Below are 44,282 nucleotides of genomic sequence, written 5' to 3'. Positions count from 1 at the left end.
CCGGGGACATCACTTATATCTGGACCCGCGAGGGTTGGTCCTATTTGTCTGTTATTATTGATCTATATTCGCGGCGTGTGATCGGTTGGGCGATCAGTAACCGCATGAATCAGGACTTGGCGCTACGTGCCTTGGACATGGCAATCGCGCTACGCCGGCCACCGCCTGGCTGCATTCATCACACCGATCGTGGTGCGCAATATTGTGCCCACGAGTACCAGAAACGCCTTCGTCGTCACAAACTCTTGCCTTCGATGAGCGGCAAAGGAAATTGCTTTGATAATTCGGCTGTCGAAAGCTTCTTCAAATCCCTCAAGGCCGAGCTGATCTGGCGAAACGCGTGGCAAACACGCCGGGATGTCGAGGTCGCGGTGTTCGAATACATCAACGCTCTCTCATAACCCGCGCAGGCGCCATTCAGCCTTGGACGGAAAATCACCCGTGGCCTTCGAAAAACTCGCCGCCTAAGATGAGCAACACACCGGAACGGAAACGGTGCAGGTCCATTCTTCACGGAAATCGACATGATTGCCTGCCAGCGAGAGCCATGCTGCCCCTCATTGTCGATGACCAAACGCACGGCGCGTTCGCGCACTTCGGGGGAAAACTTGTTCGTTGCCTTGCTCATGATGCTCCACCTTACTCAGGAGTTGGAGCCTCCGGCAACCCCGGCGCGGTTCAACTCGCCGCGCTGCCGCGTCCATACAATCGTTCAGCGCAGATCGAAGGTTGTAATAGCCAGCGCGATGTCCGCGGATAACGCGGTGTCGAGACCTTTAAATACATCCGCGGCATATTGGCCGTTGCGACGGGCGAAAATATCAGTTGGCGCTGATGATGCTATCGCCATCAAGATCTGTGACGTATCTCGGGCGGGGGCATTGCGTGTGACAGGCACGCTGAAACGCGCAAAATTTCCCGTGGTTGTCATAAATCGCTCTAATGTTTGCACAACACCATTATTATCGACCAGTGCTAAGGTTACGAACCGACCCGCAACCCCGCGTAGCACACCGGTCAACCGCGTGCCCGAAGGGACCTCGGCGCGGTCAATGGCCAGCCCAAGGCGGGTGGCAGGGTAGTCGCGGCTTTGGCGAATGAATTGCACCGCTGCGCATTGTCTTGGGTCAATCAATGTCCGGGTCTGACGCAGATCGGCATCTTGATCGGTGAGGACATGCGCCACGAATTCGGTCATAGCGCGATCCGAAGCGGCGACCATTTCCAACCCTATCCCGTTTTCGCCGTCGCGGCGCGGCAGGGCCAGCAGGCAGGGGTCTGCAATGGCCGCGCGTATCCGACGGATCAGATCGCCAATGGCAAGGTCACGCTTTGACAAGGGGGGTGCGGGGTGCGGTGGCGTTTGCACCGTGTCGGGGGGCGATGGGGCCACTGCAGAAAGTGTCTGTAGCCCCTGCGGCGCAACAGCTGTAAGGCGGGTCGTCCCCCCAGCCTGTGCAGCCGTTGTGCTGGGGGCTAGGGGGGCGGTGACTGTTTGCGCGATCACCGGGTTCAGGCGGTCGGGCGGCGCGGTTACGGCCGGTGGGGCAACAAGCGGCGGCACTGTTTGTGTGACAGGCGTCTGTGACGCCGGCTCGGGCAAGGCGGGTTCCACCAATTGTGAGGCAAGCCCCGCCGTGTCCACGGCAGTTTCGGGCGCAGGTGAAGGCTCGGGATCCGGGGTGGCGCTTTGGGTGTCTGGCGCACCTGCAAGGCCATTTTGTTCGGTCAAACCTGCCAATGTGTCAGTTTGCAGCCGTTCCAATGTCACTGTAAACTGCGGCGTCTCTGGGGGCGTGTGGGATAAATCAAATCGGCTGAGCAGCCCGCCAGCAGCCAGACCCAGAACAAGCACATGTAACACCAACGATGATCCGGATGCGGCAAGCCAGGATTTTGCATCCCGCCTGGCATAGGGTAAGAAGCTCATGGTTGCGCCCGTTCATGAACGGTCACAAGCTGAATATTCAGCTGTTCCATTTCAGGGCGAGCGACGATATCCAACAGATCCAAGGCCCGTGCGTTGGCATCAATCACCACATAAAGATCCGTGAACCCGTCTAACGCCTGTGGCAGCTGCTGGGTTGTGATGGGGCTGTCATCTAAGGTCATCGCGCTTGCAGAAATGACCAGAACGGGGGAGGGCAGCTGTTCAATTCGCAGATCCTGCGTCTTGGCCATTTCTACGCCACCGGTCGAGGCATTCATCATTGCTCCCGTGGCAAGAAAGAACAAAATCAGCAGTAAGACGATATTCACAATCGCCAAAGAGACATCAGGCCGGGTGGTGCGGCTTGTCCCAGGCAAAGGCTGTTGGATCATGTTACGACCCTCCCGTGGCCAATTGGACCGCGCTTACATCGGCCGCGCGTAGCCGCGCCAATACGGTGGACACATCTTGCACCCGCGCCGATGGGCGCACAATGACAACCACCTTTGGCACAGCGCCGTCTTGTCCCAATGCCTGTGTCAGATCATCCAGCGCATCAAATCCAAACCGTTGGCCGCCGACGATCACGGCCTCTGCTTCCAGCGTCCAAAGCGCGGTATCACCGGGCTGCACGCTATGGCTTGGGGGCTGTGGGTGCAAACCGGGTTGCCCTGGTGCGCCATCTGCAACCTGACCGCCTGATTGCAGCGGCAACAGTGAATAGGGCGTCAGGCTGGACGACAGCATGAAAAAGATCAGCAGCTGAAACATTGCGTCCGCCAAAGGGGTCAGGGCAAAGCGATAATTTGCTGTGCGTCTGGGCAGTTCAATTCGGTTGGCGTGATGCACGGGGCGGGCCTTAGCTGACAGAGGCTGCGGGGGCGACTCGACCATGGATCGCGGCAGAGATAACGGTTTCGATCAGCACGCGTTCGCGGTCAATCCGCCCCTCCAGCCATGTCGCGATGAAATAGGCCACCAGCGCGACCGACAGCCCCACGGCGGTCGTCGTCAGGGCAGTCCAGATCCCACCGGCAAGCCCTGCTGGATCCACCGTTCCCTGCGTTAAAGACAGAACGGAAAACGCATCAATCATGCCCACGACCGTGCCCAGAAGCCCCAGCATCGGGGCCGCTTGCACAACCATTTCCAACAGGCGCATACGTTCTGCCATAGTTGCCAGTTCGATCAACGCAGTCTGTCGGCCAAGTTCCTCTGCATAGGCGGTGTCGCCCGGCTTGGCCTGAACGCCCGAGAATACGGCCTGCAAGACACGGGCCAAAACGGATTTTCGCTCGGCTGCTGCTTGGGTCGCGGCCTCGGCGCGGCCTGACAGCCAATTGTCCAAAATCACTTCGGCTTGATTGCGCCGCCCCACACCCAGTTTGGAAAATTGGCGCGCCTTGAATATCGCGACCGACACGGTGATCAGGGACAGGACCGATAGCGCCAGAAAGACGATCAGCGTGGCGGGTGTCATGAAATTCGACAAGAAACTGGTCATAAGGCGGACTTTCACCCGTTAGCACGGGGTTGGTTAGGGCCGTTTGCGGGCCGTGGGTTGTTCGGCGGTGTCACAGCCCGAATTGAATGGCCGTGCGCGAGCGCGCATCAAGATCCTCTAGGCACACGGTGGTTTGTTCCTGCGTGCCAGCGGGCAGGCACGCTGCGGCGGTATTGACGACGATACGCGAAATATCATCGCAGGGGCTATCGCTTAGATCAAATTGTACGACCTTGGTTTTGCCTGCGGGCAGCGCGCCGAATTCCAACACCAACAGGCGGTCGACGATGCCTGCACCATCAAAGACCGCGATTTCATAGGCGGTGCGGTCATAGCCGATATCGCCTGTATTGGTCGCGACATAGGTCAGGCGGCATGCGCCATCTTGGGTGTCGGTGGCTGCGTTAAGCTCTAGCGCGAATGTCGGCAACCCAGCGGGAACGGTCTCTTGCGCGGTGGCGCTGGTGGGGGCGCACAGGATGGCCAACAGGCCTAAGGGCGCGAACAGGGAAGCGGCGGGAAAGGGCGTTGAATACATGATGTCCCCGAATAATTTTTTAAATTCAGCGGTATTTCCGAGAAACAACCGCAATATGTCAACCGTGAAGGCTATGCCGGGCGCGAAGGTGTCTGGGTTAGCGGAAAACGCCGATCAGGTAGTCGGGCTCTGGCGTGGCGGCGCGTGGAAGATTGGGCGTCAGGGAATGCAACCCTGTGCCGGGGCCTGTGCCGGGGGCGCTTTTGCTGGCGATGGTCGCGTTTGGCAGTCCTTGAACCGGTGCGGTTGGGGTCGATGGTGCGGAACCGGAAAAAACCGGGGCGGAGGCATCGGGTGTGAAACGCACATGGGGGGATGCAATGGCCTGCGGTGTTGATCTGGGCGTGCCCACCGTCCCGTGCACCGGGGACGCGGCGTCGCGCAGCGGCGCTGCCATGGTGGGTAAACCTGTCGGTTGTCGTGCGGCTGGAGGTGCTGTTGGGCGCGCCACATCGGCGGGTTGCAAGACGATCCGGGGCACGGCGGGGGCATGCTTTGTGATGGTCTTGTGCTGGGGCGTAAAGGCATCAACCGGCAGCACATGGCGCGTGGAAAAATCCGGCCTCGCGGAAAATGACTGATGCGTCAATGCCAACACTATCCCACCAATCACACAAAGCGCGGCAAGACAGGTCGACAGCACGATAAAGCTTTTCATATAAATCGCCTTAGCCAAAATTGCCGCGGTGTATATTGGTCTCAATGGAAATGAGTTTAGGACAAGTGACGGTGGGAAATCCAGCCATATCGTGCCGTATTGTCGCGTTGCGGATCGCCGTGTGTCTGACAAGCCTTATAATGGGATCGGCGGCACAGGCCAAATTTGCTGTCTGCAATCAGACATTTGATGTTGTCAATGTGGCCCTAGGGCAGTTTGAACGGGGCGCGTTTGAAACCAATGGCTGGTGGACCATCGGCCCAAACCAATGCGCCAATGTCATCGATACGCCGCTGACGGCGCGGTATATCTATGTTTTTGCCCAAGATGTGTTCGGGCGGGAAATCCTGACGGGTTCGGTGTCGATGTGCGTTGCACCTGACAGGTTCACGATCCGGGAAGAGACGCAATGCCTGACGCGCGGCTATCTTGAAGCGCGATTTCATGAGGTCGACACATTGCGCACCGAACGCTGGACCCTGTTCCTGTATCCGCCGCCCTAATCGCCAGACCCATAAGTCTGTCAGGGCTTTCCACGTTTGTGAAAAATGGCCGCGCGGCCGATCTTATCAAGCATCTCGCGCCCCGCTTCTGTGCCAAAATGCGGCTTATGCACAAGGTCAGGCATTCGGTCGCGAATTTCGGCGGTCAGCTCCTCGGGCATCATGTTCAGCGTGGTTTCGGACACAAGTAGGCTTTCGACCGGCACCCCTTCGGCATAGATGATTTCATGATGGTCGAACACCAGCGCGTAATAATCGACATAGCCGCCTTCGCGCCGCCAGACATGTTCGTCATCGACCAGATGTTTCGCCTGCACCAGAATTTCCGATGTGGTGCCCAGACGGGCCTCGCCCCGCCGGTATAAGAACACCCGGTGATGGGGCGAGACAATCAGATCCCCTTCATTCCCCAATGTTCCGGCAGAGATTACTACGGGGGCAAAACTGCCCAGCCCGCGCATCGTGGCCTTTGACACCACCCGCAGTGGTTGAGGGCCATTGTCGCGGGTTAAAATCCGATCGCCCGGTGACAGGCTTTCGATGGGACGCTGTGCCCCGCCTGCCAATGTAATCATCGTGCCGGTGGTAAAGGCCACACAGACCAGGTCGGCCAAACGCACATCGCCAGGGTCTTCGGTCGCTTCCAGCAGGGTATAATCCACCCGCGGCGCGATGGGCGACAGGGGCAGGGCAAACAACTGTTGCGAGGGTTCATGTTCCAACAAAAGCAGATCGACCTTATCGCCCTCTGGCGCCATCAATACATAGCGGCTGAGCAGGCCAATCCGGTCGCCGGGCAAGCCGATTTGCGAGCCAGGCGCGACGCGCTGCCCATCCTCGGTCGACAGCATCATGCGCAGCGGAATGGCTGCACGGTCCAATTGATAGGTGTCACCAGGTTCGCACAGACCCGCAAGATCCAGACCATCACCCTGATTGGCGCCGGATGTTACCCAGAACTGATCCGCGTCGAACACATGCACAGTTTGCGCGGGCACAGTAGGTGTGGGCATAGGGACGAATCCTTGGTCCTTGGCGGCTGTCAATCGAATGATAATACAACAGTAACTTTGCTTATCACCGATTAAGATCCGCAGGTTTTTCCGTCAAGTCCTGCGATGTTGACCCGAAGGCATCGGTGGCTTCTGTGCATCTGCGCCACTTGCGCGCCTGCGATCTGCTGATAGCAATAGGGCAAAGCGCGACGCTGACCAATGGGCTGTGCGCGCTGCATGACGAGATATGGGAGAGACAGATGGATCTGGGACTTCAGGGTAAGACCGCGATTGTATGCGCAGGTTCCAAGGGGCTGGGGCGCGGTTGCGCCGAGGCATTGGCACAAGCGGGCGTCAATATCATCTTGAACGCGCGAAACGAAGAGACGCTGCGCGCCACGGCCAGTGAAATCGCGAAGCTTACCGGTGTCAGCGTAACGCCAGTGGCTGCAGATATCACAACCGAGGCGGGGCGCGCCGATGTTCTAGCAGCTGCGGGGCAGGTGGATATCTTGGTCAATAACGCCGGTGGCCCGCCGCCCGGATTGTGGTCGGATTGGTCGCGTGAGGATTTCCTGGCCGCGTTGGATGCCAATATGCTGACCCCAATTGCCCTAATGCAAGCGGTGCTTCCGGCAATGATGGATCGCGGCTGGGGCCGGGTGGTCAATATCACCTCGCAATCGGTGCGCGCGCCTATTGCGCAGTTGGGACTGTCAAATGCGGCACGCACAGGGTTGACCGGCTTCGTGGCTGGCACTGCGCGTCAGGTGGCGCAAAACGGTGTAACGATCAACAATCTTTTGCCCGGTATCCATGCGACTGATCGCGCCGTGTCTTTGGACGGCGGCGTGGCGCAAAAGGCGGGTATCACAATGGATGAAGCCCGCGAGCAGCGCGAGGCGACCATTCCCGTACGACGCTATGGCACGCGGCAGGAATTTGGTGCGATGTGCGCCTTTTTATGTTCGCAACATGCCGGGTTTATCGTGGGGCAGAACATCTTGCTTGATGGTGGTGGCACCAATATCACGATGTGATCCACGCTAGGGTGTAAGATCGTGCGCCTTGCCCCGCTGGGGTGAGGCTGCTAATTCGCGGGGCAACCTGAAAGATATGATCGGATTTGACCGATGCCAGACCGCCAGATCCCGCCACCCCGGCTTGAGGTGCACGCGCTTGAACGCCAATTCGATGGCGTGCCTGTGTTGCAAGACGTGTCTTTCGCCATTCCTGCGGGGCAGGTGACCTGCCTTCTGGGCCCTTCGGGTTGCGGAAAATCCACCACGCTGCGCATCGTGGCGGGCGTGGATATGCAAGATCGCGGTAAGATCTTCGTGGATGGCAACCTGGTCTGCGATACCGTGTTTCGCATCCCGCCAGAGCGGCGCGCGATTGGCCTGATGTTTCAGGATTTCGCTTTATTTCCACATCTGTCGGTGGCGGATAATGTGGCATTTGGTCTGTCGGGAACCGGGGCGCAAAAACGCGCCCGTGTTGAGACACTGCTGAAACGTGTGCATTTAAGCCGTCATATCGACAGTTTCCCGCATGAATTGTCGGGTGGTGAACAGCAGCGCGTCGCCTTGGCGCGGGCCTTGGCGCCCAAGCCGGGGGTTTTGCTGATGGATGAGCCCTTTTCCGGTTTGGATGAACGTCTGCGTGACGATATCCGCGATGAAACCTTGGCGCTTTTGAAAGAAGAGGGCACGGCGGTTTTGTTGGTCACCCATGACCCGCATGAAGCCATGCGCATGGCCGATGAAATTTTGCTGATGCGGGATGGAAAAATCGTACAGCGCGGCGCGCCATATAACCTGTATAATGCGCCGGTGGACCGGGCGGCTGCGGCGTTCTTCTCGGATATCAACGTGTTGAAAGGCGCGGTTCAGGGCGCCCTGACCAAAACGCCTTTTGGCGATTTTTTGACTCCGGGGCACCCGGATGGCACGCAGGTGGATATCGTCATCCGACCGCAGCATTTGAAAATTGACTTTGACCGGGCCGGCCGTGGCCCTAACCCAACCGTCCAAGATGGCGCGCCCGCCCGTGCAATCGTGGAACGTGCACGGTTCATGGGGCGTGAAAGCCTGGTAGAGTTTCGGATGGAATTCGACGGGCAAATCCTGCGCACCAGCGTGCCAAATGTGTTTTTGCCCAAGCCGGGCACAGCCATGTGGTTGATGATCCGGCGCGACCGATGTTTTGTCTTTCCCAGCTAATTTACCGCTTAATTTTATTAATTTGACCAAACTGTGCAAATTTGATTTGTCATCGCCCGAAAAGCTTGCTCAGATATGTCTGATTTAAACGGGCTGTGATTGTTTTGGCCTGCTATTTATAGTGTTTATTGCGTGTAACACGCGTGTTCTCAGTGCTGGCCAGTTTGGCCGTGGTTCCACCATGTGGTGGTTGCCAAATGTGAATGAGGAAAACGCGTGAAGCAAATGATGTATCCGATCGTGCGGGACACGCCAGACTTTGGGTCTGATCTTGCGGATCTATTGGATCAATTGAGCGAGACCGCCTGTGCCCTTTGCAGCGCCCAAGCCTGTGTGATTGATCCCGCGGTCGATCTGGGGGATATGTTTGACACCGTGCGCACCAAAATGCAGCAAACTGCCGATGTCGATCCGGCGATGGCTGCAGCAATCAAAGACATGTCCGATGAATTGCGGTTGACCCAGGATGCCCAGGCGTTGCGCACTGGGGTGCTGCCTCGCAGTGGCGGTGTTTTGCGCGCTACTTTCGGGGGGGGGCTGGCGCTATATGGCCGGTGTCTTTGGTCTTCTCAAGGGGAGCCTTTGGGCCGTTTGACGATGGTATTTGCGCCGCGCGACGCCCCTAAGTCCGACCAGATCCACGCGATTGATTTGCTGACCGACACAATTGCCGGGGCATTGGAGGCTTTTGCCGAACGGCGGCAGTTGATGGAGACATTGGCCCGGTCCGAGATGCAGGCCGCTGCCCTGCGCCGCAAATCCGAAACCGATCCGTTGACACGTTTGGAAAATTCCGCGTCGTTTGAGGCCAAGTCGCGCCAAAGGCTGACAAATGACGCGCAAAAATATGCGTTGATCGTGTTGGACATCGACCATTTCAAAGCGATCAACGACCTGTATGGGCATAAGTTCGGGGATACCTATTTGCGTTCCATGGCGCAGGCCTTGCGCACGGCAGTGCCCGATAGCGCGATTATTGGCCGTCTGGGCGGGGATGAGTTTGGCATTTTACTGGAACTGCCGCAGACCAGTGGCGCCTATCTGGATGGGCTGATCGTGCGGGCGCGTGCCGCGGTGCAGCGCAGCATTGCGATTTTGGGCAAGCCCGATATTGGCCGCGTCAGCATGGGCGTCAGCCTGTTTCCCAATCATGCGCGTGATTTCAACGCGTTGTTTGAACGTGCCGATGTTGCCCTTTATGTGTCCAAACGAATGGGCCGCGCAACCAGCACGATTTTTGACCCCCACCATCATGATCGCTTTAACATGGGGGTGATCAATTCGCGGTTTCGCAAAGCCTTGCTGCAGCGCCAGATTGTTCCGTTCTTTCAGCCGATTTATGATTTGGCCAGTGGCGCGCGCGCCGGGTTTGAGGTTCTCAGCCGCTGGGATGATCCGCAGCAGGGTATTTTAACTCCAGATATGTTTCCGGCCGCTTTTAATGATCATCTGTTGTCGGAACAATTGACGCGGGTGATGATCGACAGCGCTTTGGCCACGATCACCCGCGCACAGGCGCACCAGCCCGAGCTGGCAAAATGCGACATTGCCGTAAATCTGACGTCATTTGACCTAATGAACCCGGAGTTTGTCTTTGATCTGCAATCCAGCCTAAGCGATCACGAGGTCAGCTGGGAGCGGATCACCCTGGAGGTGACAGAGCGGGTGATGCTGGGCGATCGGAATGGGCAGATCTATCGCACCTTGTCAGAGCTGCGTATGCGCGGTGCCAAAGTGGCGCTGGATGACTTCGGCACCGGCTACGGCGGGCTGCGCCATCTGGATGATTGGCCCGTAGATGTTTTGAAGATTGATCGCTATTTCGTTCAAAGCCCCACAAGCCGCCCCCATGCACGCGCGGTGATTGAGGCAATGGTGTCGATCGCGCGTGCTTGCGGATTTCAGGTGGTGGCCGAAGGAGTGGAAACCGCAGAGCAATTGCATCTGGTTCGTGATGTCGGCTGCGATATGGCGCAGGGATTTATCTTTTCGCGACCGGTGTCTATGGCACAGATGCCGCAGACGGATGGTCAGGTGGATATGGCGGGCCTTTCGGCCTGAGCGCGCTGTGGCAGACTAAGCGCAAGCGTATTCGCCAAGGTGATCAGGTCAACAGGTTTGCGCAGCACCAGCCCAGGTACGACGCGCCCGTTGCGGCTAAGTGGATCCGTATAGCCCGACAGATAGATAACGGGCAGGCCGGGATAGCGCTGCACCACCTTTGCCGCCAAAGCATGACCATCCATATCGCCGGGCAAGATGATGTCAGTCAAAAGAAGATCAAGCTCAGGCAGATGCTCTAACTGTTCCAAGGCGGGAAGGGCGGCTTGTGCGCGGATTACATGCGCCCCTAACGAGCGCAGAGCCTCATCCATGACATTGTGCAAATGGGGGTCATCTTCAACCATCATGATCCGTAACCCGGTCAGGTCTACAGGCAGGGACGGCAGGTCGTCGGCGCCGTTTTGCGGGTTGCCCAGTGGATCGTTGATCACATGGGGCAAGGTTAAAGTGGCTTCAAAACCCACCGGATCAAGATTGCGCAATGTGAATGTGCCGCCCAGCTGTGTGGCACGCATGTCGATCATCGACAGCCCCAGACCTGTGCCGCCCTTGCCGGTGCGGGTTGTAAAGAATGGCTCGGTCGCGCGGGCTAATACACTGTCGTTCATGCCCGGACCATCGTCTTGTATGCGCATATGCACTGACGCTTCATCCACCCACAGAGATAGGGTGATTACCCCACTTGCATTGGTGTCCTTGATCGCGTTGCGCGCGTTCAGCACAAGGTTCAGCACTGCGCCTTGGAAATCTGTGGCGGAAAGCGCGATGTTGGGGGCCGTGTCCGGCAACTGCGTTGTCAGCGTGATCGATGGCGGTAAAGCCGGACTCAACAGCGCCACCGCTTCTTGAATGATGGTCAGTGGGTTGCTGCGTGGGGCCGTGTCGCTGGGGGCGCGCGACAGGTCCAACAGACGGTTCGCCAGATCGCCACCCCGGTCGCACGCGCTTTGAATCGCAGTCAATTGATGCGCCACGGTGGGTTCTTGCGCCAGCAATTGCGCAGTGTCTGAGGATAGGCGGACAACGCCTAAAATATTGGCCAGTTCATGTGCAATGCCCCCAGCCATCTGTCCGATTGCATTCATCCGTTCGGTGCGCGACAGGTTTTCGCGCAGCAACCAACCTTGGGTTTCATCGGTGATCGTCAAAATCAGCCGATTGCTTAGGTCACTATGCGCCACAGAGAAATGAAAGGCATGTTCTGCGCCTTGCCGATCGCGCCAACCCGCGAAAAGGTCGGTGGCGGTCGCGCTTTGCATAAGTTGCGTCATCGGGTGGCTTGGCCCAGATAGCAGATGTCGGTCGCTCAGGTCATGGAAATGCTCTCTCAACAGCCAGTCTTTGGCCGATCCACCATCGCCCACCAATTTATCCGCGGCAAGATTGGTCAGTTGCAAGCCGCCTGTGCGGTCAAACACAAAAACAGCGGCCTGCAGCCCATTCAGCGCGTCTTTTAGCCGGCGCTCTTCATGTAGGTTTGCGGCAAATTGAATGTCATGGAACCGCCCGGCGCGTATCGAAAGCAGGCCGGACAAGATCGCCATACCCGCCGCCAAAGCCGCCAAACGAATATTGGGGTTCAAAATGCCGCTTTCGGTCACGCGCAGCGCGATGAAACACAGAAAAACTGGCCCTAGTATCGCGACAGGTAGCGCCCGGCGCACCATGCGCCCGCCTACTGTGTTTTGCCATAAAATGGCGACCCAGCGGGGGGCGGGCGGAATAATCAAGGTCGCAATGCTAAGCATCAAAAGGCATAGGCTGGTGTGTAGCGCCAAACCTTTGAACAGGCCCTGTCCGCGCAGCGCCTCTTGATCGAAGATAAAGCCGATCAGGGCGATAATGGTTAGGCAAAATGTCACACTCGCCGCCCCAACACCCAGTTGATAGCGCCATTTGTTACGGCGCATCAGTGTGGCAACTGAGAAAGGAAATGCGCTGGCTGATAGGGCCAGACACAGCAGCCCCGCCGCCGTGGCGCGCGACATTTGGTCCGTCTGTGCATGGGTTTGCTCGGTGAAAGAGGTAACGATGCTCCAAGTTGTGCTTAGGATAATAGCGGCCAAAACGGCGCGGATGATCACATCAAGGATGCGCGGCACCACGATGGCACAGGCAGCCAAACTGCGCACCAATATTGCAACCGACAGACCGATGATGCAGCCCGCCGTCATCGGAACCATCGCAGGCCATGCCGGGTGCAACCTTACCAGCGCATCAATTCCAAAGCCCCATCCAAACACCAGCACAAGACAACCGATGCCCAAAATCGATACCGTCAGCCCCACCGCCAGATATTGCGGCGAGAACGCGGAATTTGGCAACACGGGGCCGTTCAGGGTCATGGCTTTGGGGTCGCAATCACTCGTTTGAATTTAAGTTCGCGGCAGGGGCCAGTTGGCGAACAGTCCGATCAAGCTCTGACAATGACGCAGTTTTTTGTAGCTTAGCCTGAGCAAAGCGTAATCCATTGCGTAACAGGGGGGAATGCCCCAGCTCTGGCCGCCCTGTGATCACCACGATGGGCAATTCGGCATTCATATTGCGCACCGAATGTCCCAAGGTGATTGCCCCACCGCCGGGCATGATCACGTCTAAAAATACGATATCGAAGTCTTCTTTGCGCAGACGGTCAAGGGCGGCATCACCGCGTGAGACGCCAACGGCTTCGTGGCCCATTGCGGCCATACCGTCGCAAAACACGTCTAGATAGGCGTGATCGTCGTCAGCGATCAAAATTCGCGCCATGATGCTCTCCCTTAGGTTGAACCTTGGATAGTATATGATAACTATGGTAGATGATATGTGAATAAGGATAGTGGAAATTGTGACTGATATCACAAGCACCCTAGTGGAAGATGGAAGCGCAGAAAATGGCTTACCATTAATCGCGATTGGCGCGTCCGCAGGGGGGCTGGAACCGCTTGAGGCGTTTTTTGAACATATTCCTGACGATAGCGGCTGGTGCTGTGTCGTTATTCAGCATTTGTCACCCGACTATCGGTCGATGATGGCGGAGTTGCTGGCGCGAAAAACGACAATGGCAATCAAGCATATCGAAGATGGCCTACCGTTAGAACCCAATACAATTTTTATCAACCGCGCCAGTACACAGGTGCGGCTGGAGGGGGACGTGTTTCGGACGCGGCCATATGCCAGTGGAGATCCGCTGCCGAACCTGCCAATTGACACGCTTTTCCAATCCCTTACCACCCGTGACCCAGATCGGACGATTGCCGTGCTTTTGTCTGGCGCAGGCAGCGATGGCGCGCGCGGTGCCCAAAGCTTGTATGCGGCAGAGTGCTCTATATTTGTGCAATCTCCGGGTGAAGCGGCCTTTCCGTCGATGCTGCGTGCCGCTTTGGCGGCCGGGGCGGTGGATCGGGTCTTGCCCGCAGCCGATATGCCCAAAGTTATAGCGGAAACATTAAAAATGGGACGCTCGCGCCCCCCGCGCAAGGTTGGTGTGGAACAAACGATTCTGGCGATTGTGAAGCTCTTAGAGACAAGCCACCATGTCGATTTTTCGGCATACAAAACCGCGAATGTAGAACGCCGGATCATTCGGCGTCAGCAGCTGCGTAATTATGACACGCTGTCGGATTACCTGGAGGTTTTGCAAAGCAACCCCGCTGCGCTGGATGAGCTGTATCGAGATTTGTTGATCGGCGTGACGGAATTCTATCGCGATCCTGATTCTATTGCTGTTTTGCGTCGGGCAGCGTTGGAAAAGCTGGTCGATGAAAGTGGGGTTGATACGCCGTTGCGTATCTGGGTTCCCGGTTGCGCCAGTGGCGAAGAGGCCTATACGATTGCCATCGAATTGGCCGAGGTCATGCGGGAACGTGGTGTGACCCGGAAATCGCGGGTGATTGCCACGGATGTGCACCGCCATTCGATCGATATTGCCTCTGCTGGGGTCTATTCCGTCGAGGCGTTGCAAAACGTGCCGCCCGAAATTCGTGAGCGGTATTTCAGCCATCATCGGGGCCAATATATTGTCGATCCGCAGCTGCGCCAAAAGGTGGTTTTTTCGGTTCATGATGTTCTAAGCGATCCGCCCTATATGCATCTGGATCTGATTTCGTGCCGGAACCTGATGATATATTTAAAGGAGCAAAGCCAATCTCGGGTGATCTCGATGTTCCTGTTCGGGCTGCGGCGTGAGGGTTTTTTATTGCTTGGCCCGTCCGAAAGCCTGGGTAAATTCGCGCAGGAATTTGATGTGATCGACAGCCGCTGGCGGTTGTTTCAAAAGAATTCTCATCACCGGGTTGTCGACCGCTCAATGTTTCCGACCAAAATCGGTGGTATAGAACGATCCGCGACGACAAAGGCAGATGCTGAAACGCAGGGTCATGCGCGCCGCATCCGCGCCAGCACCGATATGAACGATCAGCGCAATCGCGACAGTCTGATCCGCAGCTATGATGCGCTGCTGAAACGCTACGCGCCCTCGTCTATCCTGATCACGGCTGAAGGAACGATCTTGTCGTGGTTTGGCGCTGCAGCAGCGTTCATTGATACGATGAACAACCTTGCGAATTGGACGGTTGAAGAGATTATCCACCGGGATTTGCAATTTCCGATCAATGTGGCGATGGAAAAGCTGCGTCAAAATGCGCTTGTAACCTATTCGCGCCGGCTTGAAATCGAACTGGTCAATGGGACTGTGTCCCAATGTATCGTCACGATTGAACCGTTGGAGACGCGCGCTGGGCCCAAGCTGATGTTGGTGCAATTGCAAATGACCGGCGAAAATATGGCTGCGGTACCTGAGGACACTGTCGCCGCGATTGCCGCGCAGTCGTTGTCGCATGATGATCAAAGCCTGCTGAACAGACGCGTGCATGAATTGGAACGCGATCTGCGACTGACCGAAGAAACATTGCAGCATGTGACAGAGCGGTTGGAAGCAAGCAGTGAGGAATTGCAGGCTTCCAATGAGGAGCTGCAAGCCTCCAATGAGGAACTGCAGGCCTCCAATGAAGAACTGCAAAGCTCTAATGAAGAACTGCACGCCGTGAATGAGGCGCTGATTTCTGTCACGGCGGAGCATGAACAAAAAATCGGCCAAATGATTGAGCTTAATCAGGGCACCGAACATGTTTTTGCCGCGCTGAATATCGGCGTGATCTTTGTTACTGCGCAAAATCAGATTGGGCGTTTCAGCGCGCTGACAGGGCAGATTTTTGGGCTAGAGCCGCAAGATATTGGCCGAGGATTGGATGTTGTCGGGCCAAGATTGGATTTTGTGGATTTGATCGCCGCCACGCAACAGGTGTTAACCGATCAACGTCCGCAGGTTCATACCGGCACCTATCGTGGATCCGATATGTCCGTCAGTGTTCAGATCGCGCAATTCGCGTCCGATACTGTCTTACAAGAGGGCGATACGCCAATGGCAGAGCGAGTGGTGCTGATTTTTTCTGGCGGGGCATTGACCAAAGCGTAGCGCTCTATGCGTTGCCGGGACGATTGCGGGCCCGCCCGCCACGGCGCTTTTGCAAACGCGGTGCACGGGCAGGCAGTTGTTCTATCACTGCGCGGCGTTCATCTGCGGACATTTGCGACCAACCGCCGATTTCGCGCAATGTGCGGAAACAGCCAATGCACAGCTGCTCTGTCGGGTGAATTTGACACAGCTTGACGCAGGGGCTTTGCACCTCGTCGCGTTTCCAGATGTCATCGTTCATGGAATTATCCCCGCGCCATATGGCCCAATCTGTCCAACGCACCTTGCAAAATAAACCCGGCTGCAACATGGTCAATCGCCTCGGCGCGTTTGGCGCGTGACATGTCGGCCTCCAGCATCGCGCGTTCGGCGGCAACGGTCGACAGGCGCTCATCCCAAAAGGTGATTGGCAATTCGGTCAGGCGCTCCAGATTGCGGGCAAAGGCGCGGGTGGCTTGGGCGCGTGGCCCTTCTGATCCATCCATATTGCGTGGCAGCCCCAAAACAATGCCGCAGACTTCGCGTTCGGTCACCAGCTTTAGCAGTGCGTCGGCATCCACCCCAAATTTCTTGCGCTTGATGGTCAACACTGGCGTCGCAACCGAGCGCAGCCGGTCAGAAATCGCCACGCCAATCGTCTTTGTGCCCAGATCCAACCCGGCCACAGCACGCATGGGCAACAGTTGCGGGACGAATTCCTCCATCGTGTCGCAAATCATGGCGTTATTCCTGCTGCTGTGGCGGCGGCGTTCAGCGTGGCCAATCCGGTTGCATCCTCGGCCAGCGCCGCGCGACCTTGGATCAATAGGGCAGTCGCCTGTGTGCTATCGCCCAAAGTGGCCAGCGACGCAACCGCACGGCCCCATTCTTCTGGGGATCCGCCATCGCTGCGCAGCCGGTCCACCAGCCCATCCACCATGCCGCGGATCATTGCATCGCGATCTTGCGGTGTCATGTCGGCGGCCGCATCAATCTGTGCCTGATCAGGGGCAGGGGCAGTGGAATCGGCCACGGGCCAGCGCCCCTCATAGGCAGCTTGTACCAAGGCCAGTGCATCGGCCTGTGTGCTAAAGACAACCTGTGCCTCACCATAAATCCCTGTCGCGCGATCTGTTTCGCCTAACAATTGTGTGCCTGCAATCATCACGGCCCAATCCTGTGGCGGCCCGCCTTGTGCGCCCAACCGTTGACCCAAGGTCTCCAGCCCGTCGCGCAGAATTGCTTCGCGTGCCTGCGGCATTGGCGCGCGCATGGCCCGCATGACATCGTTCACAGTGACCACTTTTGCGGTAGACGGCGGCAGGGTGTAATTGCCCTGACCGGCCAACCATGCCAGCGTGGGAATATTTTCACGGATGACAGGAACCCATTGCGCATCGGGGGCAGAGTTTCGCAGAACCTGATCCCAGATCTGAAAAGCACGGTCAGGCCGCCCATTTTGCGCCATCATCAAACCGATGTAATATCGTGCACGCTCATCATCAGGGTCGCGATCCAAGGCTTTTGCAAAGGCGGCTTCGGCATCGCGTGTGATGATGTCATTGGCGGCAACCGTCAGATATTCGCCCAGGTCGGTGTAATCCTGTGCTGTGGCTGTATCGCCTTTCGCGGCAATCAATTTTGACTGCGCGCGGTGGCCTGCAACGTAATTGCCCAACCGCATTTCATATTGCGCCAAAAGGGTCAGCCCCTGCACGTCACCGGGCTTGCGTGCGACCGCTTCGCGCAGTTGCTTCATCAGGCTTATCATCTCTGGCTGGGGCGCTGCACGCGATGGTGCGGCAGGGCGTGCGGCTTCGGCTTCTTCCTGGGTAGGGCGGTTGGCGTAAAGCTTATCTGCAAACGCATAGCGCGCAGCAATTGGCTGATCGCCGTACCCTGGGGCACCCAACACACTATATAGCCCGAATGCGGCCAACAACGTCCCCAAAACACAGGCCACACCGACCCACCCGGCCCATATTGGCGCAGGCCCATCCGCCGCAGGCCCCTGTGCCATACGGTCCGCCTCCAGCATCTTGCGCGAAATTTCCAACCGAACCTGCTTGGCTTGCTCTACAGGCAAAACCCCGCGTTCGATATCGCGCTCCACCTCGCGCAGCTGGTCGCGGTAAACCTGCATATCATAGGCCCCCGCAGAGACCCCGCCGCGACCGCGACGCAACACAGCAAGCGCGAAAAGCGCGGCAATCAGGGCCACAAGGGCGCAGGCAATGATCCAAAACAGCATAGGCATTCCTCATCCATTGCATCCATTTAGGCAATCGCGACCTTTGGCGAAAGGGGCAAGCGTGTCGCAGGCACGATCCCGCGGTATCTTGGCAATCTTGGGCACAAAAGACGCCATGTCGCATTTTGACCGGAAATGCCGCAACCAAGGGGCTTTTCGCCACGCGCTTTGTCCATCACAAGGAAGATGGCGGCCTGTAGCTGACTCGCTGCGGGCCATCGACACGACATCACGATTACGGGAGCCAGACCTTGCGGAAATATTCCATCTTCGCCGTCGCGCGTGAGGCGATGCGCTATCACGCAGGCTGGGAAAAGGCGTGGCGCAGTCCCGTCCCGAAAAAGAAATACAAAGCGGTTATCATTGGCGCCGGCGGGCACGGGCTGGCCACCGCATATTACCTTGGTAAAGTGCATGGTATCACCGATGTCGCGATCGTTGAAAAAGGCTGGCTGGGCGGGGGCAATACCGGACGTAACACCACCATCATTCGGTCAAATTACTTGCAAGATGCCTCTGCTGCGATTTTCGATAAGGCGCTGCAGCTTTACGAAGGGCTCAGCCAGGACCTGAACTACAACGTAATGTTCTCGCCTCGCGGCTTGCTGATGCTGGCGCAATCCGAACATGAAATGCGTGGCTACAAACGCACCGTCTATGCCAATGATTTGCAAGGGGTCTCCACCAGATGGATCGACCGAGATGAGGTCAGGGCGCTGGTCCCAATCATTAATATTGATGGGCCGCGCTACCCGGTGCTGGGCGCGCTGTACCAGGAACGCGGTGGCACTGCGCGCCATGACGCCGTGGCCTGGGGCTATGCCCGGGCCTGCTCTGCAATGGGAATGGATATCATCCAACAATGCGAGGTCACAGGCATCCGCACCCAAAACGGTACAGTGGCAGGCATTGATACCACAAAAGGGGCGATCGAATGCGAAACCCTCTCCATCGTCACCGCGGGCCACAGCTCGGTGCTTGCAGATATGGCCGGGTTTCGGCTGCCGCTGGAATCGGTTGCCCTACAGGCTTGGGTGTCCGAACCGGTCAAACCCTGTATGGATATGGTGGTGATGGCCAATCTCGTGCATGGCTATATGTCGCAATCGGATAAGGGCGAAATGGTTATTGGCGGCGGCACCGACGGGTTTAACAATTATACACAGCGAGGCTCCTGGCACCATGTCGAAGAAACTACACGCGCCTTGGTCGAAACCTTCCCCATCATCTCACGTCTGAAAATGCTGCGCCAATGGGGCGGCATTGTCGATATGACAGGCGACCGTTCACCCATCCTCTCCGCGACACCGATCAAGAATGTCTTTGTGAATTGCGGCTGGGGCACTGGCGGCTTCAAAGCGATCCCTGGCTCGGGCTGGGCGATGGCAGAGCTGGTTGCACGCGGCACTCCCGGCCCATTGGCGGCAGATTTCGGCCTTAACCGCTTCCGCGAGGGGCGCTTTATCGACGAATCCGTTGCAGCCGGGGTGGCCCATTGATGCAACAGCTGAAATTGCTTTCATCTTGCCCGAAATATCCTGCGGGGGTCCGGGGGCGCAAAGCCCCTGGCATGGGCCACGATGCTGACGTTGCGTATGCTGGGAACTATTCCTATCACAGCGCCGTTATCCTTTTGAAATCAGATCAAAAGGACTCATTACAATGGCCGATAACAACTCAGGCAACACCAAATCCTTCCTCATCGGCGCGCTTATTGTCGTCGTCGCAGGGCTTGGCTGGTACATCTATTCAGGCGGCGATGTCCCCTCCGCCGATGAACCCGAAATCCAAATCGACCTGCCCGACGGCAACAACTAAGGGGCGCCTTGTGCGCGCCCAAAACAGGGAGCGCGCACCATGCTCATTCTGACATGCCCATATTGCGGTATCCGGGCCGAGGAAACCGAACTCCATGCCGGCGGCGAAGCACATCTTAAACGCTTTGGCCCCGGCGCCTCGGATGCCGAATTTGAAACCTATCTCTTTGCTCGGAAGAACCCCAAAGGGGTGCATTTTGAACGTTGGCGGCACTCAGCAGGGTGTGGCAAGTGGTTTCTGGCGGCCCGCTGCACTGCCACGCTTGAAGTCTTTGGCACCTATAGTGCGCAAACGACACAGCCCCCCAAACATATTCTCGATGCGATCAAGGCCAAGCGCCCCAACTGGGAGGGTTTAGTATGAGCACCCGTCTGTCCAAAGGCGGTCGCCTGATCGACCGCGCCACCTCCTTGTCTTTCAGTTTTAACGGCAAACCCATGCATGGGTTTGCAGGCGATACTTTGGCGTCTGCTTTGCTTGGCGCGGGGCAGTCGCTTTTGGGGCGTTCGTTCAAATATCACCGTCCCCGCGGTTTGGTCGGTTCGGGCGCGGAAGAACCCAATGCCTTGGTCTCAATGGGTCGAAATGCCCGGTTTGAGCCCGATCAACGCACCACCACGACCGAACTTTTCGCTGGTGCCGAACTGAAAAGCCAAAACCATTGGCCTTCGCTCAACACCGATATTGGTGAGATCAACGACAAATTCTCAAAATTCCTGCCCGCCGGGTTCTATTACAAGACATTCATGGGTCCGCGTGCGGCATGGAAACATCTCTATGAGCCGATCATCCGCCATTCTGCCGGACTTGGTGCTGCGCCAAAAGAGGCCGATCCCGATCGGTATGAGCAGGCCTATACCTATGCGGATGTGCTGGTCGTGGGCGGCGGTGTCGCAGGGCTGGCGGCCGCGCTGAAACACGGGGCGGCTGGTAAACGGGTCTGGTTGGTGGAACAGACCGCGCATTGGGGCGGGCGTACGCCCGTCGATGGTGGGCAGATTGACGGGCTGGACCCGCAGGCATGGGTTGATCAAACCCTGACGCGGCTGAAGGCCATGCCCAATGTTACATTGCGCACCCGTTTCATGGCTGCAGGGCTGCATGATCATGGCTATGTCATCGGCTATGAAAGCGTCGGAGAGACCGCGCCGGATTCGGGCAAGCCGCGCCACCGTTTATGGCGGATGCGTGTCGGGCTGACGATCACGGCCACGGGTGCCATTGAACGCCCGCTTGCCTTTGCGGGCAACGACGTGCCTGGTGTCATGCTGGCCTCTGCTGTGCGCGATTACGTTGTGAATTGGGCGGTGTCGCCCGGCGACCGCACTGTAATTGTCACCAATAATGACGATGCCTATCGCACCGCACTGGCGCTGACAGAGGCGGGGCTGACCGTGCCCGCAATCATCGATGCCCGCGACAGCGCCATCGGAGAGCTGCCCGAATTGGCCCGGGCCAAGGGCATTCGCGTGTTGGAAGGGCGCGGCATCGCGCGTGCCCTGGGCCGTAAATCGGTCACCGGTGTTCAGATTTGCGCGCAGGCCGGTGAAGGCGGCGCGGTGGAGGACATCGCCTGCGATTGTGTCGCCATGTCGGGTGGCTGGTCCCCTGTTGTGCATCTGTGGTCCCATTGCGGTGGTAAACTGACCTGGGATGACAGCCATGCGATGTTCCGACCCGACCCTGACCGCCCGCCCTTGGGGGATCAGGGGCAGGCGATGGTGCAGGCGGTTGGCGCGGCCAATGGCATGCTGCAGCTGCAAGATGTGATGGCCGAAGCCAATGTTCCAGCCTTTGCCGAAGCCGAGGCGGCGATGTCTGCAGTATGGTTGATGCCTGCCGGCGCAGGAGAGGCGCTGAAGGCCAAGGCGTTTTTGGATTTCCAAAATGACGTCAAAGTTTCTGACGTGCAGCTCGCCGCCCGCGAGGGGTTTGAATCTGTCGAGCATACAAAACGATATACCACATTGGGCATGGCGACGGATCAGGGTAAATTATCCAACATCAACGGATTGGCTATTCTTTCTGATGCGCTGGGGCAGCCGATCCCGGCCACAGGAACAACTACGTTCCGCCCACCATATACGCCGATCAGCCTTGGCGCGGTAACGGCCGAGGCCAAGGGCGATCTGTTTCAACCACTGCGCCGCACGCCGATACAAAGCTGGCACGAAGCCCATCATGCGCATTGGGAACCGGTGGGCCAATGGCGTCGTCCCTATACCTATCCGCGCGGTGAGGAGACGCATCGAGACTCGGTCAACCGTGAGATCCTCAATACCCGCGAAAATGTTGGGCTTCTGGATGCGTCGACCTTGGGGAAAATTCTGGTCAAAGGGCCGGATGCCGGGAAATTCCTCGATATGCTCTATACCAATATGATGTCGACGCTGAAGGTTGGTAAATGTCGCTATGGGCTGATGTGCAACGAGAATGGCTTCTTGATGGATGACGGCGTTGTGGCGCGCCTGTCCGAAGACAGTTTCCTTGTACATACAACCTCTGGCGGGGCAGAGCATATCCACGGCTGGATGGAAGATTGGCTGCAATGCGAATGGTGGGATTGGAAAGTCTATACCGCCAATTTGACAGAAGCATTCGCGCAGATCGCGGTCGTTGGTCCCAAGGCCCGAATGATACTGGAACGTTTGGGCGGCATGGATGTGTCTGCGGATGCGTTCCCGTTCATGGCGTGGCAAGAGGGGGAATTGGGCGGCATTCCGGTGCGTGTCTTCCGGATCTCATTCTCGGGCGAGCTGTCTTATGAAATCGCGGCGCCTGCGTCGCGCGGGTTGGAACTGTGGGAGGTTTTGGTCGATGCAGGCAGCGATCTGGGTGTAATGCCTTATGGCACAGAGGCCCTGCATGTTATGCGCGCCGAAAAGGGCTTTATCATGATCGGGGATGAAACGGATGGCACCGTCATTCCGCAAGACCTGAACCTGAATTGGGCTATTTCCAAGAAGAAAGCCGATTTCCTTGGCAAGCGCGCGCAAGAACGTTCCTATCTGGCCAATCCCGACCGTTGGAAATTGGTTGGGCTGGAAACGTTGGACGGGTCTGTGCTGCCCGATGGCAGCCATGCGCCGCTGGACGGGTTCAACGCCAATGGGCAGCGGTTGCTACAGGGGCGTGTGACGTCAACCTATTATTCACCGACGGTGAAAAAGGGGATCGCGATGGCGCTCGTGCATCGTGGGCCAGACCGGATTGGCGAAGAGATCGCCTTCCAAGGGGAAAATGGCATGGTGGCCTGTCGAATTGTTGATCAGGTTTTCTATGACACAGAAGGGGCAAAACAAAATGTCTGAACCTGTCAGCGCATTGAATGGCCGCAGTTATGACGGCTTTGCCTGTGTCGTCGAAACCGGGCTGCAGGGCATGATCACGATACGTTCGGATTTAGGATCAAAGCCCCTCTCCAAGGCCCTGAAATCACTGGGCGTTTCTGTTCCAAAGATGCGTAGTTTTGCTCAGGCCGACGATGTGATGGTGGCGTGGATGTCCCCCGATGAATTGCTGCTTTTGTGCGACCACGCCCGCGCGCGTAGCCTGACTGCGCAATTGGAACAGGCACTTGCAGGCACGCATGCTTTGGTCGTGGATGTCTCCGACGCGCGCGCGATGTTCACCGTGACCGGCGCGCGCGCGCAGGAAGTGGTGATGAAACTGTCCCCAATTGATTTTGCCACATTGGCTGATGACGAAATCCGGCGCACCCGCACTGCGCAGGTGAATGCTGCGGTTTGGCGTTCTGGGGCAGATCAACTGTCGCTGGTCTGCTTCCGGTCTGTCGCGGGCTATGTGATGGGGCTGTTGGAAGTGTCGGCGCGTAAGGGCGGCGAAATTTTCTGACCTACAGCATCGGCGCGGGTTTACCACCGCGCCGATGCGATGGTCACACGGTGGACCGAGGCAGGAAAGGCCGCAGCACCAGTGCCAGAAGGGCAAGGGCGAAAATGGCGGCAGGCAGCATGATTAGATCACGTCCCCAATTGGCCGCAATCACCCCAATCAGCGCCCAGATCACACCGATCGGATAGGTGACAGGCGGGTTCATCCGCGCCGTCACTGTCAGCGCCACTGCGGCAATCACACATAGCATCGTTAATGAGACGGCCGTCTCTGACCCGATGCCATAACCAATCAGCACAACACCGGTGGCCACACCGGTTGCCGCGGTCACCCAGCCCGCGTAAAGGCCGATCGGCCCCGACAGCAGCGCAAAACGCGCATGTTTTGTGGGTTTGGCCTGGCCGGTCTTCGACAATGCCCAAAGGGCAAAACCCGCCATCAGCCAGATTTGCACTGTTGCGAGCACCGGGGCCACCATCGCGACTTGCAACCAACTTGCACCTAAGCCCAGTGAACAAATCATGCCCCAACGCGGTGCATCCCAATCAGGCGCGTCGGAGCGTTTGAAAGTGGACATCACCGCGTGTCCCAGCAGCCAAAGATAAATCACCCCCCAAATTGAGAAGGCCCAACCGGCAGGTTGAATGGCCGGATCGGTGATTTGCACAGGGAAATTTTGCGGATCATAGCCGCGAAAGCTTTGCGCCCAAAATGGCGATGCCAGAAAGGCAATCGTGGCGATGAGCAGCAAAACAGCCTTAAGACGGATCATGATATATTCCAGCAGGTTTCTCAGGCCAAACGCCCCACATCCGGTGTGGTTCCCGTGGAAATACCGGTATGTCGACATAAAAACGGCGGGCATTGTGCCCGCCGTGATCCATCATAATATAGGCCCGGATGCGAAACCGGGATCAGACCAACGCGCCATCCACCAACCGCGTTTTGCCGCCCAGATAGGGATGCAGCGCGTTTGGCAATGTGACCGAGCCATCGGCGTGTTGGCCATTTTCCAAAACCGCAATCAGGCAGCGCCCAACCGCCAGACCGGACCCGTTCAGCGTGGCCAGAAACTCTGGCTTGCCGCCGCTTTCGGGTTTGAACCGGGCGTTCATCCGCCGTGCCTGAAACTGACCACAGGTGGACACCGAAGAGATCTCACGGTAGGTGTTCTGCCCCGGCAGCCAAACTTCCAGGTCATAGGTTTTTTGTGCGCCAAAGCCGATATCCCCAGTGCATAGCACAAGACGACGATAGGGCAGGTCTAGCCCCTCCAGCACCGCTTCGGCGCATTTCGTCATCCGCTCATGCTCATCCAGCGCGTTCACGGGATGGCAGATCGTGACCATCTCCACCTTTTCAAACTGGTGTTGGCGCAGCATGCCAGAGGTGTCTTTACCCGCAGACCCTGCCTCAGAGCGGAAGCAATTCGTATGCGCGACATAGCGGCGCGGCAGGGTGGCCTCATCCCATGTTTCACCGGCCGCGAAATTGGTCAATGTGACTTCGGCCGTGGGGATCAGCCACCAGCCGTTCGTGGTCTGATAGCTGTCTTCCGAGAATTTCGGCAATTGGCCGGTGCCTGTCATCGCCTCGCTGCGCACCAAGACGGGGGTGATGTTTTCAGTCAGCGCGTGATGATCGACATGCAGGTCCAGCATATATTGCGCCAAGGCGCGGTGCACCCGTGCCACGCCCCCCTTCAGGGCCACAAACCGCGAACCAGACAATTTGGCAGCAGTTTCAAAATCCATGTTGGCGCCCACGGCGGGCAGGTCAAAATGTTCTTTGGCGGGAAAGTCAAAGCTGGGAACCTCGCCCCATTTCGACAGTTCGACATTTTCGGTCTCATCCGCACCATCAGGCACATCGGCCAACGGCATATTGGGCAGGGTCATCAACAGGTCACGTAGCTCCGCGTCTTTGACACCGGCTTGCGTCTGCATGGCTGCCACTTCGGCCTTTTTCTCGGCAACCAATCCACGTAGGCGTTCAAATTCCGCTTCGTCCCCGGCGGCTTTGGCCGCGCCTACCTTCTTTGACGCCGCATTTTGTTCTGCCTTGGCCGTCTCGGCGGTTTGGATCGCGGTGCGACGCGCTTCGTCCAAAGACAGCAAAGAGGCAGACAATGGCGCCAAGCCCCGGCGCAAAAGCGCTGCATCGAACTGTTCGGGATTTTCACGGATCGCGCGGATATCGTGCATGACGGTCCTCTTTGCTTGCGGCCCCAATCGGGCCAGGGAGTGCAAACAGGCTTTAACGCGGAAATTTAACTTGGGAAACCCTGCAACCGGCGGCAAGTGGCGATGGGGCCGCAAAACCGGTCAATAGCAGCAAAATAGGTCTAAGGACGGGCGCAAAACATCTTATACAGCAGGCTTACCACCTGCTCTACGCGGGTATCGGCCAAAGTATAATAGATCGTCTTGCCTTCGCGGCGGGTGGCGACCATGCCCTCGTGGCGTAACCGCGCCAATTGCTGACTGACCGCAGCCTGACGAGTGCCCAACATCGTTTCAAGCTGCGTTACAGATTTTTCACCCGTCGTCAGAAAACACAGGATCTTCAACCGGCCTTCATGTGACAAGGCTTTCAAAAAGGCTGCCGCGTCATGGGCATTTTGATCCATATCCGCGCTGCCTTGGGGCGCGCGGGGGGCAGTGCCCGTGTCATGATACAACATGGATGCGTTTTGTGTCTCGGGTGGCATATCCGATCCTAGCATGGCTGACGATCGCCGCCCCATGCACCGATCCTGTTTCCGATAGCATTGCCCGAAGCCGGCGGGCAATGCACAACACGAAAATCTGATCGGGGTCAGCGGGTCATTGCGCCTTAGAGTCGCGCAGCTCTGCCTTCACGCGCAATTTTCCTATTAAACTGCGTAAGATAACGAAGCCGATAAAGGATAAGGCAAGCGTATCAAAGCTGATCATAAATGGCTCCGGCAGAACGAAGGAAACTGACTACATTGCCAAGGTCACGCCCAATTCTGGCACAAACATGGCGAATTTCAGTTCATTTTTGTGATTAGGTTAATGGCGCCAAAAATCGTCTGTTATACGCTGTTTTCCTGCTTAGCTTTGATGGGAGGAGGGGCGCGCAGCGCGGCGTGTGCGCCGTGCAGGCTGTGTGGATTGGACCAAACCATCATTCAGCAGCTGCGTCATCGGATGCCCGTTGGGTGCGTCATAGCTGACAAGGACGGTGCGCATCGCCTCAACCGAGTCGCAGTTGGGTGGCAAAGACAGGGCCCAATCCATAAAAATCGAACGACATTCTGCGTCCGAGATACCGTCGATACGAAAACTTTCGCGGATCAACCCTTTGGGGTCGGCCTGTTGTAGGCTCATAATTCGTCGTCCCATTGTGCTACCAATGCCTCCTCAATGATCTGCGCGGTCTGCGATGTCACATCGTGAAGGGTCTTGGCCAATTCCTCAAGGCTGGCGGCATTGCATTCGCGTAACACAAAGCTGCGACCGCCTTCGCCGATGGCGTCCATATCCAGACCTTCTTCGGTCAGCAAGCGGGTTGCAGCCTGTAGCCGCCATAAGATGTCGTAATTCTGGCTGAGGGTTTGCGCGGTTTGGGTGGTGATAAGCCCGGCCTTGGCACCGCAGCTTAGCTGCGCTTTGACCTGGCGTTGGGGACGTGCCGTGCGCAGCGCCAGACATTGCGCGAATAGCTCCAGATCTTGCAGCCGGCCCGGGCCGTTCTTGGCTTCCCACGGGGATGTGGCGGGTTTGGCAGCGAACAGGCGCGCGCGCATTTCGGCCAGATCAGGCTGCACCCTTGGGTCTGTCCCTCGGCTGGTCAAGACCTCCAGGCGTGTGGCCTCCAGATCCGTGGCCAAACCGGGGCGACCAGCGATTGGGCGCGCCCGCGTCAAAGCCAGGTGCTCCCATGTCCATGCTTCGGTCATCTGATAATTGGTAAAGCTTTGCAGCGATGTCGCCACCGGTCCTTGCCGCCCCGAGGGGCGCAGCCGCATATCGACCTCATATAATCTGCCCTGCGGCATTGGCGCGGTGACGGCGGTGATCATTGCCTGCGTTAATCGTGCATAATAAGCTCGTGTCGACAGGGGTTTGCGCCCCTGTGATGCTTCGTCGCCCTGCGCGTCATAGATCACGATCAAATCCAAATCCGACGCTGCATTCAACCGTTCCGCGCCCAGTGAGCCCATGCCCAGCAGCACAGCACCGCGCCCGGGTGCGGCCCCGTGGCGGGCCTCAAAGTTATTCAGAACAAGCGGCCAAAGCCGTTCCATCGCCACGCCCGCAATATCGGCGTAATAATGCGCGGCCTGTTCTGCATCGATCAACCCGCGAAGGTGGTGCACCCCCACCCGGAATTTCCATTCTTTGGCCCAGGCGCGGCTGGCATCCAATTGTCGTTCATAATCTTGCGCGACACTTAGCGCATGGTCCAGATCATCTTCCAGCGCAGCAATCCCATGCCATGGCTCAAAGAAACTGCCCCCCAAGACGGCATCCAAAACCGAAGAATTGCGCGACAGATAGCTGGCAAGCGCCGGTGCGGTCGCACAGATATCGACGATCAGATCGATCAGCACCGGGTTCGATTCAAACAATGAGAACAGTTGCACACCCGCGGGCAACCCCTTCAGAAACCCGTCAAATTGCAGCAGGGCCTCATCGAAATTTGCCGCCCGCTTCATCCGGCACAGCAGCTCCGGTTCCAGTCGCGCGAAAATCACCCGGGCACGTTCGGATTTCAAACAAGGATAGCTGTGCCAGCGTGTGATGATTTGCGTGGCGCGGTCATCGATTTTGGGCCGGGCAGGGGCAGGGGTGGGGGCGAAAAATTCGCCCGTCATCTGTTCCACCTCTTGCAGCCGGGCGCGCAATTGGTCGGCCCAACGCTGCGCGTCGCCCTCACCCATCATCGCGGCGATCCGTGCCAAACCTTCGGCACTGGTGGGCAGCGTTTGGGTCTGACTATCATTGACCATCTGCAAGCGATGCTCCACCTCACGATGGGCGCGGTAATGCTGCGTCAGGGAAAGCGCAATATCGTCTGGCACCCAGCTTTTGCGCGCCAGCGCGGCCAATCCGCCAACCGTGGTGCGGCCACGCAGGTCACTGTCGCGCCCGCCTGCGATCAGCTGCCGGGTCTGGGTGAAGAACTCGATCTCGCGGATGCCCCCCGGGCCCAGTTTCATATTGTGGCCGGGCACGTTGATATCGCCATGCAGCCCTTTGTGATCGCGGATGCGCAGGCGCATATCATGGGCGTCCTGAATGGCGGCAAAATCCAGATGGCGGCGCCAGACAAAGGGGCGCAGCGTGCGTAAAAACGCCTGACCGGCGACCACATCGCCTGCCGCAGCCCGCGCTTTGATATAGGCGGCACGTTCCCAGGTGCGTCCTTCTGCCTCATAATACAATTCGGCAGAGGCCATCGACAAACACACTGGCGTTGCGCTGGCATCAGGGCGCAGCCGCAAATCGGTGCGAAACACATAGCCCTCGGCTGTGACATCGGACAGTATTTGGCTCATTTTGCGGGTCGCCCGCACATAGGCCGAGCGCGCCTCCAGCAGGTCATCAGGGTCCAGCCGCGACTGATCAAACAGGCAAATCAGATCAATGTCAGAGGAATAATTCAGCTCCCCCGCGCCCATTTTTCCCATCGCAAGCGCAACCATCCCGCCCGCGGTCTGCGCATCATCTTGCGTCATGCCGGGCAGTTTCTTGCGTCGGATTTCTTCGGAAATCAGGTTTTTGACGCAAATATCGACAGCGGCATCTGCGAAATCACTCAAAGTCTGCGTAACCTGCTCAAGCGACCAGACACCGCCCAGATCTGCGAGTGCAGATAAAAGCGCGATCCGGCGTTTGGCGCGGCGCAATTCGCTGTTCAGATCGGGCAATTCCAGCGTGCGCACCCGGTCCAATTCCTGTGCTGTCGCCGCTTCGGGTGTGTCCGCCAGCGCGGCGCGCAGCCAATCAGCCTCGCGCACCAATAGGGTGTTCAGATAGGGACTGCATCCGGCAGTTCCGGCAATCAGCGCAGCCAGTTCCGGGGCAAGGTCACTGTAGCGCATATGCGCCTCGGCCCCCAGTGCAGGGTCAAAAGGTAACGGACAGCGGGTCAGGCGGGATGCAAGTGTCATGCAAGGACAGTAGCCGTGTGGATACCCACGTCAAGATGGGCCTTAGTGTTATGGATCTTAACGATCTTTTCGCGCCGCCCGACATTCGTTCCAGGACTATGATACGGGTCGGAGCGTGAGGGTCCTATCGTGCCGGTTCTTCTGAAGTGGCGGTATGTAAAAATGTTTTACATTGCCCCTTGCGCAGCGGGATGCGGAGTCCCATCTTGGGTATGTGAAAGGAATTCACATCACCAACTGGAGGTTGTCATGTCTTACGTTTCTTCTGATCCCGAGTTGCAGCAAGGTCCGATCCGGCGCGCTGTTGACTGGATGGATCAGCACGGGCGAATGGCGTGGATTGTGCTTATGATTGGCACGTTCATTTTCGCCGGCCCGCTTGGATTGCTGGTTCTGGGCTTCATGCTGGTCACCGGCCGGTTCAAGCGCAAATTCCGCGATGCGCACCACGTGACGCGCAAATGTGGCCCGAATTGGGGGCAGGCGCGTAGCCAGTTCAATATGAGCCGTTCGTCAGGAAATGCGGCCTTTGATGCTTATAAGCTGGACACGATTGCTCGTCTGGAGCAAGAGCAAGATGATTTTGAAGCCTTCCTGACCCGTCTGCGTGATGCCCGCGATAAGGCCGAGTTTGACCAATATATGGAAGATCGAGCCAAAGCGGCGGCTCAGGACGTCCCTGCTTCGCAGGATTTTGATACTCAGCCACGTGAAAAACCCGCGGCAGATTGATCATATCGCCTTGCCAAGGGCGCCGACGCGGCCTTGGCCAAATCCTGCGGGGCGCCGCTCAAACAGATGATTGCCAAGAAAAGCGGCATAAATCGCACTGCGCTTAACACTTTGCTGAAAATATTGAACAATACTGGCCCCGAACTTGTAAAAGGACGGGGTTTTCCCATGTTGTAAAAACGGGGCTTGGCTGCTTTGCCCGAAGTTGTTAGCTTCTTGGCAGCTTTGATGCCAAAAATCGTCCTTTCCCTAGCTTCGCGATATACTTACCTATGCGCCACTCGCTTCCGCTTGCTCCGCAGTTTTATGTGACCGCGCCTCAGCCTTGTCCCTATTTGGACGGGCGCGCAGAGCGTAAGCTGTTTACCGCATTACAAGGTGAAGGCGCGGAGAAGCTGAATAATGCGCTGTCGCGTCAAGGGTTTCGACGGTCGCAAAATGTGCTGTATCGTCCGTCTTGCGCAGATTGTATGGCGTGTTTGTCGGCGCGGATCCGCGTGGCGGATTTCCAACCCACACGCACACAGCGCAAGGTTCTGAACCGCAATGGCTGGCTAAAACGCACCGCGACCAGCCCCTGGGCCACCGAAGAACAATTCGGACTGTTTCGGCGGTATTTGGATTCGCGCCACGCAGATGGCGGCATGGCGGATATGGATATTTTTGAATTTGCTGCGATGATCGAAGAAACCCCGGTGAAATCCAGGGTGATTGAATATCGGGAGGCGCGCGATGCCCCCGGATCTACCCGTGCCTTGACCGCCGTATGTTTGACAGATGTGCTCGATGATGGGCTGTCGATGGTCTATTCCTTCTATGATCCTGATAAAATCAAACACAGCCTTGGGACACATCTGATCTTGGATCATATCGACATCGCCCGGCGGGCGAACCTGCCTTATGTCTATTTGGGCTATTGGGTGCCGGGGTCTAAGAAAATGGGATATAAGGCGAAATTCTCTGGGCTTGAGATTTTCAAGAATGGCGCCTGGACCGATATCGGAGACCCGGATTCGCATGAAGGCGAGACACATCCCCTGTCGGTCGATCCGATTGCAGAGCAGGTGGCACGGATTGATCTACCCGATACCACACGCAGTTAAGCCGCAGGCCGCGTCCTGTCACATGGCAACGTCCCGCGACTGTGCGCACCAGCTACGGCAATATCGCCAGCCAGCCCCAGATTGTGACAATTGATCCTGCCGTTGCGATCAGCACGGCAGAGGCTGCAACCCGGCGTCCCACCCCATAGATATTGGCAAAAATATAGGCATTGACGCCGGGCGCCATGGCAGCTGTCAACACACCCGAACGCATCTGATCTGTGTTCAGATCAAAGCCCCAGCGGCCAACGGCATAGGCAATCGCGGGATGCAGAAGCAGCGAAAACCCGGTGACCATCGCAATGGCTTTTGCGTCGCCTTCGGGCCGGTAGCGCACCAGAACACCGCCCAATCCAAACAGTGCGGCAGGGATTGCGGCCCCCGCCATCGTGTCCATCGCCTCCCATACCGGGTGGGGTAAGTTCAGACCGGTCAGCGCCTGATAGATCTTGATACCAAAGCCACATAGAATGCCGATCACCATCGGTGTTCGGAACACACCAATCAACGCATTCATCCCCACGCGGCCAAGGCTGGCCCCGGAATTGGCCGAACGGACCCACTCCATTGCCACGATACCCAATGTGTAAAGCAGTGGGGAATGAATTGAAATAATTGCAAAATTACCCGAAAGCGCATCGGCACCATAGGCGCGTTCTGTGATCGGCACACCCAAGAGCAGCGAGTTGGAAAACAAACAACAAAAGCCGATTGCCACGGCTTCATCCGGGCGCCGGCCCATCGCGCGCGCACCTGCTATTCCCAAGCCAAATGACAATAGCGCTCCGGCATAGAAGGCGATCATCAACCCTGGATCGAAGCTTGCACCCAGATCCAGCCGGGCAATAGAGCGCGCCAGAAGCACAGGCACCGCAAATGTCTGTGCAAAGCGCATCAGCCCATCAACGGCGGTGTCGGAAAACAACCCACGCCATGTGGCCAGATAGCCAAATCCGATCAACAAAAAGACCGGAAGGATAACGTCAATCAGCGCAGTCATAAGAGGAGTACTCCAGTCTTAGCCCGTCATAAGCGGGTCGAATGTGATCGGGCGTCTCCTCCGCCAACCGATCATGGTCAAGGTCGATATGCATATTGGTCAGCACCGCCGAACGTGCGCCCGCCTGCGCAATCCAATCGAGTGATTGTTGCAAATGCGCATGGGTTGGATGCGGCGTGTAGCGCAGTGCATCCAAGACCCAGCAATCCAGATTTTGCAGATGTGGCCATGCGGGGGCGGGAATGGCCGATACGTCAGGAAGATAGGCCAGATCGCCAATGCGGAAGCCAAGCGCATCAATATTGCCATGCACCACACGGAAAGGCTGAAAGCGGATCGGCCCACCCGCACCATGAATGGTGAAAGCCGTGTCGCGGATCGCGTTCAAGGTGCAGATGGGTTTGTAATTGCTGTCGGCGGGCTGCACGAAAGCATAGCCAAACGAACCCAGCAACCGATCCTGTGTGTCCTGATCCGCCCAAACGGGCAACACGCGCCCCATGTTGAATACCACTTGGCGCAGGTCATCAATGCCGTGGATATGATCGGCATGGGCATGGGTATAAACCACGCCATCCAACGCGCCAATTTCGGCAGACAAAAGCTGTTCGCGCAAATCCGGGCCGGTGTCGATCAAGATATCTGTGCTGCCTTTGGCACCAAATCTCTGCACCAGCATGGCACAACGCCGCCGCCGGTTTTTCGGGTTGGCCGGATCGCAGGCCCCCCAATTGCCGCCGATGCGTGGCACACCACCGGAAGACCCGCATCCCAATATGGTAAAGCGCAGCGTCATGATGCTGACCAACCGGCGGCTTTGGCGAACAGCCTGTCAAAATTGATCTGGGTCTGGGCGGCGAAATCAGCGTAGCTTAGCCCAAAGACCTCGGCGCCGACGCGTGCGGTATGGGCCGAAAACGCTGGCTCGTTGCGTTTGCCGCGATGGGGCGGCGGTGCCAGATAGGGGCTGTCGGTTTCCACCAAAATCCGGTCAATCGGCGCTTTGGCAAAAATTGCGCGCAGGTCTTTGGAACGCGGAAAAGCAGTGATTCCCGACATGGACAGATAGAAGCCCATCTCTAATGCCGCTTCGGCCAAACGTGGACCAGAGGAAAAACAATGCATGACACAGCCAAAGGGTGCCTTGGCCAGACCCTCTGACAGGATGTGTTCCATATCTTCATCCGCGTCGCGCGAATGTATGATAAGTGGCAGTCCGCTGTGCTGCGCAGCCTCTATATGCAGCTTCAGGGATGTTTTTTGAACATCGGCGCTGTCAGCGGTATAGTGATAATCCAGCCCGGTTTCGCCCAAACCCACAAATTTGGGATGGGCTGATAGCGTAAGCAGCTCTTCAACCGATGTCATCGGTTCCTCTTGTGCGGACATCGGATGGGTGCCTGCGGCGTAAAACACCGGGGCAAATTCTTCAGAGATGGCACGGACCTGCGGTTCAAGACGCAGCTTGGTGCAGATCGTTACCATACGCGTCACGCCGGCCGCCAAGGCGCGTTCGATCACCTGTGGACGTTCAGCATCGAAATCAGGGAAATCCAGATGGCAGTGGCTGTCGGTGATTTCCGGGGTGATCTCGGCCATGAAACGTCCTTTCCCAGTATGCGCTAAGCAACCGCTGATGTGATGCGTAAGATCATATCCAACACCAGCGCGGCAGGGTCAAGGTTGACCGCCCGACCATGGCGCGCACGCGCCCCACTCTCTTGATGCAGCCGTGCCCAGACCATCGCCCAATGCCCGTCAGGCGATAAGCGCGCCAATAATTGCGATTCATTTTTCGCCGCCTCCGGCTGTGGCGGTCCGCTAAGCCCTGCGCGTGCTGTGCGGGCCAAAAATAAGTCCAGCAAATCCAACAGCAGATCAAAGCGCGGCTCATTTTTCTTGCCAGCCAACCCATCGGTCAGAGCAATCGCACGTGGGCGATCCAACCGCGGCAGCGTGGACATAAGGTCGATCAGCGCGGAATAGGCCGCCAAACCATCCATTTGCGTCAGCCGGATTGCCTCACCCACTGAACCAGATGACAATGCCGCCAGTGCCATCGTATCGGCATCAGGGTCCAGCGCATCGGCGGCTTGCAGCGCCAATGCCATATCTTCAGGTTGGACGGTGGTCAGACGCAATTCGCGGCACCTTGAGCGGATTGTGGGCAACAGCGCCGCCGGCTGATGTGCGATCAGCAAGAATGTCACCCGCTCGGGTGGTTCTTCCAGCAGTTTCAGTAGGGCGTTGGCGGCTTGCGGGTTCATCTCATCCGCGCAATCAATGATCACCACACGCCGTCCACCCTCTGTCGCAGACAGATGCAAAAAGCTTTTCAGCTTGCGCACCTCATCCACACGAATATCGCGCGACAATCCGGTTCCTGTGGTATTGGCACCGCGTTTGAGTTCAAACACACCGGCCTCAGATCCTGCCAAAATGCGCCGCACGGCGGGGTGGTCAGGATCACTGGACAGATCGGTCGGCGGTGGCGGGGCGAACATGCCCCCGTCGTCATCAGGCTGCGACAGCAGGAATTTTGCGATGCGCCACGCCAATGTCGCTTTGCCAATGCCGCGCGGCCCCACCAGCATCCACCCATGATGCAAGCGGCCCGTGGTAAAGGCGTCCAGAAACTGCGCCTGTGCTGCATCATGGCCAAATAGAGTGGTGGTTTCGCGCGGATGGGGCGCGCCGTCTATCTGGCAAGGATCGGGCAGAGGGTCAGCAGATTTTTTCGGCGCCCTCATGCGCAGGCCTGCAACGCATGATGCAGCACATCAGCGGCCACGGCATCGGCATCGCGCGCGCCATCGATCAGCCGGAACCGTTCGGGGAACTGCGCCGCCAACGCCAGGAAACCTGCACGCATTTTTTTCTGCAATTCCAGGCCGAAATCTTCGAACCGTTCCTCGGTCCCGTTGCGGGCTTTGGCGCGTGACAGCCCCACGGTCGGATCAATGTCGATCAGAAATGTCAGATCGGGTTCGCGCCCGATCATCATCTGATGCAACTTGTCCACATGGCCGCGCAGATCGCCCCGCGACAGGCCCTGATACATGCGCGTACTGTCGGCAAACCGGTCGCAAATCACCCATTTTCCAGCCGTCAGCGCAGGCGCGATCAGCCGTTCCATATGGTCGCGGCGCGCGGCGGTGAACAGCAACAGCTCCGTTTCGGCGGACCAGCGGTCAGGATCGCCTTGCAGCACCAGCGCCCTGATTTCCTCGGCCCCGGTGGAGCCGCCGGGCTCACGGGTTAAGACGACATCGCGCCCCGATTCTCGCAGCGCCTGAGCAAGCCGTTTCGCCTGCGTTGATTTGCCGGACCCGTCGATCCCCTCAAAGCTGATAAACATCGTTAGCTATTCGCTGCTTCCATTGCCTTGGCGGTCAAACGGCCCATCGCCGCTTTCACACGGGTCATGAAACCGCCAGCTGCGACATCGTTTTGTGCAACCAATGGCACGCGTTTTTCACTGTCCAACCCCGGAATAGTCAGCACCAATTCACCCAATCTATCCCCTTTGGCGATGGGCGCGGCAATCGGGCTGGTGAATACTGCTTCGGCCTCCACCCCGTCTTGCAATGCAGCAGGGATCAGCAGTTCAAGATCTTCGGCAGGGACAAGTCCTACGGTATCTGTCTCACCCAACCACACAGGGGCTTGCGCCAAACGAGTGTCTTTCGTGACAAGGGTTTTCAAAACAAATTGGCGAAAGGCCCAATTGGCAATGGATTCCGCTTCTCGCGCGCGCTCCCCCTCAGATGTCAGGCCAGAAATGACAAAGACAATCCGGCGTTCTCCCATAACGGCAGACCCTACAAGCCCATATCCCGCTTCCGACGTATGGCCGGTTTTCAGCCCGTCGGCGGTCCAATCCGCCGCGCGGATTTGCAACAACGGATTGCGGTTGTTTTTATTGGCCGGCGCACGATCTTTGTAGTTAAACGTGGTCTGCGAAAAGATCGGATAATATTCCGGGAATTGTTCGATCAGTCGCGTGGCCAAAACGCCCAAATCATGCATCGACATGCGTTGGCCCGGATGTGGCCAGCCAGAGGCATTGGCGAACATCGAATCATTCATCCCCAATTGATGGGCGCGGCTTGTCATCAGCTCGGCAAAGGCGCTTTCGGATCCGGCCAAACCTTCGGCCACCACCACACAGGCGTCATTGCCCGAATTGATGATGATACCGTGGATAAGATCTTGCACCGACGGCCGATCGGTCGTGTTCAAGAACATCGTTGACCCGCCCATCGCCTGCGCGGTGGGGGAGACCGAAAACGTGGTATCCATGCTGACACGGCCATCTTGCAGCGCCTCAAACAGCAGGTTCAATGTCATTAGCTTCGACATGGACGCGGGTGGCAGCGGAATATCGGCATTCTTTTCCAGTAACACGGTTTTCGTGGTCATATCATAGACCCAGGCCGCCGAGGCATTGGTATCGAACGCATGTGCAGGCCAAGCCGACATCACCGTCATGGCGACTCCGATGATCAGGCGCTTAATGTGCATCTGTGTCGCTCCTTATTTCGAGACGGCATAGGCATCAGTATAGCCCAGGCCCTTGATTTTATTTAGCAACGCGTTGCGATCACTGGACGAGGCTGCAGGCCCCGCAACCACGCGCCAGAATTTCTTACCTTGCCAGTTTTCGGCAATGGTCTGGGTGACGACGCCGGATTTAGACATTTTATCGGCCACACCTTTGGCATTTGCCTCAACCGAGAAAATACCAATCTGCACAAACATATTGCCTTTGGTTGCAGCAGGTTTCGGCGCTGCTGGTTTTTCTGCCGGGGCAGGTGGCGTAGGTTTCGCCTGCGGTTTGGGCGCAGGTTGCGCTACGGCAATGGCACCTGCTGCAGTTTTGGCTACATCTGAAACAGGTCTTGTTTCAATAACTTCGGCCTTCAGAGCCGTCGTTTCAACGGCGTCAGGCGCGGCCACGACAGGATCGGTGACAAGCGGCGCATCCTGTGCGGGGGCTTCTTCGCGGCGCAGCGCCACGACCGACAGTTTGGTTGGTGCACCCGCCAGCATTCCTAGGGCCTCTGCCGCGTCGGAGGACACTTGCAATTTTGGACCGGGGTTCTCACGCTCTCGGCGGAACAGGGCGCCAATGACGAATTTTCCGTTGGCATCGTTGCGAATGATCACACGTTCGGGGTCTTTGACGCTGGGATGTGCCACCCAAACGCCGCCTAGCGAGGGCCGGCCATCCCACAGCCCGTCTTCATCAACCGAGAACACATCGGGGGCTTCGACATCGCGTTCAACCATCCGCGCCGAGGTTGCAGGCTGTGCCGCACCGTCGGGTTTCTTCATAAGGTTAAATCCGTTCTCGCCCGGCTTACAGCCTGTCAGAACAATCGCTGTGCCCAACAAAAAGCTGCAAACCATCAGATTGCGCGTGCTCATTCATGCCCCTTTCTGCACAGGGCTGCCCCTGCGTAACATCCTCTCGTGCGCCTGCATCGGGTTGGCCCGACTGCATATACGCATGGTCTGCGCCTTATTGCCGACGCTGTCTTTGGACATGACAGTATCCAAAGCGCGGCTACAAGAAAAGCACCGTGGCGAGGGACGGTGTGAATTTGGGCTTACAGCCCCTCAGTTTTTCGTGACCAGCGGTGATTTTTATAGGTCGTTGCGCGGAAAAACGCGACAAACCGCTGTCGTAACGGCAGGCTCTCGCAATGGTGTTTTTGCGCTGCGTCTGAAACTCCCCATCTTCTTATAGTCATTATCAGTAAGGAGTATCGGAATGCAGTGTTCATTGAAAACAACGGCTAAGGCTGCGCGCGCCGCGCTTATGGTGCGTCGCGGGAAAATCAGCACGGATGAGCTGCGCGGCGAAGCCCGGGTCATGTATGACATGCTGACAGAGCGAGAGCTGGAAGAATTTGCAGGCCTTCCGCTTGGTTAATCTACGCGGCGACTGCGGCCCAAAGCTTCATATAAAATTCGACACTTGCCGGTAGCATGCCTAGGTAGGTCATGACAGACCGTCTGAATGCGTCGAACCAAGGGGCTGTATGGAAGAACTCGGATCTCTAACCAGCCTATTTGTCTCTGGGCTTTTGGCTGCCACGCCGATTCCAATGCAGTCGGAAATTGTTTTCGTCGCCGTGCAGGCACGCGGCGATGTGGCTTTGTGGCAAATGGTGCTGATCGCAGGGGTCGGAAACACCTTGGGTGCGATGATAACCTATGCGTTGGGGCGCGGGATCAACCGGTGGCGTGGGCGCAAATGGTTTCCTGCAAGCGAGAAGCAACTGGAGCGTGGGCACCGCTGGTTTGAACGCTGGGGGTTTTGGATCTTGCTGATGACTTGGGCGCCCGGCGGCGATCTGGTCTGTTTGGTGGCCGGCGTGCTGAGGCTGCATCTGGGCCTGTTTATTCCGATGGTATTTATCGCGAAAACAGGGCGTTATCTGGTGTTGGCCTTTATCACAGCACAGGCTTTGGGCTGGGCGGGATAAGGCTTAGCGCGGCGCTTTGGCCTGCGCCAATTTCCGCCTGATATCGTCAAACAGCGCACGACGTTCTTGTGACGTCAGGAATCTTCCCAGCTCTACTTCACGCGGACCGCCCAAAAAGGTCAGGTAATTTTCCACTGGCCCGCCGGTGTCGCGACAATGAAGTTCTGCCCAATAGGAATTGGCGGTCCATGATTGCGTTCTTCCCGCAACTGTGTGCGTCAGGCTGATGTGATCTGGCGTGATCGTCAGCGTTTCTAGGATTTCACCGCTGCGGTAGCTGTGGTTCAGCGCGATCCATATCATGATAACAGCCAGCGCCAGAAACGGCAGGAGCACCCAAAGAACTGATGTGCCCAAAACCACAAAAAGCGGCAGGCTAAGAAGCCCAGAAGTTGCAGCAATGAACAGCACAAAGCCTTTGCGCGGAAGCGATCGATACGGCCATAAATGCAGCTGCGCGACTATGTTACGCTCTGATCCGGTGGTAGAGGGCCGTGTGATCCATTCATAGGGCATATCGGCGCCGCAATTGGCTGAGAAACGAAAACGGCCCCGGAAATGCTCCGGGGCCGTTCGACTGTGCTACGGGTCAATGCGCGTGACTGCGATCCCAATCTTCACGCTTTGGAAGCTGCTCGAACGTGTGCTCTGGCGGCGGGTTCGGAAGGGTCCATTCCAGCGTGTCTGCATATTCATTCCAATAGTTATTCTCGGTGACGCGTTTGCCTTTAAACAAGGTGTAGAACACGATCCCGATGAAGAACAGGAAGGATGCGAAGGAGATGAATGCCCCGATCGACGAGATATAGTTCCAGAACGCGAATGCTTCTGGATAGTCGATATAGCGGCGTGGCATCCCTTGACGGCCCAAGAAGTGCTGCGGGAAGAAGATCATGTTCGAACCAATGAACATCGCCCAGAAATGCAGCTTTCCTGCCCATTCGGGATATTGCCGGCCCGACATTTTGCCGATCCAGTAGTAAACCCCGGCAAAGATCGCAAAGACCGCGCCCAATGACATCACATAGTGGAAATGCGCCACCACATAATACGTGTCGTGATAGACCCGATCCAGAGGTGCTTGTGACAGGACAACACCGGTTACGCCGCCTACAGTGAACAAAAACAAGAAGCCAAATGCCCAAAGCATCGGTGTCTTGAATTCAATCGAGCCGCCCCACATCGTTGCAATCCAGCTAAAGACTTTCACACCGGTTGGAACCGCGATGACCATTGTGGCCAGCATGAAATAGCTTTGCTGCTGCAAGGACATGCCGACCGTATACATGTGGTGCGCCCAGACGACAAACCCCAGAACCCCAATGGCAACCATCGCATAGACCATCGGCAAATAGCCAAAGATCGGCTTGCGCGAGAAAGTTGCGATGACGTGGCTGATGATGCCAAAGCCCGGCAAAATGATGATATACACCTCTGGGTGGCCAAAGAACCACAAGATGTGCTGATACAAGATCGGATCGCCACCGCCCGACGGATCAAAGAACGTGGTACCGAAGTTGCGATCCATCAACAGCATCGTGATCGCGCCAGCAAGAACCGGCAGCGAGAGCAAGATCAACCATGCGGTGACAAAAACGGACCAGGCGAACAATGGCACCTTGTGCAGGGTCATCCCGGGGGCACGCATGTTCAAGAATGTGGTGATGATATTGATCGCACCAACGATCGAAGACGCACCAGAAACATGGACTGCGAAAATCGCAAGATCCATCGAAATCATGCCCTTGGCCTGTGTCGACAGTGGTGGATACAAAACCCACCCTACGCCAGAGCCAAGCTGCCCGGATACCGATCCCGGCGTCAGCAAAGACGCAATGCCAAGTGCCACACCGGCCACATACAGCCAGTAGGACAGGTTGTTCATCCGTGGGAAGGCCATATCCGGCGCGCCGATATGCAGCGGCATGAAATAATTGCCAAAACCGCCAAATAGGGCGGGGATGACAACGAAGAACATCATCAGAACGCCGTGATATGTGATCATCACGTTCCATAGATGGCCGTTGGGCGTGCATTCCGCCTCAGATGCGATGAAGCGTGCGCCTTCGGCACACATATATTGAACGCCGGGCTCCATCAGTTCCAGTCGCATATAGACCGTGAAGGCGACCGAGATCAGCCCGACGATCCCTGCGGTGAACAGGTAGAGTATCCCGATGTCCTTGTGATTGGTCGACATGAACCAGCGGTTGAAGAACCCCCGATTATCATGCGCGTCGCCATGTACGGCTGCGTCTGCCATTTCCGATCTCCCTTTCCTCCCAGCAGGCCTGGGTCTCCCAACCTTGATCCCGCTGTTTCTCACTTTTTAGAGTGCATTTGGTTGCCCATCAATGAAAGACCTTTGGCCAATCGCAAAAAATACCCAATACGCAGCATTTTCGCTCATTCTCACAGGGGCGCGGGTATGGAAACCGCCCGTCGTGGCAACGACGGGAGGCAATCATGGGGCAAAGATTCGCCCGGTCAACAGGGCTGTTACTGCGCCACCGACGCCAAATATGCGGCAATTTCGGCCTGCATTTTAGGCTGCTTGTGGGTCATGCCGGACGCCGCCCCGGAATCGCCGGTCTTTTCGACCAGCCATGCTTTGGGGTCGGTGATATAGGCGGCCAGATCTTCTTGTGTCCAAACCATGCCGGTCTCACCAACGGCGACAATCGCGTCTTTATATTTAAAGCCATCGACGCCGCCGACCTGACGACCGATCACCCCGTAAAGGTTCGGGCCGACCTTGCCGCCCTTGACGATCTTAGTGCCATCGGCTGCTTCAATCATGTGGCAGGCTTTGCATTTACGGAATTCTTTTTCACCAGCGGCAACATCCTGCGCCATCGCAGGAGCGGCCAGTGTGAAAGCGGCGAGTGTGGCGAACAGGCTAGTTTTCATCGCTTGGTCCTTATCTGGTAGCAACGCACCGCATGCTATGAGGCGCGCTCAACTCTGCAAGATGCAGATTATAGTGTCAGCTTATGACATATCATGCGGGCTTGGGAGGCGTCAGCCCCAAATCATGGGATTTTCGTCGTAACCGTGGCACGACCTTGGTCGAATACCCGTGCAAATGTTGCCTTCAGGGCGGCATCCAAATCCCCCATCGTCGCATTACGTCCCAAATCCATAAGAGAGGTGACCCCATGATCCGAGATCCCGCAAGGCACAATCCCGGAAAAATGGTTCAAATCAGGGTTTAGATTGATCGAAATCCCGTGAAAGCTAACCCATTTGCGCAGTTTAACGCCGATTGCTGCGATTTTGTCCTCTGCCAGCGCACCAGTGATCAGTGGCGGCTTATCGGTGCGGGGCACCCACACCCCGACACGACCGTCGCGGATTTCCCCCTGCACATCGAATTCAGCCAATGCCGCGATCACCCAGGCCTCCAGCGATTTGACAAAGGCACGGATGTCGCGGCCGCGCGCGTTCAGGTCCAACATCACATAAGCGATGCGTTGCCCTGGCCCATGATAGGTATATTGCCCGCCACGCCCGGCAGCAAAAACCGGAAAGCGATCAGGATCCACCAGATCTTCAGGTTTGGCAGATGTGCCAGAGGTATACAGCGGCGGATGTTCCAGCAGCCAGATCGCTTCATCCGCCTCGCCCGCAAAAATTGCTGCAGCGCGGGCTTCCATGATCTGCAGTGCCTCGGGGTAGGGCACCAGTTGATTTGAACGTATCCATTCGACCATAGGGCACCTCCTGATCCGTGATATGCCGCCATGTGATATGGCGCCCACGGGGTAAAATAGCAATCATGGCAATCTTGCGGATGCGCGCCAATGTAGGGGCTGTGATGGAAGAACAGAGCTGGGCGCAAAAAAGTCTAGGCAAACTGAAAATTTCTCTTTCCAATCGGATCTGGTTTGGCTAGATACCCGCCACCAAGCCTTGATCGTGCGGTCGTGGCGGAATGGTAGACGCGCAGCGTTGAGGTCGCTGTGGGGTAACACCCGTGGAAGTTCGAGTCTTCTCGACCGCACCAAATTTTCTTCATAATCCGCAGGATATGCAAATTCTCGCGTTTTTATGGATTTGGGGAAGTTTTCGCCCTGAATTTTTCTGACAGCATCACTGTTCCAGAGCAAAGCTCTGTAAACTTCGTCATATAGGCGCGGTTTTTGCGTCATTGGCAATCCTCTGATCTTAGGGGGATGTAGAAGTCAATTTTCTAGGCAGGATAAACGACAAGATACCGATGAGGCAGACCCGATTAATAGAAGCGCAAATCATGGCAGTGCTGCGCCCGATAGAGCTCAGTTGGCCTGCCGTCAAGCTGTGCTGCGAACATGGAATTAGCAGCGCCACGATGTGCAAATGGCGATAAAGAGTGTCAGCATCGCGCTGGCGTGTCGGGGGGATGTCAGTGAGACATTAAACGCTAGCTGAAAACTGGACATTAAGAACGAGCAGATCGCCGGCCTGCTGCTCAGATTGACGAAGGCCAAGAAGACTTGACGCTATGGCCCGTGTTTCCTGCAACTGCGCAACGTTCGCGAATGAGCCATTGAGACGCGATAGGTTCAAGTTCAATGGTTAACGCCCCGAAAGCGGTTGAAGTGGGACAAGCCCGAAGCGCTGGCGGTTTGGGGGGCTGCGAATGAGGTAGGGCCTTTGGCTTTCACGGCTGATCGCTTTGGAATGTGTGCCAGTTCCCGCGGTGGAACGTTCTGGACGACTTCATCCGTGAAGGCTTGGGCATCGAGGTCGAGTACTCGCTCTCCGCCGAGCGGGTCGTTAGGGCGCTGAACCAGATCATCGAATTGATCCGCCGCGGGTTTACCGGAGACCTATAGCTTCATTTCACGCGACCATATCGAGCACGTCGCGCTGTGCATAGAAGTTCTGTTCAGCCTCTGCCGGCGGTATGTTTCCGATAGGGCCGAGCAAGCGCCGGTGATTAAACCAATCGACCCAGCCGAGCGTCGCCATTTCCAGATCCTGCATGTTGCGCCATGGACCCTGGCGATGGACCAGTTCGGTTTTGTAGAGACCGTTTATCGTCTCCGCGAGGGCGT

General features: G+C 57.2%; 43 protein-coding genes, 1 tRNA gene and 2 pseudogenes. 16 read left to right on the top strand and 30 right to left on the bottom strand.

From position 1 onward, the window contains the following. A pseudogene (locus tag BFP70_RS15755) lies at positions 1 to 468 on the top strand (IS3 family transposase); the annotation flags it as partial. 25 nt (positions 469 to 493) lie between these two features. On the opposite strand, the pseudogene BFP70_RS21445 reads toward BFP70_RS15755, so the two are convergent. The 7 genes and pseudogenes from BFP70_RS21445 to BFP70_RS15725 all read right to left on the bottom strand — a co-directional run. Further along, positions 494 to 628, bottom strand: a pseudogene (locus tag BFP70_RS21445) (IS3 family transposase); the annotation flags it as partial. 84 nt (positions 629 to 712) lie between these two features. Continuing rightward, positions 713 to 1,930 (bottom strand): hypothetical protein, encoded by a 1,218-nt coding sequence (locus BFP70_RS15750; RefSeq protein WP_066012605.1) that lies wholly within the window; start codon positions 1,928 to 1,930, stop codon positions 713 to 715. Next, positions 1,927 to 2,322 (bottom strand): hypothetical protein, encoded by a 396-nt coding sequence (locus BFP70_RS15745; RefSeq protein ID WP_066012604.1) that lies wholly within the window; start codon positions 2,320 to 2,322, stop codon positions 1,927 to 1,929. Before BFP70_RS15745 ends, BFP70_RS15750 begins: the two co-directional genes overlap by 4 nt. Position 2,323: 1 nt before the next feature. Continuing rightward, on the bottom strand, positions 2,324 to 2,824 hold the full coding sequence (locus tag BFP70_RS15740; RefSeq protein WP_066012603.1) for a biopolymer transporter ExbD: 501 nt from the start codon (positions 2,822 to 2,824) through the stop codon (positions 2,324 to 2,326). Continuing rightward, positions 2,790 to 3,434 carry a MotA/TolQ/ExbB proton channel family protein gene (locus tag BFP70_RS15735; RefSeq protein ID WP_083217555.1) on the bottom strand — a complete coding sequence of 215 codons (645 nt, stop codon included), beginning with the start codon at positions 3,432 to 3,434 and terminating at the stop codon, positions 2,790 to 2,792. The genes BFP70_RS15740 and BFP70_RS15735 overlap by 35 nt, the downstream gene beginning before the upstream one ends. 70 nt (positions 3,435 to 3,504) lie before the next feature. After that, on the bottom strand, positions 3,505 to 3,972 hold the full coding sequence (locus BFP70_RS15730; RefSeq protein WP_066012602.1) for a hypothetical protein: 468 nt from the start codon (positions 3,970 to 3,972) through the stop codon (positions 3,505 to 3,507). A 97-nt stretch (positions 3,973 to 4,069) separates the two neighbouring features. Continuing rightward, positions 4,070 to 4,630, bottom strand: coding sequence for a hypothetical protein (locus tag BFP70_RS15725; protein ID WP_066012601.1), 561 nt, complete (start codon positions 4,628 to 4,630; stop codon positions 4,070 to 4,072). A 50-nt stretch (positions 4,631 to 4,680) separates the two neighbouring features. Between BFP70_RS15725 and BFP70_RS15720 the strand changes: the two genes are divergently transcribed. Further along, the gene (locus BFP70_RS15720; protein WP_083217554.1) at positions 4,681 to 5,133 is read left to right on the top strand and encodes a DUF1036 domain-containing protein; all 453 of its coding nucleotides are present in this window, start codon (positions 4,681 to 4,683) and stop codon (positions 5,131 to 5,133) included. Positions 5,134 to 5,153: 20 nt separating this feature from the next. On the opposite strand, the gene BFP70_RS15715 is transcribed toward BFP70_RS15720, so the two are convergent. Beyond that, a complete protein-coding gene (locus BFP70_RS15715) occupies positions 5,154 to 6,146 on the bottom strand; it encodes a Hint domain-containing protein (RefSeq protein WP_066012599.1) in 993 nt (330 codons plus the stop codon). 242 nt (positions 6,147 to 6,388) lie between these two features. Here BFP70_RS15715 and BFP70_RS15710 point away from each other — a divergent pair, with 242 nt between their 5' ends. The 3 genes from BFP70_RS15710 (at position 6,389) to BFP70_RS15700 (ending at position 10,411) form a co-directional block, all read left to right on the top strand. Further along, the gene (locus tag BFP70_RS15710) at positions 6,389 to 7,168 is read left to right on the top strand and encodes an SDR family oxidoreductase (RefSeq protein WP_066012598.1); all 780 of its coding nucleotides are present in this window, start codon (positions 6,389 to 6,391) and stop codon (positions 7,166 to 7,168) included. Between the two features lie 93 nt (positions 7,169 to 7,261). Beyond that, positions 7,262 to 8,350, top strand: coding sequence for an ABC transporter ATP-binding protein (locus BFP70_RS15705; protein WP_066012597.1), 1,089 nt, complete (start codon positions 7,262 to 7,264; stop codon positions 8,348 to 8,350). A 225-nt stretch (positions 8,351 to 8,575) separates the two neighbouring features. Then, complete coding sequence (locus BFP70_RS15700; RefSeq protein WP_176715583.1) at positions 8,576 to 10,411, top strand: bifunctional diguanylate cyclase/phosphodiesterase; 1,836 nt, start codon at positions 8,576 to 8,578, stop codon at positions 10,409 to 10,411. On the opposite strand, the gene BFP70_RS15695 is transcribed toward BFP70_RS15700, so the two are convergent. Continuing rightward, complete coding sequence (locus BFP70_RS15695) at positions 10,381 to 12,759, bottom strand: ATP-binding protein (protein ID WP_066012595.1); 2,379 nt, start codon at positions 12,757 to 12,759, stop codon at positions 10,381 to 10,383. The genes BFP70_RS15700 and BFP70_RS15695 overlap by 31 nt on opposite strands. A 16-nt stretch (positions 12,760 to 12,775) precedes the next feature. Then, positions 12,776 to 13,162: a response regulator gene (locus BFP70_RS15690; protein WP_066012594.1), complete on the bottom strand. Its 387-nt coding sequence runs from the start codon at positions 13,160 to 13,162 to the stop codon at positions 12,776 to 12,778. A 79-nt stretch (positions 13,163 to 13,241) separates the two neighbouring features. Here BFP70_RS15690 and BFP70_RS15685 point away from each other — a divergent pair, with 79 nt between their 5' ends. Further along, complete coding sequence (locus tag BFP70_RS15685; RefSeq protein ID WP_255356743.1) at positions 13,242 to 15,869, top strand: CheR family methyltransferase; 2,628 nt, start codon at positions 13,242 to 13,244, stop codon at positions 15,867 to 15,869. A 4-nt stretch (positions 15,870 to 15,873) separates the two neighbouring features. On the opposite strand, the gene BFP70_RS15680 is transcribed toward BFP70_RS15685, so the two are convergent. From BFP70_RS15680 to ccmI, 3 genes are read right to left on the bottom strand one after another with little or no spacing between them, the layout of a single operon-like run. Beyond that, complete coding sequence (locus tag BFP70_RS15680; protein WP_066012593.1) at positions 15,874 to 16,110, bottom strand: DUF1289 domain-containing protein; 237 nt, start codon at positions 16,108 to 16,110, stop codon at positions 15,874 to 15,876. Positions 16,111 to 16,114: 4 nt separating this feature from the next. Continuing rightward, on the bottom strand, positions 16,115 to 16,588 hold the full coding sequence (gene ruvX / locus BFP70_RS15675) for a Holliday junction resolvase RuvX (RefSeq protein ID WP_066012592.1): 474 nt from the start codon (positions 16,586 to 16,588) through the stop codon (positions 16,115 to 16,117). Then, positions 16,585 to 18,105 carry a c-type cytochrome biogenesis protein CcmI gene (ccmI, locus tag BFP70_RS15670; protein ID WP_083217553.1) on the bottom strand — a complete coding sequence of 507 codons (1,521 nt, stop codon included), beginning with the start codon at positions 18,103 to 18,105 and terminating at the stop codon, positions 16,585 to 16,587. The genes ruvX and ccmI overlap by 4 nt, the downstream gene beginning before the upstream one ends. 245 nt (positions 18,106 to 18,350) lie before the next feature. On the opposite strand from ccmI, the gene BFP70_RS15665 reads away from it, so the two are divergent. The 5 genes from BFP70_RS15665 (at position 18,351) to BFP70_RS15650 (ending at position 23,772) form a co-directional block, all read left to right on the top strand. Then, on the top strand, positions 18,351 to 19,598 hold the full coding sequence (locus tag BFP70_RS15665) for a sarcosine oxidase subunit beta family protein (protein ID WP_066012590.1): 1,248 nt from the start codon (positions 18,351 to 18,353) through the stop codon (positions 19,596 to 19,598). Positions 19,599 to 19,761: 163 nt separating this feature from the next. After that, positions 19,762 to 19,917, top strand: a complete 156-nt coding sequence (locus BFP70_RS20800) for a DUF1071 domain-containing protein (RefSeq protein WP_141693231.1) — start codon at positions 19,762 to 19,764, stop codon at positions 19,915 to 19,917. 39 nt (positions 19,918 to 19,956) lie between these two features. Beyond that, the gene (locus BFP70_RS15660; protein WP_066012589.1) at positions 19,957 to 20,280 is read left to right on the top strand and encodes a sarcosine oxidase subunit delta; all 324 of its coding nucleotides are present in this window, start codon (positions 19,957 to 19,959) and stop codon (positions 20,278 to 20,280) included. Beyond that, complete coding sequence (locus BFP70_RS15655) at positions 20,277 to 23,228, top strand: sarcosine oxidase subunit alpha family protein (protein ID WP_066012588.1); 2,952 nt, start codon at positions 20,277 to 20,279, stop codon at positions 23,226 to 23,228. Before BFP70_RS15660 ends, BFP70_RS15655 begins: the two co-directional genes overlap by 4 nt. Next, on the top strand, positions 23,221 to 23,772 hold the full coding sequence (locus BFP70_RS15650) for a sarcosine oxidase subunit gamma (RefSeq protein ID WP_066012587.1): 552 nt from the start codon (positions 23,221 to 23,223) through the stop codon (positions 23,770 to 23,772). Before BFP70_RS15655 ends, BFP70_RS15650 begins: the two co-directional genes overlap by 8 nt. A gap of 43 nt (positions 23,773 to 23,815) precedes the next feature. On the opposite strand, the gene BFP70_RS15645 is transcribed toward BFP70_RS15650, so the two are convergent. From BFP70_RS15645 to BFP70_RS15625, 5 genes are all read right to left on the bottom strand, one after another. Beyond that, entirely contained in the window at positions 23,816 to 24,544 is a 729-nt protein-coding gene (locus BFP70_RS15645) for a hypothetical protein (protein ID WP_066012608.1), read from the bottom strand. A gap of 142 nt (positions 24,545 to 24,686) precedes the next feature. Beyond that, on the bottom strand, positions 24,687 to 25,976 hold the full coding sequence (gene serS, locus BFP70_RS15640; RefSeq protein WP_066012586.1) for a serine--tRNA ligase: 1,290 nt from the start codon (positions 25,974 to 25,976) through the stop codon (positions 24,687 to 24,689). A gap of 140 nt (positions 25,977 to 26,116) precedes the next feature. Next, positions 26,117 to 26,401 carry a helix-turn-helix transcriptional regulator gene (locus tag BFP70_RS15635; RefSeq protein ID WP_083217557.1) on the bottom strand — a complete coding sequence of 95 codons (285 nt, stop codon included), beginning with the start codon at positions 26,399 to 26,401 and terminating at the stop codon, positions 26,117 to 26,119. Positions 26,402 to 26,849: 448 nt separating this feature from the next. Next, on the bottom strand, positions 26,850 to 27,125 hold the full coding sequence (locus BFP70_RS15630; protein ID WP_066012585.1) for a hypothetical protein: 276 nt from the start codon (positions 27,123 to 27,125) through the stop codon (positions 26,850 to 26,852). Next, positions 27,122 to 29,914 (bottom strand): glutamine-synthetase adenylyltransferase, encoded by a 2,793-nt coding sequence (locus BFP70_RS15625; protein ID WP_066012584.1) that lies wholly within the window; start codon positions 29,912 to 29,914, stop codon positions 27,122 to 27,124. The genes BFP70_RS15630 and BFP70_RS15625 overlap by 4 nt, the downstream gene beginning before the upstream one ends. A 249-nt stretch (positions 29,915 to 30,163) precedes the next feature. On the opposite strand from BFP70_RS15625, the gene BFP70_RS15620 reads away from it, so the two are divergent. Both BFP70_RS15620 and BFP70_RS15615 read left to right on the top strand, forming a co-directional pair. Beyond that, positions 30,164 to 30,646 carry a DUF2852 domain-containing protein gene (locus tag BFP70_RS15620; RefSeq protein WP_066012583.1) on the top strand — a complete coding sequence of 161 codons (483 nt, stop codon included), beginning with the start codon at positions 30,164 to 30,166 and terminating at the stop codon, positions 30,644 to 30,646. A 272-nt stretch (positions 30,647 to 30,918) separates the two neighbouring features. Continuing rightward, positions 30,919 to 31,749, top strand: a complete 831-nt coding sequence (locus tag BFP70_RS15615) for an arginyltransferase (protein WP_066012582.1) — start codon at positions 30,919 to 30,921, stop codon at positions 31,747 to 31,749. Between the two features lie 52 nt (positions 31,750 to 31,801). Here the strand turns inward: BFP70_RS15615 and BFP70_RS15610 are convergent, their stop codons facing one another. From BFP70_RS15610 to BFP70_RS15580, 7 genes are read right to left on the bottom strand one after another with little or no spacing between them, the layout of a single operon-like run. Next, the gene (locus BFP70_RS15610; protein WP_066012581.1) at positions 31,802 to 32,749 is read right to left on the bottom strand and encodes an AEC family transporter; all 948 of its coding nucleotides are present in this window, start codon (positions 32,747 to 32,749) and stop codon (positions 31,802 to 31,804) included. Continuing rightward, positions 32,733 to 33,548, bottom strand: coding sequence for an MBL fold metallo-hydrolase (locus BFP70_RS15605; RefSeq protein ID WP_141693232.1), 816 nt, complete (start codon positions 33,546 to 33,548; stop codon positions 32,733 to 32,735). Before BFP70_RS15605 ends, BFP70_RS15610 begins: the two co-directional genes overlap by 17 nt. After that, entirely contained in the window at positions 33,542 to 34,348 is an 807-nt protein-coding gene (locus BFP70_RS15600; protein WP_066012579.1) for a TatD family hydrolase, read from the bottom strand. The genes BFP70_RS15605 and BFP70_RS15600 overlap by 7 nt, the downstream gene beginning before the upstream one ends. A 23-nt stretch (positions 34,349 to 34,371) precedes the next feature. After that, on the bottom strand, positions 34,372 to 35,499 hold the full coding sequence (locus BFP70_RS15595; RefSeq protein WP_066012578.1) for a DNA polymerase III subunit delta': 1,128 nt from the start codon (positions 35,497 to 35,499) through the stop codon (positions 34,372 to 34,374). Next, positions 35,496 to 36,107, bottom strand: coding sequence for a dTMP kinase (gene tmk / locus BFP70_RS15590; protein ID WP_066012577.1), 612 nt, complete (start codon positions 36,105 to 36,107; stop codon positions 35,496 to 35,498). Before tmk ends, BFP70_RS15595 begins: the two co-directional genes overlap by 4 nt. Before the next feature lie 2 nt (positions 36,108 to 36,109). Beyond that, positions 36,110 to 37,273, bottom strand: coding sequence for a D-alanyl-D-alanine carboxypeptidase family protein (locus BFP70_RS15585; protein WP_141693230.1), 1,164 nt, complete (start codon positions 37,271 to 37,273; stop codon positions 36,110 to 36,112). Between the two features lie 12 nt (positions 37,274 to 37,285). Continuing rightward, positions 37,286 to 38,179, bottom strand: coding sequence for an SPOR domain-containing protein (locus tag BFP70_RS15580; RefSeq protein ID WP_066012576.1), 894 nt, complete (start codon positions 38,177 to 38,179; stop codon positions 37,286 to 37,288). A gap of 346 nt (positions 38,180 to 38,525) precedes the next feature. Here BFP70_RS15580 and BFP70_RS20450 point away from each other — a divergent pair, with 346 nt between their 5' ends. Both BFP70_RS20450 and BFP70_RS15575 read left to right on the top strand, forming a co-directional pair. Next, a complete protein-coding gene (locus BFP70_RS20450; protein ID WP_083217551.1) occupies positions 38,526 to 38,687 on the top strand; it encodes a DUF3008 family protein in 162 nt (53 codons plus the stop codon). Positions 38,688 to 38,796: 109 nt separating this feature from the next. Then, on the top strand, positions 38,797 to 39,243 hold the full coding sequence (locus BFP70_RS15575; protein WP_066012575.1) for a YqaA family protein: 447 nt from the start codon (positions 38,797 to 38,799) through the stop codon (positions 39,241 to 39,243). 3 nt (positions 39,244 to 39,246) lie between these two features. On the opposite strand, the gene BFP70_RS15570 is transcribed toward BFP70_RS15575, so the two are convergent. The 4 genes from BFP70_RS15570 to lipB form a co-directional block, all read right to left on the bottom strand. After that, complete coding sequence (locus tag BFP70_RS15570; RefSeq protein WP_066012574.1) at positions 39,247 to 39,759, bottom strand: DUF2244 domain-containing protein; 513 nt, start codon at positions 39,757 to 39,759, stop codon at positions 39,247 to 39,249. Positions 39,760 to 39,832: 73 nt separating this feature from the next. Further along, on the bottom strand, positions 39,833 to 41,506 hold the full coding sequence (gene ctaD / locus BFP70_RS15565) for a cytochrome c oxidase subunit I (protein WP_066012573.1): 1,674 nt from the start codon (positions 41,504 to 41,506) through the stop codon (positions 39,833 to 39,835). Between the two features lie 236 nt (positions 41,507 to 41,742). Then, a complete protein-coding gene (locus BFP70_RS15560) occupies positions 41,743 to 42,153 on the bottom strand; it encodes a cytochrome c family protein (protein WP_066012572.1) in 411 nt (136 codons plus the stop codon). A gap of 122 nt (positions 42,154 to 42,275) precedes the next feature. Beyond that, complete coding sequence (lipB, locus tag BFP70_RS15555; protein ID WP_066012571.1) at positions 42,276 to 42,956, bottom strand: lipoyl(octanoyl) transferase LipB; 681 nt, start codon at positions 42,954 to 42,956, stop codon at positions 42,276 to 42,278. Positions 42,957 to 43,163: 207 nt separating this feature from the next. Between lipB and BFP70_RS15550 the strand changes: the two genes are divergently transcribed. Beyond that, a tRNA-Leu gene (locus tag BFP70_RS15550) sits at positions 43,164 to 43,249 on the top strand. Positions 43,250 to 44,067: 818 nt separating this feature from the next. Here the strand turns inward: BFP70_RS15550 and BFP70_RS15545 are convergent. Then, positions 44,068 to 44,282, bottom strand: a 215-nt coding sequence (locus BFP70_RS15545) for an integrase core domain-containing protein (RefSeq protein WP_141693229.1), incomplete at its 5' end; no start/stop codon positions are given.

Source organism: Thioclava sp. SK-1 (assembly GCF_001705665.1).
GTDB lineage: Bacteria > Pseudomonadota > Alphaproteobacteria > Rhodobacterales > Rhodobacteraceae > Thioclava.
Note: the sequence above shows the minus strand (reverse complement) of the source record. Positions and strands in the feature narration are given on the sequence as shown.

Bases quoted from the DNA above. Each gene is read 5' to 3' on its own strand.
- BFP70_RS15750 (WP_066012605.1), bottom strand. From the start codon at position 1,930: ATGAGCTTCTTACCCTATGCCAGGCGGGATGCAAAATCCTGGCTTGCC.
- BFP70_RS15745 (WP_066012604.1), bottom strand. From the start codon at position 2,322: ATGATCCAACAGCCTTTGCCTGGGACAAGCCGCACCACCCGGCCTGAT.
- BFP70_RS15740 (WP_066012603.1), bottom strand. From the start codon at position 2,824: ATGGTCGAGTCGCCCCCGCAGCCTCTGTCAGCTAAGGCCCGCCCCGTG.
- BFP70_RS15735 (WP_083217555.1), bottom strand. From the start codon at position 3,434: ATGACCAGTTTCTTGTCGAATTTCATGACACCCGCCACGCTGATCGTC.
- BFP70_RS15730 (WP_066012602.1), bottom strand. From the start codon at position 3,972: ATGTATTCAACGCCCTTTCCCGCCGCTTCCCTGTTCGCGCCCTTAGGC.
- BFP70_RS15725 (WP_066012601.1), bottom strand. From the start codon at position 4,630: ATGAAAAGCTTTATCGTGCTGTCGACCTGTCTTGCCGCGCTTTGTGTG.
- BFP70_RS15720 (WP_083217554.1), top strand. From the start codon at position 4,681: ATGAGTTTAGGACAAGTGACGGTGGGAAATCCAGCCATATCGTGCCGT.
- BFP70_RS15715 (WP_066012599.1), bottom strand. From the start codon at position 6,146: ATGCCCACACCTACTGTGCCCGCGCAAACTGTGCATGTGTTCGACGCG.
- BFP70_RS15710 (WP_066012598.1), top strand. From the start codon at position 6,389: ATGGATCTGGGACTTCAGGGTAAGACCGCGATTGTATGCGCAGGTTCC.
- BFP70_RS15705 (WP_066012597.1), top strand. From the start codon at position 7,262: ATGCCAGACCGCCAGATCCCGCCACCCCGGCTTGAGGTGCACGCGCTT.
- BFP70_RS15700 (WP_176715583.1), top strand. From the start codon at position 8,576: ATGATGTATCCGATCGTGCGGGACACGCCAGACTTTGGGTCTGATCTT.
- BFP70_RS15695 (WP_066012595.1), bottom strand. From the start codon at position 12,759: ATGACCCTGAACGGCCCCGTGTTGCCAAATTCCGCGTTCTCGCCGCAA.
- BFP70_RS15690 (WP_066012594.1), bottom strand. From the start codon at position 13,162: ATGGCGCGAATTTTGATCGCTGACGACGATCACGCCTATCTAGACGTG.
- BFP70_RS15680 (WP_066012593.1), bottom strand. From the start codon at position 16,110: ATGAACGATGACATCTGGAAACGCGACGAGGTGCAAAGCCCCTGCGTC.
- ruvX (WP_066012592.1), bottom strand. From the start codon at position 16,588: ATGATTTGCGACACGATGGAGGAATTCGTCCCGCAACTGTTGCCCATG.
- ccmI (WP_083217553.1), bottom strand. From the start codon at position 18,105: ATGCCTATGCTGTTTTGGATCATTGCCTGCGCCCTTGTGGCCCTGATT.
- BFP70_RS20800 (WP_141693231.1), top strand. From the start codon at position 19,762: ATGGCCGATAACAACTCAGGCAACACCAAATCCTTCCTCATCGGCGCG.
- BFP70_RS15660 (WP_066012589.1), top strand. From the start codon at position 19,957: ATGCTCATTCTGACATGCCCATATTGCGGTATCCGGGCCGAGGAAACC.
- BFP70_RS15655 (WP_066012588.1), top strand. From the start codon at position 20,277: ATGAGCACCCGTCTGTCCAAAGGCGGTCGCCTGATCGACCGCGCCACC.
- BFP70_RS15650 (WP_066012587.1), top strand. From the start codon at position 23,221: ATGTCTGAACCTGTCAGCGCATTGAATGGCCGCAGTTATGACGGCTTT.
- BFP70_RS15645 (WP_066012608.1), bottom strand. From the start codon at position 24,544: ATGATCCGTCTTAAGGCTGTTTTGCTGCTCATCGCCACGATTGCCTTT.
- serS (WP_066012586.1), bottom strand. From the start codon at position 25,976: ATGCACGATATCCGCGCGATCCGTGAAAATCCCGAACAGTTCGATGCA.
- BFP70_RS15635 (WP_083217557.1), bottom strand. From the start codon at position 26,401: ATGGATCAAAATGCCCATGACGCGGCAGCCTTTTTGAAAGCCTTGTCA.
- BFP70_RS15630 (WP_066012585.1), bottom strand. From the start codon at position 27,125: ATGAGCCTACAACAGGCCGACCCCAAAGGGTTGATCCGCGAAAGTTTT.
- BFP70_RS15625 (WP_066012584.1), bottom strand. From the start codon at position 29,914: ATGACACTTGCATCCCGCCTGACCCGCTGTCCGTTACCTTTTGACCCT.
- BFP70_RS15620 (WP_066012583.1), top strand. From the start codon at position 30,164: ATGTCTTACGTTTCTTCTGATCCCGAGTTGCAGCAAGGTCCGATCCGG.
- BFP70_RS15615 (WP_066012582.1), top strand. From the start codon at position 30,919: ATGCGCCACTCGCTTCCGCTTGCTCCGCAGTTTTATGTGACCGCGCCT.
- BFP70_RS15610 (WP_066012581.1), bottom strand. From the start codon at position 32,749: ATGACTGCGCTGATTGACGTTATCCTTCCGGTCTTTTTGTTGATCGGA.
- BFP70_RS15600 (WP_066012579.1), bottom strand. From the start codon at position 34,348: ATGGCCGAGATCACCCCGGAAATCACCGACAGCCACTGCCATCTGGAT.
- BFP70_RS15595 (WP_066012578.1), bottom strand. From the start codon at position 35,499: ATGAGGGCGCCGAAAAAATCTGCTGACCCTCTGCCCGATCCTTGCCAG.
- tmk (WP_066012577.1), bottom strand. From the start codon at position 36,107: ATGTTTATCAGCTTTGAGGGGATCGACGGGTCCGGCAAATCAACGCAG.
- BFP70_RS15585 (WP_141693230.1), bottom strand. From the start codon at position 37,273: ATGCACATTAAGCGCCTGATCATCGGAGTCGCCATGACGGTGATGTCG.
- BFP70_RS15580 (WP_066012576.1), bottom strand. From the start codon at position 38,179: ATGAGCACGCGCAATCTGATGGTTTGCAGCTTTTTGTTGGGCACAGCG.
- BFP70_RS20450 (WP_083217551.1), top strand. From the start codon at position 38,526: ATGCAGTGTTCATTGAAAACAACGGCTAAGGCTGCGCGCGCCGCGCTT.
- BFP70_RS15575 (WP_066012575.1), top strand. From the start codon at position 38,797: ATGGAAGAACTCGGATCTCTAACCAGCCTATTTGTCTCTGGGCTTTTG.
- BFP70_RS15570 (WP_066012574.1), bottom strand. From the start codon at position 39,759: ATGCCCTATGAATGGATCACACGGCCCTCTACCACCGGATCAGAGCGT.
- ctaD (WP_066012573.1), bottom strand. From the start codon at position 41,506: ATGGCAGACGCAGCCGTACATGGCGACGCGCATGATAATCGGGGGTTC.
- BFP70_RS15560 (WP_066012572.1), bottom strand. From the start codon at position 42,153: ATGAAAACTAGCCTGTTCGCCACACTCGCCGCTTTCACACTGGCCGCT.
- lipB (WP_066012571.1), bottom strand. From the start codon at position 42,956: ATGGTCGAATGGATACGTTCAAATCAACTGGTGCCCTACCCCGAGGCA.